The sequence below is a fragment of the Xanthomonas sp. LMG 12460 genome, from assembly GCF_009192895.1.
GTDB classification, from domain to species: Bacteria; Pseudomonadota; Gammaproteobacteria; order Xanthomonadales; family Xanthomonadaceae; genus Xanthomonas_A; species Xanthomonas_A sontii.
Genome location: NZ_NKUH01000009.1, coordinates 1 through 57,232 on the forward strand (window position 1 = coordinate 1; position 57,232 = coordinate 57,232).

The 57,232-nt window shown below is 69.0% G+C and carries 48 protein-coding genes, 1 other RNA gene and 1 pseudogene; 24 read left to right on the plus strand and 26 right to left on the minus strand.

Annotated features, from left to right (window positions below; all coding sequences use genetic code 11):
• Positions 1–246 precede the first annotated feature (246 nt).
• The 7 genes from CEK66_RS02015 (at position 247) to CEK66_RS02045 (ending at position 9,881) form a co-directional block, all read left to right on the plus strand.
• Positions 247–849, plus strand: a complete 603-nt coding sequence (locus tag CEK66_RS02015; protein WP_152235789.1) for a DUF3060 domain-containing protein — start codon at positions 247–249, stop codon at positions 847–849.
• Between the two features lie 289 nt (positions 850–1,138).
• Positions 1,139–2,380, plus strand: a complete 1,242-nt coding sequence (locus CEK66_RS02020) for a cupin domain-containing protein (protein WP_152235790.1) — start codon at positions 1,139–1,141, stop codon at positions 2,378–2,380.
• Between the two features lie 7 nt (positions 2,381–2,387).
• Entirely contained in the window at positions 2,388–3,284 is an 897-nt protein-coding gene (locus CEK66_RS02025) for a GNAT family N-acetyltransferase (RefSeq protein WP_152235791.1), read from the plus strand.
• A 185-nt stretch (positions 3,285–3,469) separates the two neighbouring features.
• A complete protein-coding gene (locus tag CEK66_RS02030) occupies positions 3,470–6,295 on the plus strand; it encodes a 2-oxoglutarate dehydrogenase E1 component (protein WP_152235792.1) in 2,826 nt (941 codons plus the stop codon).
• Positions 6,296–6,342: 47 nt separating this feature from the next.
• Positions 6,343–7,557: a dihydrolipoyllysine-residue succinyltransferase gene (gene sucB / locus CEK66_RS02035; protein WP_152235793.1), complete on the plus strand. Its 1,215-nt coding sequence runs from the start codon at positions 6,343–6,345 to the stop codon at positions 7,555–7,557.
• A gap of 149 nt (positions 7,558–7,706) precedes the next feature.
• Entirely contained in the window at positions 7,707–9,143 is a 1,437-nt protein-coding gene (gene lpdA / locus CEK66_RS02040) for a dihydrolipoyl dehydrogenase (protein WP_017915813.1), read from the plus strand.
• A gap of 144 nt (positions 9,144–9,287) precedes the next feature.
• Entirely contained in the window at positions 9,288–9,881 is a 594-nt protein-coding gene (locus CEK66_RS02045) for a TIGR00730 family Rossman fold protein (protein WP_152235794.1), read from the plus strand.
• 379 nt (positions 9,882–10,260) lie between these two features.
• Here CEK66_RS02045 and CEK66_RS02050 read toward each other — a convergent pair whose 3' ends face one another.
• A complete protein-coding gene (locus CEK66_RS02050; protein WP_152235795.1) occupies positions 10,261–13,146 on the minus strand; it encodes an EAL domain-containing protein in 2,886 nt (961 codons plus the stop codon).
• Positions 13,147–13,366: 220 nt separating this feature from the next.
• Between CEK66_RS02050 and CEK66_RS02055 the strand changes: the two genes are divergently transcribed.
• The 5 genes from CEK66_RS02055 (at position 13,367) to CEK66_RS02075 (ending at position 17,818) form a co-directional block, all read left to right on the plus strand.
• On the plus strand, positions 13,367–13,921 hold the full coding sequence (locus CEK66_RS02055; RefSeq protein WP_017915811.1) for an RNA polymerase sigma factor: 555 nt from the start codon (positions 13,367–13,369) through the stop codon (positions 13,919–13,921).
• Complete coding sequence (locus CEK66_RS02060; RefSeq protein ID WP_152235796.1) at positions 13,918–15,069, plus strand: hypothetical protein; 1,152 nt, start codon at positions 13,918–13,920, stop codon at positions 15,067–15,069. The genes CEK66_RS02055 and CEK66_RS02060 overlap by 4 nt, the downstream gene beginning before the upstream one ends.
• 61 nt (positions 15,070–15,130) lie before the next feature.
• Positions 15,131–15,724 (plus strand): YigZ family protein, encoded by a 594-nt coding sequence (locus CEK66_RS02065; RefSeq protein WP_152235797.1) that lies wholly within the window; start codon positions 15,131–15,133, stop codon positions 15,722–15,724.
• Positions 15,721–17,487 carry an ABC transporter transmembrane domain-containing protein gene (locus CEK66_RS02070; RefSeq protein WP_152235798.1) on the plus strand — a complete coding sequence of 589 codons (1,767 nt, stop codon included), beginning with the start codon at positions 15,721–15,723 and terminating at the stop codon, positions 17,485–17,487. Before CEK66_RS02065 ends, CEK66_RS02070 begins: the two co-directional genes overlap by 4 nt.
• 118 nt (positions 17,488–17,605) lie before the next feature.
• Entirely contained in the window at positions 17,606–17,818 is a 213-nt protein-coding gene (locus CEK66_RS02075) for a hypothetical protein (protein WP_010344257.1), read from the plus strand.
• A 350-nt stretch (positions 17,819–18,168) separates the two neighbouring features.
• On the opposite strand, the gene CEK66_RS02080 is transcribed toward CEK66_RS02075, so the two are convergent.
• The 6 genes from CEK66_RS02080 to hrcA all read right to left on the minus strand — a co-directional run bounded on the left by CEK66_RS02080 (position 18,169) and on the right by hrcA (position 25,743).
• Positions 18,169–19,281: a prephenate dehydrogenase gene (locus CEK66_RS02080; RefSeq protein ID WP_017908538.1), complete on the minus strand. Its 1,113-nt coding sequence runs from the start codon at positions 19,279–19,281 to the stop codon at positions 18,169–18,171.
• Positions 19,278–20,198, minus strand: coding sequence for a pyridoxal kinase (pdxY, locus tag CEK66_RS02085; protein WP_152235799.1), 921 nt, complete (start codon positions 20,196–20,198; stop codon positions 19,278–19,280). The genes CEK66_RS02080 and pdxY overlap by 4 nt, the downstream gene beginning before the upstream one ends.
• Positions 20,199–20,614: 416 nt before the next feature.
• On the minus strand, positions 20,615–21,745 hold the full coding sequence (gene dnaJ, locus CEK66_RS02090; RefSeq protein WP_017908540.1) for a molecular chaperone DnaJ: 1,131 nt from the start codon (positions 21,743–21,745) through the stop codon (positions 20,615–20,617).
• A 151-nt stretch (positions 21,746–21,896) separates the two neighbouring features.
• On the minus strand, positions 21,897–23,825 hold the full coding sequence (gene dnaK, locus CEK66_RS02095; protein WP_017917724.1) for a molecular chaperone DnaK: 1,929 nt from the start codon (positions 23,823–23,825) through the stop codon (positions 21,897–21,899).
• A 145-nt stretch (positions 23,826–23,970) separates the two neighbouring features.
• A complete protein-coding gene (gene grpE, locus CEK66_RS02100) occupies positions 23,971–24,492 on the minus strand; it encodes a nucleotide exchange factor GrpE (RefSeq protein ID WP_010344263.1) in 522 nt (173 codons plus the stop codon).
• 192 nt (positions 24,493–24,684) lie between these two features.
• The gene (hrcA, locus tag CEK66_RS02105; protein WP_017908542.1) at positions 24,685–25,743 is read right to left on the minus strand and encodes a heat-inducible transcriptional repressor HrcA; all 1,059 of its coding nucleotides are present in this window, start codon (positions 25,741–25,743) and stop codon (positions 24,685–24,687) included.
• A gap of 111 nt (positions 25,744–25,854) precedes the next feature.
• On the opposite strand from hrcA, the gene recN reads away from it, so the two are divergent.
• Positions 25,855–27,516 (plus strand): DNA repair protein RecN, encoded by a 1,662-nt coding sequence (recN, locus tag CEK66_RS02110; protein WP_152235800.1) that lies wholly within the window; start codon positions 25,855–25,857, stop codon positions 27,514–27,516.
• Between the two features lie 324 nt (positions 27,517–27,840).
• On the opposite strand, the gene fur is transcribed toward recN, so the two are convergent.
• Positions 27,841–28,263 carry a ferric iron uptake transcriptional regulator gene (gene fur, locus CEK66_RS02115; RefSeq protein WP_026143876.1) on the minus strand — a complete coding sequence of 141 codons (423 nt, stop codon included), beginning with the start codon at positions 28,261–28,263 and terminating at the stop codon, positions 27,841–27,843.
• A gap of 103 nt (positions 28,264–28,366) precedes the next feature.
• Here fur and bamE point away from each other — a divergent pair, with 103 nt between their 5' ends.
• Positions 28,367–28,765, plus strand: coding sequence for an outer membrane protein assembly factor BamE (gene bamE, locus CEK66_RS02120; RefSeq protein WP_017908545.1), 399 nt, complete (start codon positions 28,367–28,369; stop codon positions 28,763–28,765).
• Positions 28,766–28,792: 27 nt separating this feature from the next.
• Here the strand turns inward: bamE and CEK66_RS02125 are convergent, their stop codons facing one another.
• Positions 28,793–29,047: an RnfH family protein gene (locus tag CEK66_RS02125; RefSeq protein WP_152235801.1), complete on the minus strand. Its 255-nt coding sequence runs from the start codon at positions 29,045–29,047 to the stop codon at positions 28,793–28,795.
• Between the two features lie 5 nt (positions 29,048–29,052).
• Positions 29,053–29,484, minus strand: a complete 432-nt coding sequence (locus tag CEK66_RS02130; RefSeq protein ID WP_026144297.1) for a ubiquinone-binding protein — start codon at positions 29,482–29,484, stop codon at positions 29,053–29,055.
• Positions 29,485–29,542: 58 nt separating this feature from the next.
• Here CEK66_RS02130 and smpB point away from each other — a divergent pair, with 58 nt between their 5' ends.
• A complete protein-coding gene (gene smpB, locus CEK66_RS02135) occupies positions 29,543–30,046 on the plus strand; it encodes an SsrA-binding protein SmpB (protein ID WP_010344270.1) in 504 nt (167 codons plus the stop codon).
• Positions 30,047–30,630: 584 nt separating this feature from the next.
• Here the strand turns inward: smpB and CEK66_RS02140 are convergent.
• On the minus strand, positions 30,631–32,880 hold the full coding sequence (locus tag CEK66_RS02140; RefSeq protein ID WP_152235815.1) for a S8 family peptidase: 2,250 nt from the start codon (positions 32,878–32,880) through the stop codon (positions 30,631–30,633).
• A gap of 82 nt (positions 32,881–32,962) precedes the next feature.
• Here CEK66_RS02140 and CEK66_RS02145 point away from each other — a divergent pair, with 82 nt between their 5' ends.
• From CEK66_RS02145 to CEK66_RS02165, 5 genes are all read left to right on the plus strand, one after another.
• Positions 32,963–33,352 (plus strand): hypothetical protein, encoded by a 390-nt coding sequence (locus CEK66_RS02145; protein ID WP_193312536.1) that lies wholly within the window; start codon positions 32,963–32,965, stop codon positions 33,350–33,352.
• A gap of 107 nt (positions 33,353–33,459) precedes the next feature.
• Positions 33,460–33,811: a transfer-messenger RNA gene (gene ssrA, locus CEK66_RS02150) on the plus strand.
• A gap of 404 nt (positions 33,812–34,215) precedes the next feature.
• Complete coding sequence (locus CEK66_RS20300; protein WP_193312537.1) at positions 34,216–34,392, plus strand: hypothetical protein; 177 nt, start codon at positions 34,216–34,218, stop codon at positions 34,390–34,392.
• Positions 34,389–35,210: an enterotoxin A family protein gene (locus CEK66_RS02160; protein WP_193312538.1), complete on the plus strand. Its 822-nt coding sequence runs from the start codon at positions 34,389–34,391 to the stop codon at positions 35,208–35,210. The genes CEK66_RS20300 and CEK66_RS02160 overlap by 4 nt, the downstream gene beginning before the upstream one ends.
• A 234-nt stretch (positions 35,211–35,444) precedes the next feature.
• A complete protein-coding gene (locus CEK66_RS02165; protein WP_152182078.1) occupies positions 35,445–35,768 on the plus strand; it encodes a hypothetical protein in 324 nt (107 codons plus the stop codon).
• A 93-nt stretch (positions 35,769–35,861) separates the two neighbouring features.
• Here the strand turns inward: CEK66_RS02165 and CEK66_RS20515 are convergent.
• Positions 35,862–35,991 (minus strand): annotated as a pseudogene (locus tag CEK66_RS20515) (IS30 family transposase); the annotation flags it as partial.
• 424 nt (positions 35,992–36,415) lie between these two features.
• Between CEK66_RS20515 and CEK66_RS20305 the strand changes: the two are divergent.
• Positions 36,416–36,589: a hypothetical protein gene (locus CEK66_RS20305; protein ID WP_167336246.1), complete on the plus strand. Its 174-nt coding sequence runs from the start codon at positions 36,416–36,418 to the stop codon at positions 36,587–36,589.
• Positions 36,590–37,096: 507 nt separating this feature from the next.
• A complete protein-coding gene (locus CEK66_RS02175; protein WP_152235804.1) occupies positions 37,097–38,089 on the plus strand; it encodes a GGDEF domain-containing protein in 993 nt (330 codons plus the stop codon).
• 385 nt (positions 38,090–38,474) lie between these two features.
• On the opposite strand, the gene CEK66_RS02180 is transcribed toward CEK66_RS02175, so the two are convergent.
• The 6 genes from CEK66_RS02180 to CEK66_RS02205 all read right to left on the minus strand — a co-directional run bounded on the left by CEK66_RS02180 (position 38,475) and on the right by CEK66_RS02205 (position 46,202).
• A complete protein-coding gene (locus CEK66_RS02180; RefSeq protein WP_152235805.1) occupies positions 38,475–39,935 on the minus strand; it encodes an efflux transporter outer membrane subunit in 1,461 nt (486 codons plus the stop codon).
• Positions 39,929–40,663 (minus strand): SDR family oxidoreductase, encoded by a 735-nt coding sequence (locus CEK66_RS02185; protein ID WP_017909475.1) that lies wholly within the window; start codon positions 40,661–40,663, stop codon positions 39,929–39,931. The genes CEK66_RS02180 and CEK66_RS02185 overlap by 7 nt, the downstream gene beginning before the upstream one ends.
• Positions 40,664–40,694: 31 nt before the next feature.
• Positions 40,695–43,865: a multidrug efflux RND transporter permease subunit gene (locus CEK66_RS02190; protein WP_017909474.1), complete on the minus strand. Its 3,171-nt coding sequence runs from the start codon at positions 43,863–43,865 to the stop codon at positions 40,695–40,697.
• Between the two features lie 140 nt (positions 43,866–44,005).
• Positions 44,006–45,211, minus strand: coding sequence for an efflux RND transporter periplasmic adaptor subunit (locus tag CEK66_RS02195; protein WP_152235806.1), 1,206 nt, complete (start codon positions 45,209–45,211; stop codon positions 44,006–44,008).
• Positions 45,208–45,981 (minus strand): SDR family oxidoreductase, encoded by a 774-nt coding sequence (locus CEK66_RS02200; protein ID WP_193312539.1) that lies wholly within the window; start codon positions 45,979–45,981, stop codon positions 45,208–45,210. Before CEK66_RS02200 ends, CEK66_RS02195 begins: the two co-directional genes overlap by 4 nt.
• Positions 45,978–46,202, minus strand: coding sequence for a hypothetical protein (locus tag CEK66_RS02205; protein ID WP_152235807.1), 225 nt, complete (start codon positions 46,200–46,202; stop codon positions 45,978–45,980). Before CEK66_RS02205 ends, CEK66_RS02200 begins: the two co-directional genes overlap by 4 nt.
• 126 nt (positions 46,203–46,328) lie before the next feature.
• Here CEK66_RS02205 and CEK66_RS02210 point away from each other — a divergent pair, with 126 nt between their 5' ends.
• Positions 46,329–47,426, plus strand: coding sequence for a LysR family transcriptional regulator (locus CEK66_RS02210; RefSeq protein ID WP_152235808.1), 1,098 nt, complete (start codon positions 46,329–46,331; stop codon positions 47,424–47,426).
• Between the two features lie 90 nt (positions 47,427–47,516).
• Here CEK66_RS02210 and CEK66_RS02215 read toward each other — a convergent pair whose 3' ends face one another.
• The 3 genes from CEK66_RS02215 to CEK66_RS02225 all read right to left on the minus strand — a co-directional run bounded on the left by CEK66_RS02215 (position 47,517) and on the right by CEK66_RS02225 (position 51,287).
• Positions 47,517–48,224: an OmpA family protein gene (locus CEK66_RS02215; protein ID WP_198526544.1), complete on the minus strand. Its 708-nt coding sequence runs from the start codon at positions 48,222–48,224 to the stop codon at positions 47,517–47,519.
• 91 nt (positions 48,225–48,315) lie between these two features.
• Positions 48,316–49,770, minus strand: a complete 1,455-nt coding sequence (locus tag CEK66_RS02220) for a wax ester/triacylglycerol synthase family O-acyltransferase (protein WP_017909015.1) — start codon at positions 49,768–49,770, stop codon at positions 48,316–48,318.
• Positions 49,771–49,865: 95 nt separating this feature from the next.
• The gene (locus CEK66_RS02225) at positions 49,866–51,287 is read right to left on the minus strand and encodes a deoxyribodipyrimidine photo-lyase (protein WP_152235809.1); all 1,422 of its coding nucleotides are present in this window, start codon (positions 51,285–51,287) and stop codon (positions 49,866–49,868) included.
• A 497-nt stretch (positions 51,288–51,784) separates the two neighbouring features.
• Between CEK66_RS02225 and CEK66_RS02230 the strand changes: the two genes are divergently transcribed.
• The gene (locus CEK66_RS02230; RefSeq protein WP_043092206.1) at positions 51,785–52,297 is read left to right on the plus strand and encodes a hypothetical protein; all 513 of its coding nucleotides are present in this window, start codon (positions 51,785–51,787) and stop codon (positions 52,295–52,297) included.
• Between the two features lie 82 nt (positions 52,298–52,379).
• Here the strand turns inward: CEK66_RS02230 and CEK66_RS02235 are convergent, their stop codons facing one another.
• The 5 genes from CEK66_RS02235 to CEK66_RS02255 form a co-directional block, all read right to left on the minus strand.
• Positions 52,380–53,798 carry a replicative DNA helicase gene (locus CEK66_RS02235; protein ID WP_017909018.1) on the minus strand — a complete coding sequence of 473 codons (1,419 nt, stop codon included), beginning with the start codon at positions 53,796–53,798 and terminating at the stop codon, positions 52,380–52,382.
• A 263-nt stretch (positions 53,799–54,061) separates the two neighbouring features.
• The gene (locus CEK66_RS02240; RefSeq protein ID WP_017912795.1) at positions 54,062–54,616 is read right to left on the minus strand and encodes an NADPH-dependent FMN reductase; all 555 of its coding nucleotides are present in this window, start codon (positions 54,614–54,616) and stop codon (positions 54,062–54,064) included.
• A gap of 52 nt (positions 54,617–54,668) precedes the next feature.
• A complete protein-coding gene (locus CEK66_RS02245; RefSeq protein WP_152235810.1) occupies positions 54,669–55,346 on the minus strand; it encodes a glutathione S-transferase family protein in 678 nt (225 codons plus the stop codon).
• Between the two features lie 37 nt (positions 55,347–55,383).
• Positions 55,384–55,923, minus strand: coding sequence for a GNAT family N-acetyltransferase (locus CEK66_RS02250; RefSeq protein WP_152235811.1), 540 nt, complete (start codon positions 55,921–55,923; stop codon positions 55,384–55,386).
• 48 nt (positions 55,924–55,971) lie between these two features.
• Positions 55,972–57,147 carry an acyl-CoA dehydrogenase family protein gene (locus CEK66_RS02255; RefSeq protein ID WP_193312540.1) on the minus strand — a complete coding sequence of 392 codons (1,176 nt, stop codon included), beginning with the start codon at positions 57,145–57,147 and terminating at the stop codon, positions 55,972–55,974.
• Between the last annotated feature and the right edge of the window lie 85 nt (positions 57,148–57,232).

Below are 57,232 nucleotides of genomic sequence, written 5' to 3' on the forward strand. Positions count from 1 at the left end.
CTGGACGGCGCGGATGGCGCCGCTCGGGGCGTGTCACCGATTCCCGAGTATGCCGCGTTGGGTCTGGCAGGCGCGCTGCCGGCGTGGGCCGTCAGGTCAAGCCGCGCGGCGCCGGCAGCGCGCCTGCCAGGCCCAACCCGAAGGGCCACGGCGCGGCATGCTCGGGGATTGATGGCACGCCCTAGTCCCGTCCATCCTGGGTTAATCGGCAGGGGGCATGCTGGTGGCTCACAGCAGAGCCCCGCGATGAGACCCACCCCGTTGTTTGTGTTGCCGCTGCTGGTCCTGGCCGGCTGCGCGCAGGCGCCACGCCCGCCTGCCGGCGATGGCGCACACACTGCCGCCCCGCGCACCGTGGTCATGCCGGCCGCGCCGCCGATCGCGGCGGCGCCGTCGGCCGGCGACGTCGCCGATGGCGACGAGCGCGACGCCGAGGCGCCGATCCGCATGGCCGCCTCGGCCAGCGGCGACATCGATTGCGACGGTCGCGACCTGAACATCGTTGGCCGCGACGCCACCCTGGTGCTGCACGGGCACTGCGCCACCGTCAGTCTGTTCGGCCGCAACGGCAACCTGCAGATCGAGCGGGCCGACACCCTGCGCGTGCTCGGCGACAACGCCCAGATCGCGATGCGCGGCGATGCCGGGCAGGTCGCCTTGTTCGGCCGCCATGGCCGGCTGCAGATGGCGCGCATCGCGACACTGGACGTGTCCGGCGACCAGAACCAGTTGCAGGCCAGCGAGATCGACACCATCGCCCTGCAGGGCAACGGCAATGCCATCGTCCAGCGCAGCGGCACGGCACAGGTCGACGACAGCGGCCGCGACAACCGCATCCTCGTCCAGTAGCGCGAGCGGCGCTGCGCCCCCACTGCCCTGACCTACCCCGCGGCGTCGCCGTCATCGCCCAACCCGGATGCGCCTGGCGCCGCCCCTGGCCTGCGCGCACGGGGTCACCCACGTTGCGCGGTCACGACACACCGCCAGGGCCTCCGCGCGGCCGTCCATCCGCGCACAGCGGCGCACACGAAGGCCAGCGCGATGGCCCCACGCGCCAAACCGGCGGACAATGGCCGGGTCCGGCCGGCGCCGCCGCGCGCCCGCCCTTTACCTTCCGCGTCGCAAGGACCCACCGCACATGGCTGCCCGCAAGACCGCCGCTCTCGCCTTCGAACTCCACGCCCGCCCCGGGCAACCGCTGGGCATGCCCGCCGCGACCTTCCTGCGCGATTACTGGCACAAGCGCCCGCTGCTGATCCGCAACGCCTTCCCCAACTTCGTCTCGCCGATCGAGCCCGGCGACCTGGCCGGCCTGGCCTGCGAAGAGGCGGCGCTGTCGCGGCTGGTCGAGCACGATCGCGCCAACGACCGCTGGCGCGTGCGCAGCGGCCCGTTCCAGGAGCACGAGTTCCCCGGCATGCCCGACCACGACTGGACCCTGCTGGTGCAGGACGTGGACAAGTGGGACCCGGACATCCGCGCCCTGCTCGAGCAGTTCCGCTTCCTGCCGCGCTGGCGGGTGGACGACGTGATGGTCAGCTTCGCCGCGCGCGGCGGCTCGGTCGGCGCGCACGTGGACCACTACGACGTGTTCCTGCTGCAGGCCCACGGCCATCGCCGCTGGCAGATCGACGCCAGCGTCGCGCTGGGCCGCCCGGCGCCGCCGACCGACTTCCGCGACGACGTGGAGCTGAAGCTGCTGCGCCAGTTCGACCCGACCCACGACTGGGTGCTGGGGCCGGGCGACATGCTTTACCTGCCGCCGCTGGTGCCGCACCACGGCGTCGCCGAGGACGCCTGCCTGACCTTCTCGGTGGGCATGCGCGCACCGTCCTCGGCCGAGCTGATCGTCGACTATCTGGACACCCTGATCGAAGGCGCCGACGAGGCATTGCGCTACCACGACGAAGACCTGCAGGCGCCGGCCGATCCGTACGAGATCGACGCGGCGGCGATGGGCCGCGTGGTCGAGGCGCTGAACGCCCTGCGCATGAACGACCCGGACAAGCTGGGCGCCTGGTTCGGCCGCTTCATCACCACCTACCGTGCCGCCGGCGACATCCTGCCGCCGGCCGGCCTGCCGCCGGCGGAAGAGATCGCCGCCGCGCTGGAACAGGGCCTGGTCCTGCAGCGGCACCCGTGGGCGCGGCCGGCGTGGCGGCGTGCCAGCCGCGGCGCCATGCTGTTCTGCAGCGGCCAGGAGTTCGCGCTGCCGGTCAAGGACGCCAAGCGCCTGGCCGCGGCCGAACACATCGACGGCACCGACTACGCGGCGCTGTCGGCAGCCGGCAGGCAGACCCTGCTGGAGCTGATCGAAGGCGGCTTCTACCAGCCGCTGGAGGCCGAGGACGCCACCGACGAGGACGCCGACGCGGCCTGATCCGACCATGCCCGGCCCCGGTTTCCGCATCGCTGCGCTCGACCCCGTCCGCGACGGCGCCGAACTGCGCGCGCTGCGTGCCGCGGCCGGCACCGCCGTGGACCTGGCCGACGCCGCCGCCGCGCTGGACGCGCTGGGCGACCATCTGGTCGCGCGCAGCGACGACGGCCAGGCAGTGGGCGCGGCCCGGCTCGGCGCGGACCGGCGGATCGCCGCGCTGGCGGTGCTGCCGGACTGGCGCGGGCGCGGCGTCGGCGGCGCGCTGCTGCGCGGCCTGATCGAGACAGCGCAGCGCCGGCACTGGCCGCAGTTGGAACTGCAGGTGCCGGCCGCGGCACTGGCGTTCTGCGCCCGCCACGGCTTCCTGCCGCCCCCGGGCGGCGTGGCCGCCACCGCGGAGGCCGTGCCGCTGCGCCGCCGCTTCGACGGCGCCGTGGCGGTGGAGGACGCGGCGATGGCGATCGCCGCCAGCATCGCGGTACTGGCGCAGGCCCGCCGCCAGGTGCTGATCCACAGCCGCATGCTGGATCCCGGCCTGCTCGACGATGCCCGCGTGGTGGAACAGGTGCGGCGCTTCGCGGTCGCCGCGCATGCCAAGCAGGTGCGTGTTTTGCTGCACGACGCGGCCGCGCCGCAGCGCGTCGGCGCCCCCTTGCTAGCGCTGGCACAGCGCCTGCCCAGCGTATTCCAGTTCCGCGAAGTCAGCGATCCGGTGGACCGCAGCGACGCCACCGCCTACCTGGTCAACGACGGCGGCGGCTACTACTTCCGTGGACTCGGTCACCGTTACGACGGCGAGACCGACCTGCTCGGTGGTGGCCGCGCACGCCAGTTGCGCGCCACCTTCGACCGGGTCTGGGAGCGCGCCCGGCCCTGCAGCGAACTGCGCGCACTGGGCTGGTGAGGAAGCCGCGGCCGCGCCGCCGCAACTGCCACGGATGAACCGGGATCGGCCTTGACCACGCCGAATGCACACCCCGGCTGGTTCATGGGGGTATAATTTTTGCGCTTGATTACGCCCGCGCGGCCCTCGCGTCCGCCGGTTCCTGCCGCAAGCCACCCCAAACAAAGCGACCGCACCCCACCATCGTGGACAATCTACTCAAGCAGTTTGCGCAGTCATCGCAACTCGCCGGCGGCAATGCCGCCTATATCGAAGACCTGTACGAACAGTATCTGGTCTCTCCCGACAGCATCGATCCCAAGTGGAAAACCTACTTCGACGGCTTCCAGGGCCGCGATGCCGGTGACGTCCCCCACTCGGCGGTCATCGCCCACATCGCCAGCGCCGCGCGCCAGGCCGCCAACAGCGGCACCGGCCCGAGCGGCGACGAGCGCGAGCGCCATGTCGGCCGCCTGATCACCGCCTACCGTTCGCGCGGCCACCTCGGCGCGCGCCTGGATCCGCTGGGCCTGACCCCGCCGGTGAACCCGCCGGACCTGGGCCTGCCGTTCCACAGCCTGTCGGAAAGCGATCTGGGCAGCGAGTTCAGCACCGGCGGCCTCGGCGGCCAGCCGCGGATGAAACTGCGCGACCTGCTGGCGCGGCTGAAGGCGACCTACACCGGGTCGATCGGCAGCGAGTTCATGCACATCTCTGAGTTCGAACAGCGCCAGTGGATCTACCAGCGCCTGGAGAACGCGGGCGGCAACATCGCCGGCGACACCGCCAGCCGCCGCCGCACCCTGGAGCGGATCACCGCCGCCGAGGGCCTGGAGCGCTACCTGCACACCAAGTACGTCGGCCAGAAGCGCTTCTCGCTGGAAGGCGGCGACTCGCTGATCCCGATGATGGACGTGCTGGTGCAGCGCGCCGGCAGCGACACGGTCAAGGACATCGTGGTCGGCATGGCCCACCGCGGCCGCCTCAACGTGCTGGTCAACACCCTGGGCAAGAACCCGCGCAAGCTGTTCGACGAGTTCGAAGGCAAGTTCGAGCACGCCCACGACGACCGCGCCCACACCGGCGACGTGAAGTACCACATGGGCTTCTCCGCCGACGTGGCGGTGGCCGACGGCAAGTCGGTGCACCTGGCGCTGGCGTTCAACCCCTCGCACCTGGAAATCGTCGACCCGGTCGTGGTCGGCAGCGTGCGGTCGCGCCAGGAGCGCTACGGCGACGCCGCGCGCAAGTCGGTGCTGCCGGTGATCATCCACGGCGACGCCGCGTTCGCCGGCCAGGGCGTGGTCATGGAGCTGTTCCAGATGTCGCAGGCGCGCGGCTTCGCGGTCGGCGGCACCGTGCACATCGTGGTCAACAACCAGATCGGCTTCACCACCAGCGCCCGCGACGACGCCCGTTCCACGCTGTACTGCACCGACGTGGCCAAGATGATCGGCGCGCCGGTGTTCCATGTGAACGGCGACGATCCGGACGCGGTGGCGTTCGTGGCCAACCTGGCCTACGACTTCCGCCAGCAGTTCAACAAGGACGTGGTCATCGACCTGGTCTGCTACCGCCGCTGGGGCCACAACGAGGCCGACGAGCCGGCGGCCACCCAGCCGGTGATGTACCAGACCATCCGCAAGCACAAGACCACCCGCGAACTGTACGCCGCCCAGCTGGAAAGCGAAGGCGTGCTGCAGGCCGGCGAGGCGCAGGCGCTGGTCGACGGCTACCGCAACAAGCTCGACTCGGGCGAATACACCACCGAGCTGGCGACCCGCAAGCCCGACGAATTCGCCATCGACTGGTCCAAGTACCTGTCGGGCAAGCTGTCGGACAAGGTCGACACCACGGTCAAGCGCAAGACCCTGGACCAACTGGCCAAGATCATCACCACCATCCCGGGCGGCGTCGAGCTGCACCCGCGCGTGGCCAAGATCTACGAGGACCGGGTGAAGATGGCCGCCGGCGAACTGCCGGGCGACTGGGGCTTCGCCGAGAACCTGGCCTACGCCACCTTGCTGGGCGAAGGCCACAAGCTGCGCCTGGTCGGCCAGGACGCGGGCCGCGGCACGTTCTTCCACCGTCACGCGATCCTGCACGACCAGAAGACCGACAGCTACTACCTGCCGCTGCGGCAGTTGGTGGAGAACCCGGAAGACGCCACCGTGATCGACTCGCTGCTCAGCGAGGAGGCGGTGATGGGCTTCGAGTACGGCTACTCCACCACCGATCCCAACGCGCTGTGCATCTGGGAAGCGCAGTTCGGCGACTTCGCCAACGGCGCGCAGGTGGTGATCGACCAGTTCATCGCCGCCGGCGAAGCGAAGTGGGGCCGCATCTCGGGCCTGTCGCTGTTCCTGCCGCACGGCTACGAAGGCCAGGGCCCGGAGCACAGCTCCGCGCGCCTGGAGCGCTTCCTGCAGCTATGCGCGCTGGAGAACATGCTGGTCTGCGTGCCCACCACCCCGGCCCAGGCCTTCCACATGATCCGCCGGCAGATGCGCATGTCCACGCGCAAGCCGCTGGTGGTGATGACGCCCAAGTCGCTGCTGCGCCACAAGCTGGCGGTGTCGACCATGGAAGAACTGGCCGACGGCGAGTTCCAGCACCTGATCCCAGACGCCAAGGCCGACCCGAAGAAGGTCAAGCGCGTGGTCGCCTGCTCCGGCAAGGTCTACTACGACCTGCTCGAGGATCAGACCAAGCGCGGCCAGGACGACGTCGCCATCCTGCGCGTGGAACAGCTGTATCCGTTCCCGCGCGAGCTGCTGTCGGCCGAGCTGAAGCGCTACGGCAACGCCACCGACCTGGTCTGGTGCCAGGAAGAGCCGCAGAACCAGGGCGCCTGGTACCAGATCAAGCACCACCTGCAGGCCTGCCTGGCCGACGGACAGAGCCTGCACTACGCCGGCCGCGCCCGCTCGCCGTCTCCCGCCGCCGGCCATTTCGCCGAGCACGTGGAAGAGCAGCTGAAGCTGGTCGCCGATGCGCTGTTGAATCCGTTCAACGACCAAGTCGCTGAATAAACCCCCTTTCACATTTCAAAAAAGACACCACTAGGACGCCCCCTGCAATGGCCACCGAAGTCAAAGTTCCGGTACTGCCCGAATCCGTATCCGATGCCACCATCGCCAGCTGGCACAAGAAGGCCGGTGACGCGGTCAAGCGCGACGAGAACCTGGTGGACCTGGAGACCGACAAGGTCGTGCTGGAAGTGCCCTCGCCCGTCGATGGCGTGCTGAAGGAGATCAAGTTCGAGACCGGCGCCACCGTGACCAGCTCGCAGATCCTGGCGATCATCGAGGAAGGCGCGACCGCCGCTGCGGCACCGACCGAGGCCAAGGTCGCCGAGGCGCCGAAGGCCGAAGCGCCCAAGGCCGCCGCCGCGGAAGCGCCGAAGGCCGCCAAGGCCGACGCGCCGAAGGCCGCCGGTGATGTGTCCAGCCTGCCGCCGGGCGCGCGCTTCAGCGCCATCACCGAAGGCGTGGATCCGTCGCAGGTCGAAGGCACCGGCCGCCGCGGCGCGGTGACCAAGGAAGACATCCTCAACTACGCCAAGAATGGCGGCGCCGGCAAGGCCAGCGGTGCGCGTCCGGAAGAGCGCGTGCCGATGACCCGCGTGCGCAAGCGCATCGCCGAGCGCCTGATGCAGTCGAAGAACTCGACCGCGATGCTGACCACCTTCAACGAGGTCAACCTGGCCAAGGTCTCGGCGGCGCGCAAGGAACTGCAGGACGAGTTCCAGAAGGCCCACGGCATCAAGCTCGGCTTCATGAGCTTCTTCGTCAAGGCCGCGGCCAACGCGCTGCAGCGCTTCCCCCTGGTCAATGCCTCGATCGACGGCGACGACATCATCTATCACGGCTACAGCGACATCTCCATCGCCGTGTCCACCGACAAGGGCCTGGTCACGCCGGTGCTGCGCAACGTCGAGCGGCAGTCCTTCGCCGACATCGAACAGGGCATCGCCGACTACGCCAAGAAGGCGCGCGACGGCAAGCTGAGCCTGGAAGAACTGCAGGGCGGCACCTTCACCGTGACCAACGGCGGCACCTTCGGCTCGCTGCTGTCGACCCCGATCATCAACCCGCCGCAGAGCGCGATCCTGGGCATGCACGCGATCAAGGAGCGTCCGATCGCCGAGAACGGCCAGGTCGTGATCGCGCCGATGATGTACCTGGCGCTGTCCTACGATCACCGCATCATCGACGGCAAGGACTCGGTGCAGTTCCTGGTCGACATCAAGAACCAGCTGGAAAACCCGGGCCGGATGCTGTTCGGTCTGTAAGAGCCGGGAATCGGGAATGGAGAGTGGGGAATGGGACAAGCGCCCATTTCCCTGCCCTGTTCCCGCCTGGACCTGGATGGGAGGCGGCAGGCGCCTGCGCTTTTGCGATTCCCCATTCCCTATTCCCCATTCCCGTGTGAGCGAATGAAATGAGCGAACAATACGACGTCGTCGTCATCGGTGCCGGTCCCGCCGGCTATCACGCGGCCATCCGCGCCGCCCAGTTGGGCCTGAAGACCGCATGCATCGACGCGGCGCTGGGCAAGGACGGCAAGCCGGCGCTCGGCGGCACCTGCCTGCGCGTGGGCTGCATCCCGTCCAAGGCGCTGCTGGATTCCTCGCGCCAGTTCTGGAACATGGGCCACCTGTTCGGCGAGCACGGCATCAGCTTCAAGGATGCCAAGATCGACGTCGCGGCGATGGTCGGGCGCAAGGACAAGATCGTCAAGCAGTTCACCGGCGGCATCGCGATGCTGTTCAAGGCGAACAAGATCACCCCGTACTACGGCTTCGGTGAGCTTCAGCCGGGCAACGTGGTCAAGGTCAAGCAGCACGACGGCAGCGAAGTCGAGCTGAAGGGCACCAACGTGATCCTGGCCGCCGGCTCGGATTCGATCGAACTGCCGTTCGCCAAGTTCGACGGCGAGACCATCGTCGACAACGTCGGCGCGCTGGACTTCACCGAGGTGCCCAAGCGCCTGGCGGTGATCGGCGCCGGCGTGATCGGCCTGGAACTGGGCAGCGTGTGGAAGCGCCTGGGCGCCGAGGTCACCATCCTCGAAGCGCTGCCGGACTTCCTGGCCCTGGCCGATGCCGAAGTGGCCAAGACCGCCTTGAAGGAATTCAAGAAGCAGGGCCTGGACATCAAGCTCGGCGCCAAGGTCTCCAAGACCGAAGTCACCGGCAAGGGCAAGAAGCAGGAAGTGGTCGTCACCTATAGCGACAGCGAAGGCGAGAAGACCCTCAACGTGGACAAGCTGCTGGTGGCCGTCGGCCGCCGCGCCGCCACCAAGGGCCTGCTGGCCGACGGTACCGGCGTCAAGGTCAACGAGCGCGGCCAGATCGAGGTCGATGCGCACTGCCACACCGGCGTGGACGGCGTGTGGGCGATCGGCGACTGCGTGCGCGGGCCGATGCTCGCGCACAAGGGTTTCGAGGAAGGCATCGCGGTCGCCGAACTGATCGCCGGCCTGCCCGGCCACGTCAACTTCGACACCATTCCGTGGGTCATCTACACCGAGCCGGAAATCGCCTGGGTCGGCAAGACCGAGCAGCAGCTCAAGGCCGAAGGCGTGCCGTACAAGGCCGGCAGCTTCCCGTTCGCCGCGATCGGCCGTGCGGTGGCGATGGGCGAGCCCGCGGGCTTCGTCAAGGTCATCGCCCACGCCGAGACCGACCGCGTCCTGGGCATGCACCTGGTCGGCGTCGGCGTCTCCGAACTGGTCCACGAAGGCGTGCTGACCATGGAGTTCAACGGCTCGGCCGACGACCTGGCGCGCATCTGCCACGCCCACCCCACCCTGTCCGAAGCGATCCACGACGCGGCCATGGCGGTGAGCAAGCGGGCGATTCATAAGGCCAATTGAAGCCGGGAAACGGGAATGGAGAATCGGGAATGGCAAGCGCATTCCCGGCACTGCATTCCCACTGCATAACGCCGGGCCCGAGTCCGGCGTTATGCGTTTCGGCTTTTGATTTTCCCTATTCCCCATTCCCGACTCCCATTCCCGATGAAAAGCATCTGCGTCTACTGCGGCTCCAACGCCGGCAACAAGCCCGCCTATGTCGAACGTGCCACCGCGCTGGGCACACGCATCGCCGAACAGGGGCTGCGCCTGGTCTATGGCGGCGGCAATGTCGGCCTGATGGGCACCGTGGCCAATGCGGTGCTCGCCGCCGGCGGCGAGGTCACCGGCGTGATCCCCAAGCAACTGGCGGACTGGGAAGTGGCGCACCGCGGCCTCACCGAGCTGGAGATCGTCGGCTCGATGCACGAGCGCAAGTCGCGCATGTTCGACCTGTCCGATGCCTTCGTCGCTCTGCCCGGCGGCTTCGGCACCATGGAAGAAATCTTCGAGATGCTGACCTGGCGCCAGCTCGGCATCGGCAACAAGCCCTGCGCCTTCCTCGACGTGGAAGGGTTCTACGCGCCGCTGATCGGCATGATCGATCGCATGGTCGAGGAGCGCTTCCTGCACCCGGACCAGCGCGCCGACCTGTGGTACGGCAGCGACATCGACACGATGCTGGGCTGGATGCGGGACTACACGCCGGCGCAGGCTTCTAAGTGGATTGACGAGAAGCGCCGTAACGCGCTGCGCTGAGAGCATCTCTGATCGGCGGTAAGCATCTGGCGCGTGGCGACGCGTTACAGATTCCGGCGCCTCACTGCTTCCATGGCGCGGATTGATGAAAAACGACGCAACGCGCTGCGCTAGGAGCGTCTGACGGGCGGCGGGGTCAATGCGCGTGGCGACGCGCTACCGACTCCGGCGCCTCACCGCCACTGCGGCGCGGATCGACGAGAAGCGTCGAAACGCACTGCGTTGAGAGCATCCGATCGGCGGTTAGCGCCTCGCGCGTGGCGACGCGTTACAAATTCCGGCGCATCACTGCTTGCATGGCGCGGATTGATGAAAAGCGCCGCAACGCGTTGCGCTGCGACCAACGGGCGCATGGCGCCGCGCTCCGCACCCGATCGCCTCAAAGCAGCTGCGGCGCGGCGGCCGGGCGCCCGAGCAGATAGCCCTGCCCGTAGTCGCAACCCAGTTCGCGCAGGGTCGCCAGTTGCTGTTCGGTCTCGATGCCTTCGCCCACCGTTTCGATGCCCAGGGTGCTGGCCAGGGCGAGAATGCCGCGCACCAGCGCGTGGCTGCCGGTGCTGCCCTCGTCCTGCAGGCCGGCGACGAAGCTCTGGTCGATCTTCAGCACCGAGATCGGGAAGCGGTGCAGATAGGAAAGCGCCGAGAAGCCGGTACCGAAGTCGTCCAGTTGCGCCAGCACGCCGCGCTCGCGCAGCGCCTGCAGGATGGTCAGGGTGCGCGGTGCGTCGTCGAGCAGCGCCACCTCGGTGATCTCCACGCGCAGGCGACGCGGATCGGCGCCGGCGGTGTCGATCAGCCCGAACAGCCGCTCGGTGAAATCCGGCGAGCGGAAATGCCGCGGCGAAACGTTGACCGAGACGTAGCCGCCCTCGCTCTGCGCCAGGCGCCGGATCACCTGCGCGTACAGCAGCCAGTCCACCTGCTCGATCAGGCCGCTCTCCTCGCCCAGGTCGATGAACTGGCTCGGCACCAGCAGCCCGCGGCTTTCGTGGCGCCAGCGCAGCAGCGCTTCGTGGCCGATCACCTCGCCGTCGCGCAGGCGCACGATCGGCTGGTAGAACGGCTCGAAGTCGCGGTTGTTGATCGCCCGACGCAGGTCCGCCTCCAGATCGAGGCTGCGCAGCGCCGCCTCGCGCATGGCCTCGTCGAACACCACGCAGCGGTCCTGCGTCTGCGCCTTGGCCCGGTACATGGCCGCGTCGGCGTCGCGCAGCATCTCCTCGCCGTTGTGGTAGCGCGGATGCCAGGCGGCGATGCCCAGGCTGCCGGACGGGAACAATTCGCGGCCCGCCACCCACATCGGCTGGCCGAGCACGTGCAGCAGGCGCCGCGCCAGCTCGCGCGCGCCGTCCAGGCCGTGCTCGCACGGCGTCAGCACCGCGAATTCGTCGCCGCCCAGGCGCGCCACCACGTCCTGGCCGCGGATCGTGGAGACGATGCGCTTGGCGACCTGCACCAGCATCTCGTCGCCGGCGGCGTGGCCGATGCTGTCGTTGACCAGCTTGAACCGGTCCAGATCCAGGAACAGCACGGCGAAGGTCCTGCCGCCGCCGCGGGCACGGGAGATCGCCTCGCTGAGCCGGTCCAGCAGATGCGATCGGTTCGGCAATCCGGTCAGCGCATCGTGCAGCGCCTGGTGGGTCAGGCGCTGCTCGGCACGCCAGCGTTCGGCGATCTGCGCCAGCAATTGCTCGTTGACCTCGGCCAGTTCGCGGGTGCGCTCGTCCACGCGCTGCTCCAGCTCCGCGTGCGCCAGCCGCAGCCGTTCCTGCGCGCGTTGCCGCGCCAGCCCGCTGCCGACGTTGTGCGCGACGAAGGTCAGCAGGCGCTGGTCGTGCTCGGTGAACCGCACCTTGGCGATGTAGCTCTGCACCACGATCGCGCCGATCACCTCGCCTTCGTCGAACAGCGGCACGCCCAGCCAGCTGTAGGGGCGCTGGCCGTATTCCTGTACCTCGCCCTGCGCCAGCAAGGCGTCGATGTCGGGAAGTTCGAGCAGTTGCGGACGCCGCACCCGCATCACGTACTCGGTCAGTCCGCGGCCGCGGCGCCGTTGCGGCCGGTAGGGGGTGAACTCGTCCACCGAGTAGACGAACTCCAGCATCGTGTCGTCGTCGGACAGCAGCGCGATGTACAGGTTGCGCGCGTCGATCAGCCCGCCGACGATGGCGTGCACCTCGGTGTAGAACTGCTGCAGGCTCTCCGAGCGGATCGCCAGCTCGGCGATGCGGAACAGCGCCAGTTGCAGCGTCTCGGCGCGCTTGCGCTCCTGGATCTCGTCCTGCAGGTCGCGGTTGGCGCGCTGCAGTTCCTGGGTCCGCAGGTGCACCCGCCGCTCCAGTTGCACCTGCGCATGGCGCCGGTCCATCGCGGTCTGCACGTGTTGCGCCACGTAGGCCAGCAGCGCGCGGTCGGCGTCGGTGTAGCGCAGCGCGTAGTCGTAGTTCTGCACCACGATCGCGCCGCACACCCGGCCCTCGCGCAGCATCGGTACGCCCAGCCAGTCGCGGCTCTCCGGGCCGTGTTCGGCGTTGTAGCCCACCTGCAGGCGTTCGCGCACCTGCTCCGAGGGCCCACGCACCGCGCGGCCGTGGCGCAGCAGTCCCACGGTGAGGCTGTGCGGCATGTCGCGCAGGAAGTAGGTCTGCTCCGGATCGGCGACGAAGTCGTCGTGGCGGTCGGAGAAGTACAGAAAGCGCATGCTCTGCTGATCTTCGTCGTATTCGACGATGTAGCAGTTCTCCGCGTACATCAGCGATTCCAGCACCGCATGCACGCGCTGCAGCATCTGGCTCATTTCCAGATCGGCGCCGGCCAGATCGGCGATCTCGTACAGCGCCTGCTGCAGCTGCTTGGATTTCTCCAGGCCCTCGATGCGCGCGCGCGTGCGCTCGGTGTCGAGCAGGTTGAGGCCGAAGGCGACCGCGGCCTCGCACCAGGCGGCGCGGTACGCTTCGTCCAGCGGCTGTCTCACCTGCGCACCGATGACCACGCAGGCCCCCTCGGCGGTGCGATGTACGTGCAGCACCGTCGGTGTCGTCGACGGTGGCAACTCGGTGGCGGCCAGCGTCTGCGCGACCAGCGCCTGCAGCCACTCCGGCGCCTCCGCGCTGGCGCCGTGGAGGCGCCCGACCACGCCGTCGCCGCAGCCGACCACCACGGCGCTGCCGGGCGGCAGCAACCCGCACAAGGCCTGCGCCGTGCGGGCGGGCGCATGGCCGCCGGAAGCGTCTTCGCGGGCGGTGGCGGACGAATTGAACAGCATCGACAACGATTCTCCTGCAGGGCCCCCCGGAACCGCTCCACGCTCGCCCTTTCACCCCCAGCATACCCGTTGCATGCACCGATCGACGCCCGATCGACCCCGAAGTGCCGCGATACGCGTTTGTCTACCCATGTTGTCCGAATGTCCGCCATCGACGCCCTCTCCCGGGCCCCCGCCTCCCGACTATGCGGCGGACCGGCGAACGCTTAGGCTTGCCGCCGTGGACGCCCCGGTCGACGCGAGCGACGAAGCCCTGATGCTGGCCTATGCCGCCGGCGACGCGCGCGCGTTCGAGACTCTGTACCTGCGCCATCGCGGCCGCCTGTACCAATACCTGCTGCGGCAGCTGCGCGACCGGGCGCTGGCCGAAGAACTGTTCCAGGACGTGTGGCAGCGGGTGATCGCCGCACGCCTGGACTGGCAGCCGCAGGCAGCGTTCACCACCTGGCTGCTGCGCATCGCCCACAATCGGCTTGGCGACCATTGGCGCGCGGCCAAGCACCGCCCGCCGGCGCCGGCCGACGCCGACCTGCGCACCGCGCGCGTGCAGGACCCCGACACCCCGGAGCGGCAGTTGTCGGCCTTCGAACAACGGCGCCAGTTGCAACTGGCGCTGGATGCGCTTCCCGAGGAGCAACGCGACGTGCTGCTGCTGCGCCTGGAGCAGGAATTGAGCCTGGACGAGATCGGGCAGATCACCGGCGTCGGCCGCGAGACGGTCAAGTCGCGGCTGCGCTATGCGATGGACAAACTGCGCGCGAGGTTGGGCGGATGAGCGCCGACGAACCGCTGACCCCGGAAGAGCGCGCGCTCGCCGAACGCCTGCGCCTGGGCCGGCAGGCATTGCCGCCCGCAGCGCTGGATGCGGCGATCCTGGCTGCCGCGCGTGCGGCGGTCGCACCGGGGGCCGCCGAGGTCCCGGAGTATCCCAGCAGCGCCGCCGAACGGGCACGGGCGCAAGCCACCGCGGCGATGCCAGCGTCCGCACCCGCCTCCATCGCGACCGCCGACCCGGCCGGGCCAGGCCCGGCGCCCGCATCGCGTGCCGCCCCGCCGGCGTCGCGGCCACGCTGGCCGACCTGGCTCGGCCTGGCCGCCTCGCTGGTGCTGGTGGCCGGCATCGCCTGGCGCGCACGCCCGCCGGTGCCCTCGGCGCCGATGCCGTCGGCAGCGCCTGCTCCGGCAGCGCCCGCCACCGACTCCGCTTCTGCGCCAGCCGCATCGCCGGCACCGCCCTCCGCGGAGCCGGCGCCGGATGCCACCGCGCCGGCGGCCCCCAAGGCCACAGCGCCCGCCCCTGTGGCCTCGGCGCGCAGGGAAGCGGAAGCACCTGCCGCGCCGCTACCGGAGGCGCAGGCGCGCAAGCCGGTGCCCGCGAAGAGCCTGGCCCCTCCCGCTTCACCGGCGATGGTGGCGCCAGTTGCACCGCCGGCCCCGGCACCACCGCCACCGGCGATCGCAGCGGATAACAGCGAGCCGGCTGCCGCACCGGCCGCCGAACAGCAAGCCGCCCCCGCCGCCATGGCCTTGCGCGCACCGGCGCGCGCGGCAACGACGCAGGACACCTGGGCACGCAGCGCGCCCACCGACGACGCCCGCCAGGCCAAGCTGGCGGCCGCCCCGCGCGCGCAGGCGGCAGCGACCGGGTCCTCGGAGGCGCTGTCGCTGCAACCTTCGACGTCGTCTGCCGCGCCCACTGCCGCATCGGCGCAGCCACGGTCCTCCGCTGGCGTCTTGGCGGCCGCAGTGGAAGTGGCCGTGGAGGCCGACGCACAATTGCCCCCGCGGCGCTGGCTGCAACGGATCCGCGAGCGCCGCGACGGCGGCGAACTGGACGTCGCCCGCGCCAGCCTGCTGCGCTTCCAGCGCACCCACCCGCACCGCACGGTGCCTGCAGACCTGCGCCCGCTGCTGCAGGACTGAGCCGCGCGCTGCCGGCGCCTGCGCCGCAGGCCGGCAGCGCACCTCGTCTACAATGCCGCCGATGCCCGATACGCTCCCGCACCCCGTCAGCCACAGCGTGGAGATCAAGCACAGCCGCTTCATTGCCCACGCCGCGCCGATCGCCGACGCCGGCGCAGCGCTGGCGTTCGTGCAGCAGGTGATGGTGGCCGACGCCACCCACAATTGCTGGGCCTACCGCCACGGCGACGAATACCGTTCCAGCGACGACGGCGAGCCCGCCGGCACCGCCGGCCGGCCGATCCTGGCGGCGATCGACGGCCAGGGCTTCGACCGCGTGGTGGTGGTGGTCACGCGCTGGTACGGCGGCATCAAGCTCGGCGCCGGTGGCCTGGTCCGCGCCTATGGCGGCAGCGCGGCCGAATGCCTGCGCCTGGCGCCGCGGCAACCGTTGCTGGCCTTGAGCCTGCTCACCCTGCACTGCGGCTTCGACGACCTGGGCGCGGTGCATGCCGCGCTGAGCGCCTGCGCCGCGGAAAAACTCGATGAACGCTTCGACGCCGGCGGCGCCGAACTGCGCCTGCGCCTGCCCCGCGATCGCGTCGACGCCTTGAAAACCCGCCTGCGCGACGCCACTCGCAATCGGGTCCGCTGTTCGGAACCCGTCCCCGCATGAACACCCCGTCGGCCGACCAGGCCAAGTCGCTGCGCAGACTCGGCAGCCTGCGCACCCTGTGGCCGTTCGTGCGTCGCCGGCGCGGCCTGCTGATCGCCTGGCTGGTGGCGCTGGCGATCTCCTCCAGCGCCACGCTGAGCCTGCCGGTCGCGGTCCGGCAGATGATCGATCATGGCTTCGAGGACGTCGGCCTCATCAACGAGTCGTTCGCCCTGTTGTTCGCGGTCTCGGTGGTGCTGGCGGTGGCCACCGCCACGCGCTTCTACTTCGTGTCGCTGCTCGGCGAAAAGGTGGTCGCCGACCTGCGCGAACGCCTGTACACGCATCTGATCGGGCTGCATGCCGGTTTCCACGACCGCAACCGCAGCGGCGAACTGGTCTCGCGCCTGTCGGCCGACAGCGAACTGCTGCGCGGGGTCATCGGCAGCACCATGTCGGTGGCGCTGCGCAGCACGGTCACCGCGGTCGGCAGCGTGGTGATGCTGTGCGTGACCAGCCCGCATCTGGCCGCCTACACCCTGCTCGGCATCCCCGTGGCGGTGCTGCCGATCGTGCTCGGCGCGCGGCGCCTGCAGAAGATCTCGCGCGCCAGCCAGGACCGCGTCGCCGACGCCAACACCCTGGCCGCCGAGACCCTGGGCGCTGTGCGCACGGTGCAGGCGTACGCGCGCGAAGGCTACGAACGCGGCCGCTTCGGCGAGGCGCTGGCGCAGACCGTGGCGGTGGCGCGGCGCCGGGTCCGCGCGCAGGCGCTGATCACCGCCGCGGCCATCGTGTTGATCTTCGGCGCTATCGTGCTGGTGCTGTGGTTGGGCGCGCACGAGGTCGCCGCCCACGAACTCAGTGCGGGCGCGCTCGGCCAGTTTTTGCTGTACGCGATGTTCGGTGGCGGCTCGGTGGCCTCGCTGGCCGAGGTCTGGAACGACCTGCAGCGCGCGGCCGGCGGCATGGGCCGCATCGCCGAACTGTTCCAGGAACGCCCCGACATCGTCGCGCCGGCGCAGCCCCGCGCGCTGCCGCAGCCGCTGCGCGGCGAAGTGCGTTTCGACAACGTCAGCTTCCGCTACCCGCAGCGCCCCGATCACCCGGCGCTGGACGGCTTCGATCTGCACGTGCGGCCCGGCGAGAGCGTGGCCCTGGTCGGCCCCTCCGGCGCCGGCAAGAGCACGGTGCTGGCGCTGCTGATGCGCTTCCACGACCCGCAATCGGGCAGCGTGCAGGTGGACGGCCTGGACCTGCGCACGCTGGACCCATCGAAGCTGCGCGAGGCCATCGGCCTGGTGCCGCAGCACCCCACCCTGTTCGCCGCCAGCGCCGCCGACAACATCCGCTACGGCCGGCTCGAGGCCAGCGAGGCCGAGGTCGAGGCCGCCGCGCGCGCGGCCGAAGCCGACGCGTTCCTGCGGCAACTGCCGGAGGGCTATGCCAGCGAACTGGGCGAACGCGGTGCGCGCCTGTCCGGCGGCCAGCAGCAGCGCATCGCCATCGCCCGCGCCCTGCTCAAGGACGCGCCGATCCTGTTGCTGGACGAGGCCACCAGCGCCCTGGACGCGCAGAGCGAACACGCCGTGCAGCACGCGCTGGAGCGGCTGATGGCCGGACGCACCACCCTGGTGATCGCGCACCGCCTGGCCACCGTGCTGAAGGCCGACCGCATCGTGGTGATGGATCATGGCCGCATCGTCGCCCAGGGCACCCACGCCGAGCTGCTGGCGCAGGACGGGCTGTACGCCGAACTCGCTCGCCTGCAGTTCATCGACTGAGCACGCCGCGCTAACGGCGGCGGGACTACGGTCGGGCCGCGTCTGCGCTGCGGCCGCGCGCCCGCGGCCGCCGCTCCGGCGTCCCGCATTCGATGCAGCGTTCGACAGGAGGCTTCCGATGTCCTTTCGCCAATTGCCCGCCCTCGGTCCCGACGGCGAGGCCTATCTGATCACCGAGTTCCAGGACGATGCGCCGCGCCAGCAGCAGGCGCAGCACGACCCGCACGCCGACAGCGGACTGCGCTACGAACTGGCCGACGGCCGCAAGCTGATCCGCCGCGGCCAGCAGTTCGTCACCACCGGCGGCGAGTTGACCCTGACCGCGGTCTAGCGTCGTCACCACGCTGTGCCGCCATGCCCCGTCGTCGCCACTGGCGTTCGGGGTGCTGGCGGCAAGCTGGTGAATTTTTCGCCACACGGCTTGACAGGCTTGCCCCGCAAGGCGCGCCGCGGGTTATCCACATGTTTGCGCAGTGGCCATCCACATGCGCTGTGGATGAATCTGGAGGTGGGCGTCGTGCGTCCATGTGTTCTGGAGCGCAGCTGAAGCCGCGAGGAGCGAAGCGGTGCGCGTTCCGATGGCGCACCGCGTCGGGACTGAAGTCCCTCCCACAATGCCCCAGCCCACTCGCCGCAAGTTCCTGCAGGAGCGGCTTCAGCCGCGACGGCGTTCGATGCAATTCACCCCGCCAGCACCCGCCCGATCCCACTGGCATCGATCTCCGCCGCCGCGCCACGCACCGCCCCCGCATCGCTGGCCGGATCGAAGCCGAGCCGGAAATGCAATTCGCCCGCCTGCGTGCGCGAGGAATGGATCGAAGCGAGATTCACCCCATGGCGCTCGAACACGTGCAACAGCGCGCGCAGCGAGCCGGCGCGGTCTTCTGGCAAGTACACGCTGAGCGTGGCCTGCTCGGTCAGATCGGCGAGCAAGTACCCCACCCGTTCGTAGCTGTAGTTGCCCTGCGCGATCGCCGCCTCGCCCAGCGCCTGCCGGTTGGCGTCGAGAAACTCGGCACGAAACTGCGCGCGCGCCGCATCATCGCCGCGGCCGACCTGGTCGCGCAGCCGCGACAGCTGCGCGATCAGCCCGTCCAGCACATCGCCGACATGCGGATTGCCGAACTGGATGTCTTCGTAGATGGCCGGATTCAGGGCCAGGATGCGCGCGATGATCGCGGTATCCAGTTCGAACGAGGCGGAGCGGTACGGCAGCAGCGCCTGCAACGGCCCCAGCGCCGGCGCATGCTCGCGCAGCACGCCGGCCTGGGCCAGATGCGTGGCGTGGACCATCGCCTGCACCAGCGCCATCACCCGGTCGTGGTGCTCGGGCGTGGTGCGCACGCACTCGCCTTCCAGCGCCGCGTACAGCTGCTGCAGCCAGGCCTGCCACTGCGCCACCCGCGCCTCGCACACCACCAGCACGCGGCCCTTGAGCGTGGGCGACTTGGGCGGCGCGGTCATCGGATGCAGGCCGGCCACTTCCGCCTGCGAGGCCAGCATCGCCGCCACCGGCGCAGCCTTGACCGAGGTGACGTCCAGCCAGAGCTGGTCGCGCTCGCGACCGCCGGCGCGCTGCACGTACTCACCGATCAACGCCGGCGTGTGCCGGATCGGCGCGGAGAAGATCAGCACCTGCGCCTGCTGCAGCAGCGCCTCCGGCGCCAGCGACTGCGGGTCGGCCGGATCGTGGCCGATCACCTGCAACTGCATGCGCTCGCGGAAGAAGCGGCTCAGCCAGCGGCCATAGGCGCCGGCACTGCCGACGATGCCGACGACCGGGTGCAGGCTCACGCCAGGCGCTCGGCGACGAAGCGCAGCGGCGTGGCCAACGCAGCCGGCGCCGCGGCCAGCACGTCCAGTTCTTCCACGTCCGCGGCCAGGGTCGCCTCCAGCGCCGCATGCACGCCGGCGATGGCGCGGCCGATCGCCGCCTCGAAGCTGTCGCCGCGCAACAGGAACGCCACCAGCAGCGCCATCAACACATCGCCGGTGCCGGCGACATCCACCGGCAGCAATGGCGAGCACCAGCGGTAGACCGCCTCGCGGCTCACCGCCAGCGTGACCAATTGCCCGGCATCGCCGCCGACGCCATGCGCAAGCACCCATTCCGGCCCGCGCGCCAGCAACACGCGTGCCGCGGCGATCGCCTCGTCCTGCGCCAGTGCCGGCATGCCGGTCAGGCGGCCGAGTTCGAACGCATTCGGCGTCACCAGCCATGCGTGCGGCAACAGGCGCTCGGCGAAGATCGCCTCCAGGCCCGGCTCCACGTAGGGGCCGGTGTGCGTATCGCCGATCACCGGATCCAGGCAGTAGCGCAGCGTCGGGCACTGCGGCAGCGTGGCGTCGAGCCAGTCGGCGAAGGCGGCGCCATTGCCGACGCTGCCGAAGTAGCCGGACACCAGCATGCGCGCGCGTTGCGGCAGGCCGCGTTCGCTGGCGCCGAGCAGCAGATCGGCGAACCAGTCCGACGGCAGCACCTTGCCGCGCAAGGTCGCATAGAACGGCGCATTGCTCAGCAGGGTGGTCGGGATCTCGGCCACGCGCAGGCCCAGCGCACGCAACGGCGGCACCGCCGCGCTATTGCCGGCATGGCCGTAGACCAGTTGCGACTGCACGGAAATGACGTCGACCGGCACCGGCCCGTCGGGGCGCTGGCGGCGGCCATGGATGAGATGACTTGCAGCGGAGCTGTCGGCGGAAGCGTTCATCGCCGTAGTGTAGCGCCGGCGCCAGTGCGCTCGGGATGCGCGCGCACAGGCGTGTTACATGGTTTTAAGCAACAACGGCCTCAGCTGCTACGCTCCGACGAGAAAGCGTCGCGGCTGAAGCCGCTCCTGCAACGGGGGCATGGTGCGGGGAGACGCCCACGCACAGCCAGCATCGAAACTCCCAGTTCTCCGCTGCGCTCAGCGCGCGAAACATTCCAATGTGGGAGGGGCTTCAGCCCCGACGCGTTGGCGGTAAAGCGTCGGGGCTAAAGCCCCTCCCACAAACAGCATTGCGGTAGCCAGACACGCTCGGGAAATCCCGAATCCCAAATCCCGGCTTTTCAACAGCCGCAGGCTGTCATCCCGAATCCCGACTCCCCGGCTTTTCAGCAGCCGAATGGCTGATCATCCCGGCCTCACGACGTCATCCGGTCCCAGAACCCCTTCACCCCGTCGATGAAGGTCGCCGACTTGGGCGAATGCTTGCGCGCGTCCTCGCCGGTGAAGGTGGATTCGAACTGTTCCAGCAGTTTGCGCTGGTCGGCAGTGAGATTGATCGGCGTCTCCACCACCACGCGGCAGTACAGGTCGCCTTCGCTGCGGCTGCGCACCGAGCGCACGCCCTTGCCGCGCAAGCGGAACAGCTTGCCGGTCTGGGTCTCGGCCGGAATGCGGATCTCCGCCTCGCCGCCGAGGGTGGCCACGCGCACGGTGTCGCCCAGCGCCGCCTGCGAGATGCGGATCGGCACCTCGCAGTGCAGGTCGTCGCCGTCGCGCTGGAAGATCGGGTGCTCGCGCACGCGCACTTCCACGTACAGATCGCCCGGCGGAGTGCCGGCCGGACCGGCCTCGCCCTCGCCCGACAGGCGGATGCGGTCGCCGTTGTCGACGCCGGCGGGAATCTTCACCGACAGCACCTTGGTCTCTTCCACGCGCCCGGCGCCATGGCACACGCCGCACGGGTTCTGCACGATCTGGCCGCGGCCGGCGCACTGCGGGCAGGTCTGCTGCATGGCGAAGATGCCACGCTGGATGCGCACCTGACCGCGTCCGTGGCAGGTGCCGCAGGTCTCGACCTTGCCGTCCTCCGAGCCGCTGCCGTGGCAGTGCTCGCATTCGCTCAGGGTCGGAATCTCGATGCGGCGCTCGATGCCGGCCACCGCTTCTTCCAGGTCCAGCTCCAGCACGTAGCCGATGTCGGCGCCACGCCGCGGCGCACGCCCGCCACCGCCGGCGCCACCGAAGATGTTGCCGAAGATGTCGCCGAAGATATCGCCCATGTCCGGGCCGCCAGGGCCGCCGCCCATCCCGCCCATGCCGTGCTCGAACGCGGCGTGGCCATGCGCGTCGTACATGCGCCGGCGGTTGCCGTCGGACAGCACCTCATAGGCTTCCTTGCATTCCTTGAACGCGGCCTCGGCGGCTTGGTCGCCGGGATTGCGGTCCGGGTGGTACTTCATCGCGCAACGGCGATAGGCCTTCTTCAGCTCGTCGTCGCTGGCGGTGCGGGCCACACCCAGCACTTCGTAATAGTCGCGTTTGCTCATGGCTGGGAATCGGCGATGGGGAATGGAGAATGGTTCAAAACGGGCATCCTGTAGCGATCGGTCATAGCGGCGATGAAACCGGGAACCTTAAAACGGCGAAGGAGCGGAGCCTGAGCACCGCTCCTTCGAAAACCGATTCCTTAAGGCTGGATCACGCCTTCTTGTCGTCCTTGACCTCGGTGAACTCAGCGTCGACCACGTCGTCGGCGTGGGCCGAGGACGCATGCGCGCCGCCGGCGTTGCCGCCCGACTGCTGCTCGCCCGCCGCCGCGGCCGCGTACAGCGACTGACCGGCCTCTTCCAGCGCCTTGGTCTTGGCCTCGATCTGACCCTTGTCGTCGCCCTTCATCGCGGTTTCCAGGTCCGCCAGCGCCGACTCGACCTTGCCGATCACGTCGCCGCCGACCTTGCTGCCGTGCTCGGTGATCGCGCTGCGGGTGGCGTGGATCAGGCCGTCGGCCTGGTTGCGCGCCTGCACCAGCTCGTGGAACTTCTTGTCTTCCTCGCGGTTGGCTTCCGCGTCGGCGACCATCCGCTGGATCTCGTCGTCCGACAGACCGGAGCCGGCCTTGATCTCGACCTTCTGTTCCTTGTTGGTCTTCTTGTCCTTGGCCGACACGTGCAGGATGCCGTTGGCGTCGATGTCGAAGGACACCTCCACCTGCGGCAGGCCGCGCGGCGCCGGCTCGATGCCGGACAGGTCGAACTTGGCCAGCGACTTGTTGTAGCGGGCCTGCTCGCGCTCGCCCTGCAGCACGTGCACGGTCACCGCCGACTGGTTGTCCTCGGCGGTGGAGAACACCTGCGAGGCCTTGGTCGGGATGGTGGTGTTCTTCTCGATGATCTTGGTGAACACGCCGCCCAGGGTCTCGATGCCCAGGCTCAGCGGGGTCACGTCGAGCAGCAGCACGTCCTTCACGTCGCCGGCCAGCACGCCGCCCTGGATCGCGGCGCCCAGCGCCACGGCCTCGTCGGGGTTGACGTCCTTGCGCGGCTCCTTGCCGAAGAACTCGGCCACCGCCTGCTGCACCTTCGGCATGCGGGTCTGGCCACCGACCAGGATCACCTCGGTGATGTCGCTGGCGCGCAGGCCGGCGTCGTTCAGCGCGGTGCGGCACGGATCGATGGTGCGCTTGACCAGGTCCTCCACCAGCGCCTCGAGCTTGGCCCGGGTCAGCTTGATGTTGAGGTGCTTCGGGCCCGACGCGTCGGCGGTGACGTACGGCAGGTTGACTTCGGTCTGCTGCGAGGACGACAACTCGATCTTGGCGCGCTCGGCGGCGTCCTTCAGGCGCTGCAGCGCCAGCGGATCCTTGCGCAGGTCGATGCCCTGGTCCTTGTTGAACTCTTCGACGAGGTAGTCGATGACGCGCTTGTCGAAGTCTTCGCCGCCCAGGAAGGTGTCGCCGTTGGTGGCCAGCACTTCGAACTGCTTCTCGCCGTCGACGTTGGCGATCTCGATGATCGATACGTCGAAGGTGCCGCCGCCCAGGTCGTACACGGCGATCTTGCGGTCGCCGCCCTGGCCCTTGTCCAGGCCGTAGGCCAGCGCCGCAGCGGTGGGCTCGTTGATGATGCGCTTGACGTCCAGGCCGGCGATGCGGCCGGCGTCCTTGGTCGCCTGGCGCTGGCTGTCGTTGAAGTACGCCGGCACGGTGATGACCGCCTCGGTGACGGTCTCGCCCAGGAACGCCTCGGCGGTCTTCTTCATCTTCTCCAGCACCTGCGCGGAGATTTCCTGCGAGGCCAGCTTGCGCCCGTCGGCGGTGGCCACCCAGGCGTCGCCGTTGTCGTGCTGGACGATGCTGTACGGCACCAGGCCGATGTCCTTCTGCACTTCGGCGTCGGTGAACTTGCGGCCGATCAGGCGCTTGACCGCGTAGAAGGTGTTCTTGGGGTTGGTGACGGCCTGGCGCTTGGCCGAGGCGCCCACCAGCACTTCGCCGTCCTTGGTGTAGGCGACGATCGAAGGCGTGGTGCGGTCACCCTCGGAATTCTCGATGACGCGGGCCTTGCCGCCGTCCATGATCGCCACGCACGAATTGGTCGTGCCCAGGTCGATGCCGATGATCTTGCCCATTGCAATGACTCCTGAAAGGTCGTGTAGCCGGCCAGTGCCGGGATCTGGTTCGGATATAGGGATGGCTGCAGGTCATTCAAGCCATCGCCGCAAATTAGCGTTCCACCGCCGCCGCGCCGGGTTCAGGCGCGGGCGGCCGGCGCGCTCAGTCGTGCTTGGCCACCACCACCAGAGCGGGCCGCAGCAGCCGGTCGTTGAGCAGGTAGCCCTTCTGGAACACCTGGATCACATGCCCCGGGGCCACGCCCTCGGCCTCGGCCTGGCTGATCGCCTGGTGATGCTCGGGGTTGAACGGCTCGCCGGTCGGGTCGAGCAGGGTCAGGCCGTTGTCGGCGGCGACCTTGAGCAACTGCTTGTAGGTCAGCTCCAGGCCGTCGCGCAGCGGGCTGGGCTCGCTGCCGGCAGCGCTCAGCCCCGCGTCCAGACTGTCGAACACCGGCAGCAGGTCGCCGAGCAGGCGCTCGTTGGCGAACTTGCGCGCCTGCTCCACGTCGCGGGCGATGCGCTTGCGCTGGTTCTCCAGGTCGGCGCGCTCGCGCAGGGCGTCGGCCTTGACCAGGGCCAGTTCGCTGCGCAGCGTCTCGATCTCCGCCTGCAGCGGATCGGTCGAGGGCTGCTGCGCCTCGGTCAGGTGTTCGGAATCGAATTCGGGGTGCTCTTGCGTCATGTCCGGGTCCCTGGCGGGGTACGTCCCGCCTTACCGGACCACCTATGTGGGCGGTGCGGGCGGATTCAAGTGAATCCGGGATGATCAGCCATTCGGCTGCTGAAAAGCCGGGGAGTCGGGATTGGGGATTCGCGTGGCGCGGCGGGACCGCCGGCTGGCGGAGGGCGCTGCGGGCGCCCCCCTGCGCGTGGCTCAGCGGTCGCCGGGCGGGGATGGGTCCAGGCGGGCGCCGAGGACGTCGGCGGCGGTCTGGACCAGGGGGATGACCCGGTCGTAGTCCATGCGCTTGGGGCCGATCACGCCCAGCACGCCCAGCACTTGGCCGCCGGCCATGTACGGGGCGGTCACCAGCGACACGCTCTCCAGCGGCACCATGCCGGTTTCCTCGCCAATGAAGATGCGCACGCCCGGCGCGCGGATGGTGCGTTCGAGCAGTTGCAGGAGTTCGCGCTTGCTGGCGAAGACCTCGAACAACTCGCGCAGCCGCTCCAGGTCCGACAGGTCCTGCACGCCCATCAACTTGGTCTGCCCGGCCAGCACCATGTCGTCGCCGGCCGGGGCCAGCGCCTGCTCGGCCAGTTCGACGCTGTGCGCCAGCAGCTGCTCCATCTCGTCGCGCGCGTGGCGCAGGTCGCGCAGCAGGCTGGCACGGATGTCGGCCAGGGCGCGCCCGGCGAAATGCCGGTTCAGATAGTTGGCCACGCGCTCCAGTTCGGCCGGCTCGTAAGCCTTGCGCGGTTCGATGACCCGGTTCTGCACCTCGTTGTCGGCGAACACCAGGATCGCCAGCACCCGCCGCGCGTCCAGCGGCACGAAGTCGATGTGCCGGAACGCGAACTGCTCGCGCTTGGGCGCGCTGACCACGCCGACGAAGTGGGTCATCGCCGACAGCAGCTCCGAAGCGCTGCCCAGCAAGGCCTGGGTGCCGGCGGCATTGGCCATCTCCGCGCGCAGCCGTGCCACCTCGCCTTCGGCCGGCGGGCGCATCTGCACCAGGCTGTCGACGAACACCCGGTAGCCGGTGGCGGTGGGCACGCGTCCGGCCGAGGTATGCGGCGAGCTGAGCAGCCCGGCATCCTCCAGGTCGGCCAGGATGTTGCGGATCGTCGCCGGGCTCACGTCCAGCCCGGCATGCCGGGCCAGGGTCTGCGAGCCGACCGGCTCGCCGTCGCGGATATAGCGCGAGATCAGCGTGCGCAGCAGCTGCCGGGCACGCGGATCGAGGCTGGAATGGACCGGGGAAGCGCGCATGGAATCAACCCGTGAGACTGGTCCTTAGATAATGTCTGCACGCCGGCTTGGCAAGTCATTGGCCCACCTACCCGCGCATGCTAGCGTTGCGCGGCTCCGGATGCAGACCCCATGCTCAGACATCTCTCGATCAAGGATTTCGCCGTCGTACGCGGCACCGAACTGGAATTCGGCCCCGGCATGACCGTGGTGTCCGGCGAAACCGGCGCCGGCAAGTCGCTGATGGTGGACGCGCTCGGCTTCCTGTCCGGGCTGCGTGCCGACAGCGGCGTGGTCCGCCACGGCGCCGACCGCGCCGAGCTGTCGGCCGAGTTCGTCGCCCCCGCCCAGGCCCGCGCCTGGCTGCGCGAGAACGAACTCGACGACGAAGACCACTGCCAGCTGCGGCGCGTGATCCGCGCCGACGGCGGCTCGCGCGCCTGGATCAACGGGCGCCCGGTGACCCTGTCGCAACTGGCGGAGCTGGCCGGCCACCTGGTCGAGATCCACGGCCAGCACGAACACCAGGCCTTGCTCTCGCGCGGCAGCCAGCTCGGCCTGCTCGATGCCTACGCCCGCAACGAGGCCGAGCGGGTCGCGGTGCGCGCCGCCGCCGCCCGCTGGCAGGGCCTGCTCAGCGAGCGCGAGACCCTGCTGGCGCAGGGCGACGTCAGCGACCGCATCGGTTTCCTGCAGCACCAGCTGGCCGAGCTGCAGCGCGAGGACCTGGACCCGGCGGCGATCGCCGCCCTGGACGCCAACCATCGCCGCCAGGCCCACGCCGCCGCACTGATCGGTGCCTGCGAGGGCGCGGCACAGCGGCTCAACGGCGACGAGGCGCCGGCGGTGCTGGACCTGTTGCAGCAGACCCGCCACGAACTCGGCAAGGTCGGCGAGTACGACACGCGCCTGGCCGAGGTGCAGGCACTGATCGACAGCGCCGGCATCCAGCTGGAAGAAGCGCTGGCGCTGATCGACCGGGTCCGCGACGACCTGGATGCCGACCCGGCGCAGTTCGACGAGATGGAACGCAAGCTCGGCCGCCTGCACGACCTGGCGCGCAAGCACCGGATCGGCGTGGACGCGCTGGCCGACCACCGCGACGCCCTGCTCGCCGAAGTGGAGAGCCTGCGCGGCGCCGGCGAGCGGCTGGACGTGCTCGACGCCGAGATCGCCCAGGCCACCCAGGCCTGGCGCGACGCCGCGGCCGCCCTGACCGCCACCCGCGACCGTGGCGCGCAAGCGCTGTCGCGCGACACCACCGCCCTGATCGGCGAACTGGGCATGGGCGGCGGGCGCTTCCTGATCCAGCTCGAGCCGCACGACACCGAACGGCCGGACCCGGCCGGCGCCGAGCGGGTCGAGTTCCTGGTCGCCGCCAACGCCGGGCAGCCGCCGCGCGCCCTGCGCAAGGTCGCCTCCGGCGGCGAACTGTCGCGCATCTCGCTGGCGATCGAGGTCGCCGCGCTGGGCCTGGACGCGGTCCCGACCATGGTCTTCGACGAAGTGGACTCGGGCATCGGCGGCGCCGTCGCCGACATCGTCGGCAAGAAGCTGCGCGCGCTCGGCGAGCAGCGCCAGGTGCTGTGCGTGACCCACCTGCCGCAGGTCGCCGCCCAGGGCCACGCCCACTACCGGGTCAGCAAGGCGCCGGTCGAAGGCATGACCCAGAGCTCGGTGGAACTGCTGGCCCCGCGCCAGCGCGAGGAAGAACTGGCACGGATGCTGGGCGGGGTCGAGGTCAGCAAGGAAGCCCGCGCCGCGGCCAAGCGGCTGCTGCTCAGCGCGGGCTGAGTGGCTGGCGATCGGGCAGCGCCTGGCAGTGCAGCCCTGCCCAGGCGCCACAGGTCACAGAAAGTATCAAAAGCCCCTCTCCCACCGGGAGAGGGGTTGGGGTGAGGGTTCGGCGCAGAGCGACCCGCTGACGTGATCCACGCGGCGACACCCGTACCCTCATCCGCCCCTGCGGGGCACCTTCTCCAGGCAGGAGAAGGGAGACGCCTTAGCCCCTCTCCCACCGGGAGAGGGGTTGGGGTGAGGGTACGTGGCGAAGCCCCAGCGCATCTGGCGCACAGGAAGGGGCGACACGCTGACCGGATTCACCCGGCAGCGGAAAACTCAGCCCTTCTTGCCGCTGGGCCGCTTGCTGCGCACGTACAGCACCAGGGAATGCTCTTCCAGCTCGTAGCCGTGATCGGCGGCGATCTTGCGCTGCAATTCTTCGATCTCCGCGCTTTCGAACTCGATGATCTTGCCGGTATCCACGTCCACCATGTGGTCGTGGTGGCCGCCGCGGTCCAGTTCATACACCGCCTGGCCGCCCTCGAAGTTGTGCTTGAGCACCAGCCCGGCCGCCTCGAACTGAGTCAGCACCCGGTACACGGTGGCCAGGCCGATCTCGTCGCCGTGGTCCAGCAACTGCCGGTAGATCTCCTCGGCGGTCATGTGGTGCCGCGCCGACTTCTGCTCCAGCAGCTCGAGGATGCGCATCCGGGGGTGCGTGACCTTCAGGCCGACTTTGCGCAGATCGTGGGATTCCATGGCGTCTCCGTTCATAGCTGGTTTATCGCCAGCTGCCTGGGAATGGGTCGCGGCGGTCGCCGGGAGTGTATCATCGACGTGATTTCATTCAGCCCTGTCCCCGATGCGCAATCTCCTGCTGGTCGCCGCTGTTGCCCTGTCCACCGCTGGCTGCGGCATCATTTACAAGCAGCCCATCTACCAGGGCAATCTGATCAAGCCGTCGGCCGTCGAACAGCTGAAGGTCGGACAGAGCAAGCAGCAGGTCAGCGCGCTGCTGGGCAGCCCCTCGATCCCGGATCCGTTCCATGCGCAGCGCTGGGACTACACCTCCACCGAGCGTGTCGATCGCGTGGGCCGTACCGAGATCAAGAACTTCGTCGTGTTCTTCGACAACGACATGGTCACCCGCTGGGAAGGCGACTACTTCCCGGACCAGGACGAAGAGCTGGCCAAGAACAGCGTGCGCCAGTTCGGCCGCAACCTGGCCAAGGACAAGAAGAAGCAGCGCCGCGGCGAATGAGCCGGCGGCCGCGTCGCGCCCCGCCGCTCAGCGCGGCTTGGCGCGGCGTCGCCTGGCGTCCTTCGGGTCGATCAGCAACGGCCTGAGCAGTTCCACCCGGTCGCCGTCCTGCAACAGCCGCGTCGGCGCGGCGACTTCGCCGTAGACCGCGCATGGCATGCCGGGCGTCGCTTCGGGCAACGCGGCGGCGGCCAGCGCATCGGCGACAGTCGCGCCTTCCGGCAGATCCAGCCGCTGCGACACGAAGCGCTCCGGCCAGGCCAGCACCACCTCGATCTGCATGGCGGCTAGGCCTGTTCCCGGTCGGCCACGCGCACGAAGTCGTTGACCATGCGGTCGGCCAGGCTCTGGAAGCCCAGCGCCAGCGCCGGCCCCAGCAGGCGCGAGGCGGGTTCGAAGTCGAGCATCAGGCTGACCTTGCTGGCGTGCTCGTTGAAGCCCTGGAAGGTCCACTGCCCCTGCAGGCGCTTGAACGGACCGTCGCGCAGCTGCATATCGATGCGATCCGGGCGCTGCAGGCTGTTCTCGGTGGTGAACCAGGTGCGGAACGAACCCAGACCCAGGTCCAGCCGCGCGACCAGGACGCGGTCGTTCTGCTCGAGGATATGCGCCGCATCGCACCAGGCGAACCGGCGCGGATAGGCGGCGACGTCGTTGACCAGATCGAACATGCGCGTTGCGGCGTGTTCGACCAGAGCGCTGCGGCGGATGATAGGCATTCGGGACGGAAGTGGGACCAAGACGTTCGGGAGGCCCCGAATCGGAGACAATAGCAAGATGAGCAAGAAACCCGCCAAGGATAAAGCAAACGGCGCGACGGCCAACAAGACCATCGCCCTGAACAAGCGCGCGCGCCACGAATACCACCTGGAGGACCGCTACGAGGCCGGCCTGGCCCTGCAGGGCTGGGAGGTGAAGTCGATCCGCGCCGGCCGCGCCAACATCGGCGAGAGCTACGCCTTCGTGCGCCAGGGCGAGCTGTTCCTGTTCGGCGCGCAGATCACCCCGTTGATCCAGGCCTCCACCCACGTGGTGGCCGACGACCGCCGCACGCGCAAGCTGCTGCTGCACCGGAACGAGATCGACAAGCTGATCGGCCGCGTCGAACGCGACGGCTACACCCTCGTACCCACCGCGATGTACTGGAGCAAGAACAAGATCAAGCTCGAGATCGCGCTGGCCAAGGGCAAGCAGGACCACGACAAGCGCAACGCGGCCAAGGACCGCGACTGGGCCCGCGACAAGCAGCGCATCATGCGCCGGCACAACAAGAATGCCTGAGGAGCTGGGATTTGGGATTCGGGATTGGGGATTCGCAACAGCGGATCTCCTGCCCTCCCCAGCTGCCCTGCACGCCTCGCCTTTCCCGCAGGAGCGGCTTCAGCCGCGACGCGGTGGAGCCGGGATTGGGGATTGGGGATTGGGGAGTCGCAACCGCAGCTCCCATTCCCACAAGCTCAGCCGCAAGTGCGACGCCACAACGCCGTGGCACGACAGCCGCAAGAGCGCACCGCGGTGCATGGATGCCCTTGTGGGAGCGGCTTCAGCCGCGACGCGATGAAGTCGGAACGCGACGTGATTCGGTCGCACCGGCCGCAGAAGACGCGCAGCCCGTTTCATGCCCTCATCTGGAAACATCGGCAGTCACCCGTTGCGGCGAAAGCAGATTCCGACATGAAAGGCGATGCGGCCTCCGAGCCTGTTTCGCCCCTCGATCCCCGCCTCCAATCCCGGCCTCACCGCGTCGCGGCTGAAGCCGCTCCCACACGGGAGACCGCGCTGCCCCAGGGAACCGCCGTTTGCGAATCCCAAATCCCGAATCCCCGGCTTTTCAGCAGCCGAATGGCTGATCATCCCCGCCCCACTCACGTCCCCCCAAGCATCCGCATCAGGCTCGGCAGCCCACTGCCCTGCATGTAGCGATCGCGCTGCAGGTCCAGGCACTGCGCCAGCAGCAGTTGCTTGACCCGATCCGGGGCACCGATGAACTCGCGGCGCACCGACAGGAACGCGGCGATCAACCCCGACACATGCGCCGCGGCCATGCTGGTGCCGCTCATCTCCACCATCCAGGTGCCGGGATCCTCGAGCGCATAGCCGTGGTGCGCCGACAGGATCTTTTCGCCCGGCGCGACCAGATCCGGCTTGTAGCGGCCATCGGCGGTCGGGCCACGCGAAGAGAAGTACGAAATGCCGTAGCTGTGCGGGCTGCTCTTGTGCACCGAACCCACCGCCAGCGATTCCTCCAGGTTGGCCGGGTCGCCGATGCTCAGGTCCAGGTTCAGCGGGTAGGCCTCACCGTCGCCCTGCATCAGCCAGGCCAGGCCGTCGTTGCCGGCCGCGATCACCACCACCACGCCCTGCCGCCACAGCCGGCGCAACTCGTTGCATAGCGGGGTGAAGCCGCAGCCATAGCTCTCGGCGTCGAAGTAGCCACCCAGGCTCAGGTTGACCCCGTGCACCACCAGTTCGCCGGCGCGCTCATTGAATTCGGCGACCTGCTGCACGCCCTTGATGATCCACGAGTCGCGGCCGTTGCCGTCGTCGTCCAGCACCTTCAGCCCGTACAGCCGCGCCAGCGGCGCCATGCCGGCGAACTGCAGTGGCGCAGTGGCCGGCAAACCGGGCAGCGGCGCTTCGCACTGCCCGGCGATGATGCCGGCCACGTGGGTACCGTGACCATTGCCGTCGAGCGTGTCGAAGCCGGCCTCGCCCGGGCGCAACGCGCGCGGGCGTCCGCGCTGGGTGCAGTCCCATTGGGCAAGCACGGTCGCCGGTTGCCCGGCGGTATGGAAGTGCGGATGCGCCGCGGCGATGCCGCTGTCCAGCACCGCCCAGCCGATGCCGCTGCCGAGCGCGCGATAGGCCACCTGTGCCGCGTCCACCTGGATCGTGCTGCGCGACTGGTAGATCAGCGCGCGCTTGCCCGCATCGCGCCACAAACGCTTGAGGTTGAGGTCGCGATAGCGCTCGCGCAGGCTTTCGATCTCGAACCGGGTCAACCGCGCCGACACGTAGCGCTGCAGCGTGTCCTCCAGTTCGATCTGCGCATCCAGCGCCTCGCCGTGCAGGCCGGTGGAGGCCTCGGTGAGCGCACGCAACGCGGCGATCAACTCATGCTTGCGTTGCGCCGGATCGCCGGCGTCGGACAACCGCTCCAGTTCGATCAGCACCTCATGCCGGTAATCCGGCGCGCGCGCCTCCAACTGGTCGGACAGGTCCTTGATCAGCACCGGATGCGCGATCGGCTGGTCGAAGCCTACCCCCACCGCGCGCCGCACCTCGGCGCGCACGTCGGGGATGGACAGGTAGCCGGCGGCCGAATGCGGGTTGTGCTGCCAATCGGGGTTGATCTTCGACCCGGCGATGTTGTGGAAGCGCCCGCCGGCATCGGCGATGTCGTCGCTGAGATCGTCGTCCAGCGCCACCGGGTCGCGCCGCTCGGCGACGTTGACCCAGCGCGCCACGCAGGGTGGGAACGGCAGCTTCGGCGTGCCGGTCCACTCCTTGAACATGCTGCGCACCACCGGCAGCCCCAGCGGCGAGCCGAGCGTGAGCAGCAGCGACACCTCGCAGTCCTGCGGCTGCAGCTCGCGCAGCACGTCGTAGGCGATCAGCGAGCCCTGGCTGTGCGCGATGACCACGAACGGGCCGCCACCGGCGCGGATGCGCTGCAGCAGGCTCTCGCGCATCTGCGTACGCCGCGCCGGCACGAAGAAGAAGTCGTGCACGTCCTGCAGCAGCGCCGCGGAGATCAGCTTCAGCAGTGCGCGGTTGAGCACGTCGACCACGCCCTGCGCGTGCACGTCGGCGGCTGCAGCCGCCGGTGCCGGCGCCGCCGCCTCCACCTCGTCCAGCACTTGGTGCAGCCGTGCGCGCTCGGCCTCGCTGGCGGCCAGCGTGTCGGCAAGCTGGCGCAGATCGGCCAGTTGCGGGGCCACGCCGAGTGCGCTGAGCACGCGCTGCTCGGCCTGGTTCAACACCGGGCCGCGGTCCTGATCCTGGCAATCGCCGGGCTCCGGCGACGGATAGCGTTCGCGGTTGACCCAGTAGGCCATGCGCGTGCGCTCGCCCATCGCGCGACCGAACAGCGCGCGATCCCATTGGCAGCGCAACACCTCGGCCGGCGGCTTGTTGCCGATGCCATGGATGTAGACGACCGTGCGTGCCCGCCCCTGCGCCAGCGAACCTTCGCCGGTGGCCTTGGGCCGCAGCGCGTTGCCCGCCGGTAGAGCGGCGGCGGGCGTCGCCGAGGCAGGTCTGCTGGCGCCGGGAGCCGCGGCGTCGGATCTGGACGGTGCTGCCAGCCTTGCCGATGCAGGTCCCTTCGTGGATGGAGCTGCCGATGCCGGCGCCGTCTTCTTCGCCGCCTTGGCAGCCCGCGTACCAACCGCTGGCGTCTTGCGCGCTGTTGCTGTCGGCTTGGCGGCAGATCTCGCCGGCGCCTTGGCCGGCGCCTTGCCGGGGGTGGACGTCGAGGACGTGACGGGTGCCTTGGGCGTACGCCCGCTGCTGCGGCCACGCGGCTGTCTGCTTGCCATTGCGCTGCTCCATGCCTGGGGGAATGCCTGGGGGACGGCGGCGTGACAGAGCCGGCGTCGCAGTGAAGCCAGCTTAAGCGCGGCCTGTCTCAAGACTTGTGACTGCCCTCCCCGATCCCTACACTGTGCAGGTCAGCGTTTGACGTTGTCCCCGGGGGTGCACTGGTTTCGACGGGGGTTGCAAAATCGCTTGGCGCATGCCGAGGGGGCAGCTTTCCTCGTAAATCCAGCCGCAAACTTATAGTTGCCAACGACGACAACTACGCACTGGCCGCTTAAGGCCTAGCCCCGAAATCGCTTGTGTCCGTGCTCGCGACGTAGGGTCATTATCACGGAATCGCCGGTGGTGGCTGCCTGTCAGCCATTGGCTAAATCAAGCAGGCTGGTCCCGGGATGCGCTTCGCACATCGTGCTGTTCCGGGGCGAGATCCAACGATGAGCTAAGCATGTAGTGCCGGGGATGGAGTGCCTTCGGACGGCGGTTCGATTCCGCCCACCTCCACCATCTGATCGCGGAAAAGAGCAGTAAACGCTTGATTCTGCGAAGGTTTGGCCCGGGGTTTGATGATCGATTTGAGCCTGGTCCAGGTATCAAACGAGGGATCAAACCCCGTGCCGAAGCCTTATTTTCTGCGCCGCCCGGCTGTGCCATAGGCGCGCATCTTCGCTCCCACCGATCTTCGGACCCTCGCTGGCCCGAGCCACTTGGTGCACCCCGTTTTCTACCGATGGGCGATGTCGCCCGTCTGGCTGCCTCGCGTGTGGCTGCCTCGCGTGCCGCTGCAGCACTCTCGGGGGCATTCGATCGGATGCGACAGGACGCGAGCATGAACGACGATTTCCCGAGCCAAGCGCTGTCCGCGTTGCGAGGGAAGCAGGCGCGCCCCCTACACCATCAAGGCCGGGGGCATGGAACTGCCTGCCCATGGGGCTGAATATGAAAACCCAATCGCAAATGCCAATGAGTTTTCGCCCATTTTCATTGGCGAGTTTAATAATTGTACATATTCAGTAAATACAATCATTTCCATATTCATCGCCTATGGAGCCATCGCCTTGAGAAATCTGCTGGAGTTCTGGAATTGAAAAATCTGCTCTGTCTATTCTGTCTCATCATCTGTCCTTCACTGGCCTGGGCAAACGACCCACCAGATTTTCTTTTCAGATGCGATACGCGGTCACCCGATGAAATTCAACAAGCCGGCGGGTTCTATCCGCACAACAACGGCAGAATCCGCGACTACGACCTCGCCCATCACTTCACCGGAGAAAGTGTCGAGCATTATACCTCCGCCTTCGTGTCGACGAGCTCGGATTTGAAAGCAGTCGTCAACCATTGCCTGAGCATGGTCGGCAGCGATCAGAGCGCATGGATCTACATGATCATGCCGGGCAGCAATTTCTATAGTGTTTCGTCCTCCCTGCAAAGAGTCCGCGACAGCCATGTGGCGGGCTCCCCGGAATGGCAAAGAATCAATCAACTCATCATCGACTATGACGGCATGTCCGAATATGTGGCGGTCGATGGGTTTCCTTTCGGCAGAGTCATCAGTCACGCCGAGCTCAACCAAGAGATGGTCGACGACTATTACGATGACGAAGACTCGGTGCTGTACTCGAACGACTTCTGGGAGGATCGATGGAATCTTTCGGACGCTTTCAACGCTGATTTCGATGGAGAACAGCCCAGCGACTCACCATACCTGGTGGTAGACGAGCCAGCGAGCCAGGTGGTACTGGCGCTAAATGAGCATGCGATGGAACTACCGCTGCGCTTCGTCTGCAACGCGGCGAACGGCTTCCCGGCATCGAGCAGATCGAGAGCATCCTCGCATTCATGCCCCAGGTACGAAATCATCAAAAGGCTCTATGACAAACAAATAATATCCAGCATTATACTTTGACCATCGACATACCGACGTCCGTCTCCAGCACAGTATTTCCCTGAAAAATCGAACCACCGTTTACCCAGCGGGCATTGCGCTTGCCGGGAGAGTGGGTGGTGCACGTTCCATCTGATGCCCCCCCAAAAATACTGTAGACGGCCACAAACCAAACAGATGTCCACACCCCACACGAGTCTGCGCATTGCAGTCGTTCGTTTTAGTGGACCCACACGAAAAAACAGGAGCACGACAATGAAAATCAAGCCCCCAGCCTTTGCAATCGCAATCTGCCTTTCGTCATTGAGCCTGAATGCAATGGCAGGCGAATATACCGAAACCGGATACCTGAGAAATGTCAAGGCGAACAATACCGGGAGCACCTGTTTCTTTCAGATCGCGGGGTCACCCACAGGACATAACTTCCAGGGCGGAGAGTGGTATTGCGGAGATATTGCAGGCCAGAACATTCTGAAACTGGCGCAAACCGCACAAATCCTCCAGATGAAGGTCAAAGTCATCCTGGAAGGAGACGGAGCCGCGTACAAGCCGGTAAAGGCCGTTGAATTAGCCAATTAGAACGACTGGATGCCAGGCGGGTGTGGACGACGCGCAGGAGCCGGAGCATACGTGGGGGACCCGAGGATTCCGAGGCCGGCCGTGCCCCCTGCTCTCGCACAGCACCGCCAGCCGGGCCTTGCGCTCCACCAGCCTGCCCACGCACGAACGGTTGAACGCGCCCTTGATCAGGTCGCCCTTCCCAATGCCTCGGCACTAGGCGTTGCTCCACCTGCTCCGGACGATGCACGATGCACGGCTGTTCGGCACCCAGGAGCGCCTGAGGCGACCATGCGCGGCAGGCCGCGCATGGCCTTGCGCAGCGCCAGCTGACATGCCAACGCACCAGCAGGCGATCTACCTGCCGGTGCGCGAAGAAAGTGGTCCAGCCGCGGATGCCTGCATCCTTGAAGCAGCCCCAGGCATCGCCCCGGCCGCACAGCTGGTAGGCACATCATGCGTGGGTGCCCGTTACGCCGGCGTCCTTGAGGCGTTGCGAAATGATGTCGGCGGCGTCGAGGGCGTGCGACGAGAACCCCTTACCCATCCAGCGAGCGCCACGATCGCGTTACGGCGATGAGGGCGATTGCGCATTGCGGTAACGAACAGACATGCCCGTCACCACCAGCCTGTACGGTGATGAGCCCTCCACGCTTCGGACATCCGCCATGCCATTGACCCAGGAACAACTGCGCATCCTGCAGGACATCCATGCCACCACCCCGGTCAGCGAAGCCGAGGCGACTTGGGCGGTGCGCGAGGACTACGCGGCGCAGGGCGAGGACGGCGATCTCGCGCTCAGCCAGAAGGGGCTGAAGGCCATCGACGGCAGCGAAGCGTAACTCGCCTCCTGGCCGGCACGTCTTGCGGATCCCATCATGCCGGTGACGGTCGCGCTGCAGAGATAGCCCGTCAGGTCGGCGCTGCGTCCATCTGCACACAGCGCCACCCCCACGCGACCACAGTACGGTTCGCCGACTAGCACCCTCGCGTCGCCCGTCCCCTCATCTGGCGCTGCGCGCCACCACCTCTCGCAGGGAGAGGATCAGGTGCGAGCGGCCTTGCATCAGCGCCGCCCTACATGCCGCCAGACAACGTCTGCCGCGTGGCGCAGGTTGATCGGCGCGACGCCGATCCCTCCGCCAATGCGACGTCGTCGTGATGCCATACGTGTCGGCAATCCCGCTGCGCCGCGGTCAGCTTCGGGATATTCACCACAAAAGAACCTCAGGCATGGAACTTGCCTCTGCCACCGCAACACCTCTTCGCCATCCTGACGTCGCCATGTTCGTTGCCCGCCCTCGCCAGCCCGCCTGCAATGAACTTGCGCCGCTCCGGAGTCCAGCCCCGTGAGCGCCGGATTGACCCTGCGTCGGCACTTCCGGCTCGGCATCATCAAGACACTCGGTCCGTCCACGGCCGGGGTGCTGCTGCTGTTCGCCGTCTATCAGATGGCGATCGGCGCGCCGTTGACTGCACTGGCCGGCGCCGCGCTGGCCGGCCTGGCCGCGCTGGCGACCTGGCTGGCGCTGCACCGTGGCGACGGCCACATGGATCCGCTGCTGTCGCTGAGCTGGTTGCTGGGGAGCGCCCTGGCCTGCCATGCACTGCGCCACGCCGCGGTGCCGTGGCTGTACCTGGTGATGATGAGCAATTTCTTCGTGGTGACGCGCCATGTCGCGCTGGCCTGCAATGCCACGCTGATCGCGGTGCTGCTGGTGGTGACCCCGAGCACCCTGGGTGCCGAGCACTTCTTTTCGATGATCTCGGTGTCGTTGCTGATCACCGGGCTGGGCTACATGCTCGCGTTGCGGGTGGAAGGCGATCGCGTGCAGCTGGAACAACTGGCGTCGCACGATTCGCTGACCGGGCTGCCGAACCGCCGCATGCTCGAGCGCAGCCTGTCGCAACGGGTGGCCGATCCGCGTCGTGCGACTCGCCGGCATGGGCTGATCGTGCTCGACATCGATCACTTCAAGGAGGTCAACGACCTCTACGGCCATGCCGAGGGCGACCGGGTGCTGGCCGAGCTGGCCGCGCTGCTGCGCGCGCAGGTACGTGCGCCGGACGAGGTGTTCCGGTTCGGCGGCGAGGAGTTCGTGGTGGTGGCACGGCTGCAGTCCGCGACCGAACTGTCCGCCTTCGCCAGGCGCCTGCACGATGCCACCCGCTCTGCGCTACGCGGCCCCAACGGCACCATCGCCGTGTCGCTGGGTGCGGCGATGCTGTGCGACGAGGTGCAGTGGCACGACTGGTTCTCGCGCGCAGACACCGCGCTGTACCAGGCCAAGAACAACGGCCGCGACCGTTATGTGATCGCCGAGGACGTGGCGCAGGACTGAGCGACCAGCACCAGCAGCGATCTGCCGCATGCCCGGCTGGTCTTCGGTCCGGTCGCCATCACCAAGGGCCGCTCTGATGGCGGGAAGCATCCTGTGGGCATCGACTGTGATGCGGGGCGAAGTGGCGTGCGTTCCTATGGCGCAATGCGTCTGGACTGAAATCCCTCCCACAATGCACCCGCAGGGCTCGCCGCAAGCCATTGCGGGAGTCGCCTGCCATGCAGCCGCGCCGGGCTTCAGCGGGAACGCCCGGCGCGGCTGACGCCGCTCCTGCAGACAAACCTGGGACGCGGCCGGATGGCGGCGAGAGCACATGACGAGCGGTGCCGACCAAGCGCCGCGGTGCGAACGGTCGGCCCGCACCGCGGCAGCTGCAGCGCCCTGCTCAGGGCGCCTGCACCGCGGACGCCGCCACCGCGGTGGTCGCGACGTCCCTACTGCCGGCCTCCGTGCCCGCGTCCTGCCCCCAACCACCAAGCGCCTTGTACACCCGCACCACGCCGATGTTCACCGCCGCTTCGGCGTCGGCCAGGGCGGCCTCGGCGGTCAGTTGCGTGCGCTGCGCATCGAGCAGGGTCAGGAAATCCTCCGAGCCTTCGCGGTAGCGGATCTGCGCCAACGCCTCGGCACGCTGCGCCGCCTGCGTCTGTTCGGCCACGATCGCCAGCCGCGCCTGTTCGTGGGCATAGGCGGTCAAGGCGTTCTCGGTGTCCTCCAGTGCGCCGAGCACGGCTTTCTCGTAGTCGGCCGCGGCGCCGTCGGCCTGCGCTTCGCTCGCGCGCAGGCGTGCCCGCACACTGCCCAGGTCGAACGCCGCCCACTGGATCGACGGGGTCAGCGACCAGGCCTTGCTGCGGCCGTGCAGCAAGGCGCCGGCGTCGCCGGACAGGAAGCCGACGAAGCCGGACAGGCTGATCCGCGGGAACAGGTCGGCGGTGGCCACGCCGACCCGCGCGGTCGCCGCCGCCAGACGGCGTTCGGCGATGCGCACGTCCGGACGCCGGCGCAGCAACTGCGTGGTATCGCCCAGCGGCAAGGCCCGCGCATAGGCCGGGGTCGGCTGCGGCGCCAGCAGTGCGTCGAGCGCGCCCGGCGGCTTGCCCAGCAGCACCGCCAGCCGGTGCCGCGCCTGTGCGGCATCGACTTCCAGCAGCGGGATGTCGGCCTCGATCGCCTTCAGCCGCGCGCGGCTGCTCTGCACATCCAGTTCGCTGCCGGCGCCCAGTCGCCAACGGGTCTCGGTCAGCCGCTGGGTGTCGCGCAGGTTGTCCAGCGTGGTCCGCGCCAGCGCGATGCGCTTCTGCGTGCCGCGCAGGGCGAAGTAGTTGCGCGCGACCTCCGCGGCCACGGTGACCTGGGCGTCGGCCAGGCCGGCCTGTTCGGCTTCCAGGTTCGCACGCGCCGCTTCGCTGGCGCGGCGCTGGCGCCCGAACAGGTCCAGCTCCCAGGCGGCATCGAAGCCCAGCCGGTAGCTTTCGGTGAGCACGCGCGCGCCGCCGGCGTCCGCGTCCGGGGCCTTGCCGCGGGTGTAGTCGCCGCCGGCGGTGACATGCGGCGCCTGGTCCAGACGCTGCTCGGCGAAGACCGCGCGCGCCTCGTGCACGCGTGCCAGGGCGAGGCGCAGGTCCAGGTTGGCGACCAGGCCGTCGTGCACCAGCTGTTCCAGCACCGGGTCGTCGAACTGCGCCCACCAGGACGCGACCGGCGAGTCGGTCGCGAACACCGGCGACGCGGCGCCTTGCAGGGTCACCGGCGGCTGCGCCGGTGCGCGGTAGTCGGGACCGACGCTGGCGCAGGCGCTGAGCAGCGCCAGCGTCAGTGCGCCGAAGACGGGACGGATCACCATGGCAGCACCTGTCCGACATGGGTGTAGCTGCCGGTCGGACCGTCGGCGTCGAGCAGCGCCATCATCACGCTGCTGCGCGCGCCGTCGGCTACTTCCAGCTCGCCCTCACCCGCGTTCATGTCGGTCTTCACGTAGCCGGGGTGGATGGTGTTGACCTTGATCGGGGTCTCGCGCAGTTCGTAGGCCAGCTGGATGGTCCAGGCATTCACCGCGCTCTTGGACACGTTGTAGGCCGGCACCTTGAAGTCGTAGATCGGCGACCCGGGCTGGCTATGCAGGGCGAGCGAACCGAGCACGCTGGAAACGTTGACGATGCGCGCGGCCGGCGCCTCGCGCAGCAGCGGCAGGAACCCCTGGGTGACCGCGATCAGGCCGAACAGGTTGGTGTCGAAGGTCTCGCGCCAGGTCTCCAGGCTCTGCTGCGACACGCTCAGGCGCGGGTCGTCGCGCAGGATGCCGGCGTTGTTGACCAGGATGTCCAGCCGCCCATGGCGTGCGCGCACCGTCTCCACTGCGGCGGCGATGCTGGCGGCGTCGGTGACGTCCAGGGTCAACGGCTCCACCGGCAGGCCCTCGCCCTGCAGTTCCAGGGCCGCGGCGCTGGCGCGGGTGGCGTCGCGCCCGGCCAGCAGGGTGTGCACGCCGGCTTCGGCCAGCTGCCGCACGGTGTGCAGGCCGATGCCGCGGGTGGCGCCGGTGACCAGGGCGATCTTGTGTGCTGCGTTCATTGCGAAACTCCTGAGAAGGATGGGAAAAGGATCAGCCGTGCGCCGGCGCGTCGGCGTGGGCCGGCGCATGCGAGACCAGCGGCCGCCCGGCCAGCTTGCGCAGGGCGACATAGAACACGGGGGTGAGGAACAGACCGAACAGGGTCACGCCCAGCATGCCGGCGAACACGGTGATGCCGGTGGCAGAGCGCACTTCCGCGCCCGCGCCATGCGAGAACACCAGCGGCACCGTGCCGGCGATGAAGGCGATGGAGGTCATCACGATCGGGCGCAGGCGCAGGCGGCAGGCCTGCAGCGCCGATTCGACGATGCCCTTGCCCTGCAGTTCCAGTTCGCGGGCGAACTCGACGATCAGGATCGCGTTCTTGCACGCCAGGCCCATCAGCACCACCAGACCCACCTGCACGAACACGTTGTTGTCGCCGCCGCTCAGCCACACCCCGAACAGCGCCGACAGCAGGGTCATCGGCACGATCAGGATCACCGCCAGCGGCAGCGTCCAGCTCTCGTACAGCGCGGCCAGCACCAGGAACGCCAGCAGCACCGCCAGCGGGAACACCACCAGCGCCGCATTGCCCTGGGTGGCCTGCTGGTAGCTCAGGTCGGTCCACTCGATCTCCATGCCGTTGGGCAGCACCTGCTTGGCGATCTGGGTGATCTTGGCCATCGCCTCGGCCGAGGACAGCGAGCGCGCATCCGCTTCGCCGGCCAGGTCGGCGGCCGGATAGCCGTTGTAGCGCAGCACCGGGTCCGGGCCGTAGGTCTGCTTGATCGTCACCATCGAGCCGATCGGCACCATTTCGCCGTTGGCGTTGCGGGTGCGCAGCCGGGCGATGTCCTCCACGCTCTCGCGGAACGGCGCATCGGCCTGGGCGATCACCTGCCAGGTGCGGCCGAACTGGTTGAAGTCGTTGACGTAGGTCGAGCCCAGGTAGGTCTGCAAGGTGTCGAACAGATCGGTCAGGGCCACGCCCTGGGCCTTGGCCTTGACCCGGTCGACCTCGGCGTCGAGCTGCGGCACGTTGGCCTGATACGTGCCGATCGGGAAGCTCATGCCCGGAGTCTGCGCCACCGCGCCCTGCATGGTGCTGACCGCGTTCTGCAGCGCGCCGTAGCCGAGGTTGGCGCGGTCCTCGATGAACAGCTGGTAGCCGTTGCCATTGCCCAGGCCGAGGATCGGCGGCGGCATGAAGGCGAACGACATGCCCTCGCCCAACTGCGAGATGCGCTGGTTGATCTCGGCATTGATCTCCAGCGCGCTGCGGTGGCGCTCGGCGAACGGCTTCAGCGGCAGGAACACCACGCCGGTGTTGGGCGTGTTGGTGAACTGCAGCGCGTTGAGGCCCGGGAACGAGATCGCATGCGCCACGCCATCGGTCTGCATGGCGATGGTGGCGACCTTGCGCAGCATCGCGTCGGTGCGCTCGATCGAGGCGCCTTCCGGCAGCTTGACGCCGGCGATCAGGTACATCTTGTCCTGGGTCGGGATGAAGCCGCCCGGCACCGCCTTGAACATCAGCCCGGTGACCAGCAGCAGCGCCACGTACACCGCGAACACCGCGCCGCGGCGGCCGAGGATGCGCGACACCGCACCCTGGTAGCGGTCGGAACTGCGGTGGAAGAAGCGGTTGAACGGACGGAACAGCCAGCCGCCGAACAGCCGCTCCATGCCGCGCGACAGGCGGTCCTTGGGCGCGTCGTGGCCTTGCAGCAGGCGCGCGGCCAGCGCCGGCGACAGGGTCAGCGAGTTGATCGCCGAGATCACCGTGGAGATGGCGATGGTCACCGCGAACTGCTTGTAGAACTGCCCGGTGACCCCGGACAGGAACGCCATCGGCACGAACACCGCGCACAGCACCAGCGCGATCGCGATGATCGGGCCGGACACCTCGCGCATCGCCTGGTGGGCGGCCGCCAGTGGGGTCAGCCCCTCCTCGATGTTGCGCTCCACGTTCTCCACCACCACGATCGCATCGTCGACCACGATGCCGATCGCCAGCACCAGCCCGAACAGGGTCAGCGTGTTGATCGAGAAGCCCAGCAGGTACAGCGCGGCGAAGGTGCCGACCACCGACACCGGCACCGCGATCAGCGGAATGATCGAGGCGCGCCAGGTCTGCAGGAACAGGATCACCACCAGCACCACCAGCAGCACCGCCTCCAGCAGGGTGTGGACCACCGCGCTGATCGAGTCGCGCACGAAGATGGTGGTGTCGTACACCGCTTCGTACTTCACGTCGTCCGGGAACTGCTTGGTCAGTTCGTCCATCTTGGCGATGACCTGGTCGCGGATCTGCAGCGCATTGGCGCCCGGCGCCTGGAAGATGCCGATGCCGACCGCGTTCTTGCCGTCCAGCTGCGCGCGCAGGGTGTAGTCGCCGGCGCCCAGCTGCAGGCGGGCGACGTCGGACAGGCGCACGGTCTGGCCGTCGGCGCCGACCTTGAGCACGATGTCGCCGAACTCCTGTTCCGTACGCAGGCGGCCCTGCGCGTTGATCAGGGTCAGGAACTTGCTCTCCGGCATCGGCTCGGCGCCGAGCTGGCCGGCGGAGACCTGCACGTTCTGCTCGCGCATGGCCGCGACCACATCGCTGGCGGTGAGCCCGCGCGCGGCCACCCGCTCCGGATCCAGCCACGCGCGCATCGCGTAGTCGCCGCCGCCGAACACCTGCGCATCGCCCACGCCCTGGATCCGCGCCAGTGCGTCCTTGACGTGCAGGCGCGCGTAGTTGCGCAGATACAGGGTGTCGTACTTGCCCTTGGGCGAGGTCAGGTGCACCACCATCAGGAAGGTCGGCGACTGCTTCTGCGTGGTCACGCCCTGCCGGCGCACGTCCTCGGGCAGGCGCGCCTGCGCCTGCGCCACGCGGTTCTGCACCTTGACCGCGGCATCGTCCGGATCGGTGCCCGGGCGGAAGGTCACGGTCATCTGCAGCACGCCGTCGGAGCCGGCGACCGACTTGATGTACATCATGTTCTCCACGCCGTTGATCGCTTCCTCCAGCGGCGTGGCGACGGTCTCGGCGATGACCTTGGGATTGGCGCCCGGATACACCGTGCGCACCACCACCGAAGGCGGCACCACGTCCGGGTATTCGCCGATGGGCAGCAGCGGGATGGCGATCAGGCCCGCGGCGAAGATGACGATCGACAGCACGGCGGCGAAGATCGGCCGGTCGATGAAGAATCTGGAAAAGTCCATGGGTGGTGGTCCTGGAAACGGATGAAACGGGGGGCCGGGCGCGGACGCAGGCATGCCGGTGGCGACGCCGGGCCATCGCGGGCCCGGCGGGCGCGGCCGGCAGGTCATGACCCGGCCGGTGCTGCGTCGGCGCCCGCGACTCAGTCGAGAGCGACGGCCTGACGCGGTGCGGCAGGAGACGCGATCTGCGCGATCGGCTTGGCCTGCACCGGCATGCCGGGCATGAACACCTTCTGCACGCCGTCGACGATGACCTTGTCGCCGGCGGACAGGCCGCTGCGCACGATGCGCAGGCCGTCGGCGCTGCGGCCGAGCTGCACGTCGCGCCGCTGCGCCTTGCCGTCCTTGTCGACCACGTAGACGTACTTGCGGTCCTGGTCGGTGAGCACCGCGCGGTCGTCGATCAGCACCGCGTCCAAGCGGCCGCTGCCGAGCAGCCGCACCCGCGCGAACAGGCCGGGGGTGAAGCGGCGATCGGCGTTGTCCAGCAACGCGCGCACGTGGATGGTGCCGGTGCTGCGCACCAACTGGTTGTCGAGGAAGTCGACCTTGCCGGCATGCGGATAGCCGTCCTCGCCGACCAGGCCGACCTGCACCGGCAGGCTGCCGTCGCGCTCGCTCGGGCGCTGGCCGTCGCGCGCCATCTGCGCATAGCGCAGGAAGGTGCCTTCGTCGGCATCGAAGTACACGTGCACCTTGTCCAGCGACACCAGCGTGGTCAGCACGCTGGCGCTGTCGCCGGCGCTGACCAGGTTGCCGGCGGTGACCATCGCGCGGCCGGCGCGGCCGGCGATCGGCGCGCGCACCTGGGTCCATTCCAGGTTCAGGCGTGCGCTGTCCACCGCCGCCTGCGCGGCCAGCACGTCGGCCTGTGCCTGCTCGGCCGCGGCGCGCCGCTGTTCCCAGCTCTCGGTGGAGATGGCCTGCTGTTCGGACAGGGTCTTGGCGCGCGCGGCCTCGCTGGCGCTGAGCTTGGCCTGGGTGCGTGCGCGCGCCAGATCGGCCTCGGCGCGGGCCAGGTCGGCGCGGTAGCTGCGCGCGTCGATGGTGAACAGCACATCGCCCTTCTTCACCTCCTGCCCTTCGACGTAGTTGACCTTGTCGATGTAGCCGGACACGCGCGGGCGCAGGTCGACGTGCTCGACCGCCTCGACGCGGCCGCTGAACTCGTCCCACTGACTGATCTGCTTCTGCAGCGCGGGCGCCACGCCAACGCTCGGCGGCGGCGGCGCGCCCTGTTCGTTGGCCTTGCCGCCGCAGGCGGCGAGCGTGGCGACCAGCAGCGCCACCGCCAGCGGGCGCAGGGCGCCCGGCAGCAGGCGCGACGGCATCGGAATCGGATTCATGGAGAGACCTCGTGGGTGGAGAAGGAAAACGGCAAGGGGGTGAGCAAGGCGCTGCGCGGCTGGGCGAAGTGGCGGCGGTCGATCTCGACCAGCGCACGGTCCGGCCGCTGCGGTTCGGCCAGCAGGTGGACCACGGCGCGGCCGACGCCGAGGGTGGTGAACCACTCCGGGCAGTCGCCGATGGCGTCGTCGCTGCGGCACACCGGCGCGGACAGCGACAGCAGATGCACGTGCACGCCCAGCGGCTTGGCTTCCTCGTGCAGCACCTGGGCGAGCATGCGGATCGCCGCCGCCGCCACCGAACTGTCGCCATGCCCGGACCAGGCGCGCAGCGCGCAGGGACTGCCCAACAGCACGTAGCGGGCGCCGCGCTCGTGCTGCGCCAGCAGCGGCAGCAGATGCCGGGCGGCAGCCAGGTGCGGCAGCAGATCCGCATCCAGGCGCCGGCGCAGCGCCCCCAGCGGTCGCTCCAGCAGGCGCCCGGGGCGCAGCGGGCTGCCCAGGGCGGCGACCACCGCGGCCAGCGGCCGCGGCCGCTGCGCGATCTCGGCGACCAGGGCCGCGGCGGCCGCGTCGGTGCCGACCGAGCCGCACAGCACGTCCAGCGCGGGTTCGTCGCGGTGGCGATCGCGCAGCGCGGCCAGGCGGGCGCGATCGCGCGCCACTGCCAGCACCGGGCTGCCCGCCTCCAGCAACGCCTGGACCACGCCCTGCCCGAGCGTGCCGCTGCCCCCGAGGACCAGGACTTCGGGGGCCAACATCCCGCTCACGGGACTTTTCCTCCCGTGGACGGGACAATCGCGATTCGCCCCAGCCGGTCGGTGCCGGACGCGCCCAGGCGCAGGCTGCTGCCGCCCTGCCGCCGCGGCGGCGGCGTGAACTCGCGAAACGCTTTCGGGTAAAGGGATTGCGCCGTCGCCACCGGCGCGGGACGGCGCCGCAGCTGGCGATCGGGGCAGGCGAAAAACTGGAACAGCGTGCGCATCGACATGGGTAAAGCTCGTCGGTGATGGCGAATGCGGACAAATTAGGCGCCAAAGCCGCACTTGATTAGTCCGAATTAAGGGGAATAATCGTCCCGCTATCGGTCCAATCGCCTCCACCTCAAGGAACCGCCATGAGCCACGATCTCAACGACACCCTGATCTTCGTCAAGGTGGTCGAGCAAGGCAGCTTCATCGCCGCGGCCAACGCCCTCGGCCTGCCCAAGACCACCGTCAGCCGCAAGGTGCAGGACCTGGAAGCGCGGCTGGGCGCGCGCCTGCTGCACCGGACCACGCGCCGGCTCGGGCTGACCGAGGCCGGCGCGGTCTACCACGAGCATTGCCAGCGCATCGCCCGCGAACTGGAGGAAGCCGAGAGCGCGGTGGGCCAGCTGCAGGCCGGCCCGCGCGGCTGGCTGCGCTTCAGCGTGCCCTATTCGGCCGGCATCTCGTGGGTGGCGCCGATCCTGGGCGAATTCCACCGCCAGCACCCGGAAGTGCGCCTGGAGATGATCATGACCAGCGACAAGGTCGACCCGATCGCCGAAGGCGTGGACGTGGCCCTGCACATGGGCACGCTGCCGGATTCGACCATGGTCGCGCGCAAGCTCGCCACCTTCCGCACCCAGGTCTTCGCCAGCCCGTATTACATCGAGCGCCATGGCGAACCGCTGCATCCGGACGATCTGCAGCACCACCGCACGCTGGCGCTGAGCAACGGCCGCGGCGGCGGCAACCGGCTGTGCTGGCCGCTGCGCAACGGCAAGCAGAGCGGCGAATTCCTGGTCCAGCCGATCCTGCTGGCCAACGATTCGGCGGCGCTGATCGGCGGCCTGGTCTGCGGCGAAGGCCTGGTGCTGGCCAGCGACGCGACGATCAAGCCGCTGATCGAGGCCGGCAAGGCGCGGCGCGTGCTCGGCGGCTGGGTCGGGCCGGACCTGGACTTCAACGCGGTGTTCCCGGGCGGGCGCATGCTCTCGCCGAAGGTGCGCGCCTTCGTCGACTTCCTGGTCGACAAGCTCAACTTCGACGTCAGCTACATGATGGCGCAGTGCCCGGCCAAGCTGGCCACACAGCAGGCCGAGGACGGCGCGGAGTTCACCCTCTGCAGCGGTGTGGCGATGAACACGCAGTCTCTGGCCAGCCTGCCGCGCGTGGCCGCCGCACCGGTGCCAGCCGACGCGGCGCTGGAGACGGAAGCCGAGGACGAAGAGGACGCGGCACTGGTCTGAGCCGCGCCGCGCACAACGCGTCGCAGCAGCAGCGCAGAAACGCGAACGGGCCGCAGTGCGGCCCGTTCGTCGTTGCGATCGGCGGATCGGTCAGCCGGCCGAGGCGCGCAGCGGCACCACGCGGATCTCCACGCGGCGGTTCTGCGCGCGACCGGCCTCGGTGCTGTTGTCGGCGATCGGGTACTTCTTGCCCGCGCCCAGGGTCTGGATGCGCTCGGGCTGCACGCCCTGCGCGGTCAGGTAGGCGGCCACCGAGGACGCGCGCTGTTCGGACAGACGCTGGTTGACCGCATCGCTGCCGATGCTGTCGGTGTGGCCGACGACCTCGATCATGGTCTGGTTGTATTCGCCCAGGGTCTGGGCCACGCCGTTGAGCGCCGAATAGAACTGCGGCTTGAGCGTGGACTGGTTGAAGTCGAAGGTGATGCCGTCGGGCAGGTTGAGGGTGATGTTGTCGCCGTCGCGGCGCACGTCGATACCGGTGTTGGCGGTGCGCTCGCGCAGCGCGCGTTCCTGCCGATCCTGGTAGTTGCCGATCGCCGCGCCGCTGAGCGCGCCGATGCCGGCGCCGATCATTGCGTGCTGGCGGCGCTCGGTGGCGCTGCTGCCGCTGAGCAGGCCGGCGGCGACGCCGACCGCGGTGCCGATCAGCGCGCCGCGGCCGGTGCGGTTCTGCTGCTCGGTGGGATTGCCGTACTGGTCGCGCTGCACGTAGGAGCCGCCGGTGGCGCAGGCGGACAGCACCAGCGCACTGGCCAGGGCCACGGACACGCCGCGAAGGGTGGTCGTTTTCATCATGTTCTCTCCGAACCTGGTTTGACGTGGCCGCAGCATAAACAGGGCCACGCGAGGCGCGGATGAACGCAGCCCGGCGCGCGATGCGCCCGGTTCAGGAAGACGGCAGCAGGTCTTCGGCGTCGGCCGCGCGCAGCGGCTGCTCCCAATCGCCCATCAGCGCCAGGTACAGCAGCTTTTCGAATTCGGCGCCGACCCGGCGCATCACCGCGTCCGGGTCGGGAATCAGCCGCGCATCGCCGATCAGGCCGAAGTGCACGCGGTGGTTGTAGCTCATGATCGACACGCCGACGCCGATCGAGCCGGTCTGCGGCACCCAGAACATCATCTCGCGCACGCGGCTGCCGGCCAGGTACAGCGGCTGCTGCGGCCCCGGCACGTTGGTCGCCACGGTGGTGGCCTTGCGGCTGAACAGGTCCAGCGCCGCCGACTGCAGCGCCGCCGGCGCCATGCCCACCGCCGCCAGCAGGCCGAACACCACCATCGCCTGGCGCGACTGCTTGAGCTGCTGCATCGACTCGGCCACGCACTGCAGGCGCCGCACCGGATTGGCCTCGCCCACCGGCAGGTCCAGGAACACCAGGCCGAAGTGGTTGCCGAGCTTGCGCGCGTGCTCCAGCGGGCGCAGGTTGACCGGCACGGTGGCGCGCAGGGTCACCCCGTCCAGGCGTTCGCCGCGTTCGAGCATGTAGTCGCGCAGGGCGCCGGCCATGGTCGCCATCAGCACGTCGTTGACCGTGCAGTCGCAGGCGCGGCCCACCGCCTTGACCTCGTCCAGGTCCAGCGGCTCGGCCCAGGCCACGCGCTTGCTGACGCCGAGGCGGCCGCGCAGCAGCGTCGGCGGATCGTCGGCCAGCAGCAGCGCATTGACCAGTTCGCGGCCGATCAGCCCGCCTTCGCGCGCCAGCATCTGCGGCAGGTTCGGGTCCTGCGCCATCGCCCGGCCCTTGTCGAGCATGCGCCCGCCGAGCTTGAGGTAGCGGTCCACCGCGCCGACCCGGCGCACCACCTCCTTGCCGTCGTCCTTGAGCCAGGCGCGCCCGAGCTGCGCCGACGGCTCCGGGGTGCGCTGGGTATCGGTCAGCGACAGCAGCACCTGCACCAGCGCGATGCCGTCGGCATAGCTGTGGTGGATGCGCGCCACCAGCGCCGAGCCGCCTTCGTAGCGCTCGATCAGGTGGAACTGCCACAGCGGCTTGGTCTTGTCCAAGGGCGTGGAGGCCATCTGCCCGGCGAAGCGCTCCAGCGCCTTCTTCTGCCCGCGCCCGGGCAAGGCCGAAAGACGCACGTGCCAGTCCAGATCGAAATCGTCGTCGCGCTGCCAGTAGGCGCCGGTGGCGGTCTCCACCGGCTTCTGCAGGAACCGCGGGAAGGCCAGGAAGCGCTTGCGCACCAGTTGCTTGAGCGCAGGCAGGGTCAGCGGCTCGTCGAACATCAGCACGCCGGTGATCATCATCGGATTGGTCGGCCGGTCCATCCGCAACCAGGCGGTGTCCACGCGCGACATCGGTTCGCGCTGCGGCTTGCGGCGAGCTGAGCTGGTGGCCATGCGGGCTCCTGTCCGAGCCCGGAGTGAATCATGGCCCCGCGAAGGGCGTCAATCGCGCCTGCGGCCGTGCTGCGCCACGCAACACCGCGCAGTGCTCAGCCGGCGGCGGTCTCGCGATAGGCGGCCAGCGCCGCATCGCGGCCGGCGGCCAGGTCCACGATCGGCTGCCGCGGATACTGCGGGGCGGCGTGCGCCAGTCGCTGCGGTGCCTGCCAGGGCGCGAAGCGGTCGGCCACCGGCAGCGCCGCCAGTTCCGGCACCCAACGCGCGATGTACTCGCCCTTCGGATCGAACTTTTGCGCCTGGGTCACCGGATTGAACACGCGGAAATACGGTGCGGCGTCGGCGCCGGTGCCGGCCACCCACTGCCAGCCCAGGGTGTTGTTGGCCAGGTCGGCATCGACCAGGGTGTCCCAGAACCAGCGCGCGCCTTCGGACCAATGCACGCGCAGGTGCTTGCACAGGTAGCTGGCGACGATCATGCGCACGCGGTTGTGCATCCAGCCGGTGTGCCACAGCTCGCGCAGGCCGGCATCGACGATCGGCACGCCGGTGCGGCCGCGCTGCCAGGCGTGCAATGTCGCCGCATCGGGCTTGGCCCAGCGAAAGCGCTCGAAGCGCGGGTTGAGGTTGCGCTCGGGCGTGTCCGGGAAATGGTGCAGCAGGTGGTGGGCGAAATCGCGCCAGCCCAGTTGGCGGATGTAGCCGTCGATCGCCGCGGCGGTGGCGGCGCGGCGCTGCCGTTCCAGCGTCGCGACGATGCGCCATGGCGCGATCTCGCCGAAATGCAGGTGCGGCGACAGCCGCGAGGTGCCGACCTGGTCGGGGCGGTCGCGGCCATCGAGATAGTCGCGCAGCGCGCCATCGACGAACACGTCCAGCGCCTCGTGTGCGCCCGCCTCGCCCGGCTGCCAGACCTCCCAGAAGCCGCGATCCCAGTCCAGCGCCGGCGCCAGGCCGAGTCGTTCCAGCGGCAGGCTGTCCAGATCCTTGGGCGGCGCTGGCAGCGTCTTCGGCGCGGCCTGCAACGCGGGCACCTGCCAATGGCTCAAGGCGCTGCGCCAGAACGGGGTGAACACCTTGTACGGGCCGCCCTGCTGCGTCGCCAGTTGCCAGGGTTCGAACAGCAGCGCGCTGTTGTAGCTGTGCACCTCCAGGCCCTGCTCGCGCAGTTCGCGCTTGAGCCGCACATCGCGCGGCTGCGTGGCCGGCTCGTAGCGGCGGTTCCAGTACACCGCCACTGCGCCGCAGTCGGCGATCACCTGGCGCAAGGCGGTCTCGGCCGGGCCCTGGCGCAGGATCAGGCGCGAACCGCGCGCGCGCAGTTGCGCGTCCAATGCCGCCAGCGAGCGCTGCAGCCAGCTGCGCGAAGCCGCGCCGGCGGCCCATGGGCCCTCGTCTTCCGGGCTGTGCAGGTACACCGGCACCGGCGTATGCCTGGCATCCAGAGCGGCCTGCAAGGCAGGTTGATCGTGCAGGCGCAGGTCGCGCCGGAACCAGACGATGGCGTAGCTCATGCGAGGGGACGCAGCGAAGGACGCGCCATGATACGGATCGGGTGCAGCGGCCAGGTGAGCATGCGGCGCGAGTCGCACATGCTTCGACACCACCGATCCTGGCGCAGCAAGTGTCGCGCTGGCCGGATTTCGTAGACATCGCCGCGCGCCGCGCACGCGCGCCTCGTCCGCCCTGCTATAACGCCGTGGCGGGCGCCGTCATGTCGAAACGGCGCCGCGACCGCTGCTGATGGATGACGTTCCGGGGAAGGACGTCATCCGTGCTTTCGCTGCACCGCGCACGACATGGCCACGGCCGTCTCGCGCGCACGGGGGACATCCGCCATCGCCTCTGCGATCTCACGGTCATCACGGCCGGCGAGCGCGGTTGCGTGCGCCCCGAACCGCCCGCGCCCGGACCTGCATCGACAGGGCCGCGACGCGCTGCGGGCAGCCAACGGCGCAGCACGGCCACGCCCATCGCCGACATCCGCAATGATTTCAGGAGAGCAAGACCCATGGACAAGCGCATCGCAAAAGCCGCCCTCACCCTCGCACTGAGTCTCGCCGCGCCGCTGGCGATGGCCTGCACCGCCGAACCCATCCAGCTACAGAACGAGGTCAGCCTCGACAACGGTATCGAGTGCGGCGGCGGCGGTGGTGGCGGCGGCAGCACGCCGGTCTACACGCTGCAGGGGGTGATCCAGAACCAGGGCTACGAGTCCGACGGACGTCCGGCCGGCGGCAAGCGCCTGAAGATCCGCGCGTACTCGCGCTTCGCCAACGCCAACAACGACCGCGTCGATGCCAACTACATCAACGTGCGCTGCAACGCCTACGACCAGATCGGCAACGGCTACACCACCGACTACGACGAGGAAGGCAACGGCGCGCTGGTCGACGTGCACTTCAAGTCGAACTTCGTCTACGGCATCTATCGCAAGATCACCGTGGTCTGCACCCACCACGCCGAGTACGGCGCCAATACCTACGACGCCACCAGCAACGCCGAGATCGAGATTCCCTACTGATCGCTGCGTCGCGCCCTCACGCCGGCGCCCGGAACGTACCGGGCGCCGCACTCGCAAGATGATGTGCGCGTAGCGCGCAGGCTTACTCGAACGCGCCCACCGAGTCGTGGGCGAGATTGTCGAAGCGGGTGTATTCGCCGAAGAACTTGAGCTTGCACGACCCGGTCGGGCCGCCGCGGTGCTTGCCGATGATGATTTCGGCCAGGCCCTTGTCCGGCGAATTTTCCTTGTTGTAGTAGTCGTCGCGGTAGATGAACACGATCATGTCCGCGTCCTGCTCGATCGCGCCGGATTCGCGCAGGTCGGCCATCACCGGGCGCTTGTCGGTCCGCGTTTCCAGCGAGCGGTTGAGCTGCGACAGCGCGATCACCGGCACCCCCAGCTCCTTGGCCAGGCCCTTGAGCGAGCGCGAGATCTCCGAGATCTCGGTGGCGCGGTTCTCGCTGTTGCCGGGCACCGACATCAGCTGCAGGTAGTCGATCACGATCAGGCCCAGGTCGTGCTCGCGCTTGAGCCGGCGCGCCTTGGAGCGCAGCACTTCCGGCGACACGCCCGGCGTGTCGTCGATGAAGATCTTGGTCTCCTTGAGCATCTTGATCGCGCCGGTGACCCGCGCCCAGTCCTCGTCCTCGAGCTGGCCGGTGCGCAGGCGCTGCGCGTTGATGCGGCCGTTGGAGGAGATCAGGCGCATCGCCAGCTGCGAGGCGGACATTTCCATCGAGAACACCGCCACCGCCTTCTTCGACTTGATCGCCGCGTATTCGGCGATGTTCAGCGCGAAGGTGGTCTTGCCCATCGCCGGACGCGCGGCGAGGATGATCAGGTCGGTCGGCTGCAGGCCGGCGGTCATCGCGTCGAAGTCGTTGTAGCCGGTCGGCAGGCCGGTGATGTTGCCGCCGTTCTCGAAGCGGTTGCGCAGTTCCTCGAACGCGTCCTTCAACGCGCCGGGCATCGCCACGAAGTCGCTGCGCCCGCGCGCACCGGCCTCGGCGATCTGGAACACCGCCTTTTCCGCCGACGCCAGCAGTTCCGAACTCTCGCGCCCTTCCGGCTGGAAGCCGTCGTTGACGATGGTGGTACCGACCTCGATCAACTGCCGCAGCACCGCCTTGTCGCGGACGATCTCGGCGTAGGCGACGATGTTGGCGGCCGAGGGCGTGGTGCTGGCCAGTTCGATCAGGTAGGCGCCGTCGCCGACCATCTCCAGCTTGCCTTGCGATTCGAACCACTCGCCCAGGGTCACCGCGTCGAACGGGCGCCCCTTTTCGGCCAGCTCGCGGATCGCGCGGTAGATCAACTGGTGATCGCGCCGGTAGAAGTCGTTCTCGGTGAGCTGGTCGTTGACCCGGTCGTAGGCGTCCGGTGCCAGCATCAGGCCGCCGAGCACGGCCTGTTCGGCCTCGATCGAGTGCGGCGGCACGCGCAACTGGTCGAGACGCGGCTCGCTGCGTTCGCTGCGCTCGCTTTTGCGATCGCCGCGGTAGCCGGGACGGGCGGACATAGGCTGGGTCTTCTCTGTGGGGCGCGGGCGCCGGGCGCGGCCTCACCGCGGCCCGGGCGCCGATTTTAGTCGCCGCGCGCGGCCGGGGCTAGGGCGACGCTCAACACAGGGCGCCTGCCTGAGCGGGGGCACCTGCGTCGCCACGCCTCGCCAGAGGCTGGGGACAAGTCTGGGGACAAGCGGTTGAGAACCTCACCGAGACCGCGTCGCACAAGGCCCGCCCTGCCCCATCCGCGCACCACGGCACGCGCCGCGGTGGCGCTTCAGGCCTGCAGTTCGTCGATCCAGGCGATGAACTTGTCGACGAAGCCGGCGAGGAACTTGCGCGTGCGCTCGTCGTCGATCGCGCCGTCCTCGGCGATCAGGCCCTCCTTGAACTGCAGAAAGATCTCCGGCTGCCCCAACACCGGCATGTCCAGGTAGGCCAGCACGTTGCGCAGGTGCTGCTGCGCCATGGCGGTGCCGATCGCCCCCGGCGAGGTCCCGCACACCGCCGCCGGCTTGCCGGCGAAGGCGCTCTCGCCGTACGGCCGCGAGCCCAGGTCGATGGCGTTCTTGAGCACGCCGGGAATGGAACGGTTGTATTCGGGGGTGACGAACAGCACCGCGTCGGCGCCGCTGACCTGCGTCTTCAGGCGCCGGCCCTGCGCCGGATAGTCGTGGTCGTGATCCTGGTTGTACAGCGGCAGGTCGCCGATCTCGACGTACTCGAAACGGGCGCGGTCGCCCGCAAGTCGCTCCAGCGCGTGCGCCAGGCGCCGGTTGAACGATTCCTTGCGCAGGCTGCCGACGAACACGGCGATGCGGTACTGGCTCATGGCGTTACTCCTGACCGAATGGACCTGCAGGCTAGCCGCCGGCGCGCGGCAGTCAGGTGAACGCCGTTGACGTCCCGGTCTGCGCCAGGCGTGCCTGCACGTCCTCCGGCAACGGCGGCAGCGCCACGAAACCCGGCGTCGCGCGCACCCGCTGCAGCCAGTCGCACAGTGCCGGATACTGGGTCAGCGCGATGCCGGCATCTCCGGCGCAATGCGTATAGGCGAACAACGCGATATCGGCGATGCCGTAGGCCGGCCCGGTGAACCAGGCCTGCGCCTGCATATGCTGCTCCATCACCGCCAGCGCCCGCAGCGCGCCCTCGCGCAGGCGTGGGAGTTCGGCGCGCCGCGGCGAGTCGGGCGGCGTCCAGCCGCAGACGAAGCGCGCCACCGCCACATAGGGTTCGTGGCTGTACTGCTCGAAGAACAGCCAGCTCAGCGCCTGCGCGCGCTGCCAGGGATCGGCGGGCAGATACCCGGTGCCCTCGGCCAGCCAGCACAGGATGGCGTTGGATTCGGCCAGCACGCGCCCGTCCTCGCGTTCCAGCAGCGGCACCTTGCCGTTGGGATTCTTGGCCAGGAACGCCGGGGTGCGGGTCTGGCCGTTGGCGCTGTCGACCTCGACCCAGCGGTAGCCGCAGCCAAGCTGGTCCAGCAACAGCCGCACCTTGTAGCAGTTGCCGGACAGCGCCATGCCGTACACGGTCAGGGGAAAACGTTCGGATGCCATGCGCTGCTCCTGTGTCGAATGCTGCCGTCGTCGTGGCTCAGCCCCGCGCCTGCCACTGCGCGCGCGACTGCCCCCACACTTCCACCTCGAATGCCTGCAGCGGCTCGGGCAGGCGATCCTGGCGCTGGTAGCGCGACCCGAGCTTGGCCGCCACCGCCTTGGAGTTGGCGTTGTCGGGCACGATGGTGTGGATCACCTCGGCCCAGCCCAATTGCGCGAACGCCCAATCGATCGACGCCGTGGCCGCCTCCGGCGCATAGCCCTGGCCCCAGAACGCGCGGGCGATGCCCCAGCCGACCTCCGGACCCGGCCAGCCGTGCGGCTGCCAGGGACCGACCCGGCCGATCCACTGCCCGCTGCGCTTCTCGATCACCGAGAACATCGCAAAGCCCTGCAGCTGCCAGCTGCCGACCAGCGAGGTCAGGCTGCGCCAGACCACCGATGGCGCCTGCACGCCGCCAAGGTGATGCATGGTCTCGGCGTCGGCGGAAAAGGCGCAGAACGCCGCGAAATCCTCTGCAGTGGGCGGGCGCAGCACCAGGCGCTCGGTTTCCACGCGCACATCGAAGACGCTCATCGTCGGTTCTCCTGTGAACAGGCACGCAGCCGGCCGCGGGCCTTGGATTCAAAACGCATTGATGCCGGTCAGTTCGCGGCCGACCACCAGTTGGTGCACGGTCTCGGTGCCCTCGTAGGTGATCACCGATTCCAGGTTCAGCGCATGCCGGATCGCACCGTAGTCGGTGGTGATGCCGGCGCCGCCGAGCAGGTCGCGGCATTCGCGGGCGATGTCCAGGGCCATGCGCACGTTGTTCCACTTGGCCAGCGACACCTGCGCCGGCTGCAGCGTGCCGGCGTCCTTGAGCCGGCCCAGTTGCAGCGCCAGCAACTGCGCGCTGGCGATGCGCCGTGCCATGTCGGCCAGCTTGATCTGCGCGCTCTGCGTCGCCGCCAGCGGCCGCCCGAACAGCATGCGCTCGCCGGCATAGGCCAGCGCCTCGCGCAGGCAGGCGATGGCCGCGCCGATCGCGCCCCAGCTGATGCCGTAGCGGGCCTGGGTCAGGCAGCCCAGCGGCCCCTTCAGACCGCGCACGCCGGGCAGGCGCTGGCTGTCGGGCAGGCGCACGTCGTCGAAGAACAGCGCCGAGGTCACCGAGGCGCGCAGGCTCATCTTGTGCGCGATGTCCTGGGTGCCGAAGCCCGGGGTGCCGGCCTCGACCAGGAAACCCTGGATGCCGTCGTCGGTCTGCGCCCACACGATCGCCACGTCGGCGATGCTGCCGTTGGTGATCCACATCTTGCTGCCGCTCAGGCGCCAACCGTCGCCGTCGCGCACCGCATGGGTCTGCATCGCCGCCGGGTCGGAGCCGCCCTGGGACTCGGTCAGGCCGAAGCAGCCGATCGCCGTGCCGGCGGCCATCGCCGGCAGCCAGCGCTGGCGTTGCGCGTCGCTGCCATAGGCATGGATCGGGTACATGCACAGCGAGGACTGCACACTGACAAAACTGCGCAGGCCGCTGTCGCCGCGCTCCAGTTCCTGACAGATCAGGCCGTAGCAGACCGCGTTGAGGCCGCCACCGCCCTGCCCGGCCGGCAGGCTGGCGCCGAGCAGCCCCAGTTGCGCAAGTTCCGGCACCAGTTCGCGCGGGAACCGCGCCTGGTCGAAGGCGTCGCCGATCACCGGCAACACCTTGGCATCGACGAAGCGCGCCACCGCCTGCTGGATCGCGCGCTCCTCCTCGCTGAGCAGCGCGGCTACGTTGAACAGGTCGTCGCAAGGCAGGGGCATGGCGGCATCCACGGCGAAAACCGCATTGTATCGGTCCCGCCCGCGCCGCCGCCCGCAGATAGACGAAGGCCGGCGCACGCGCCGGCCTTCGGAGGTG

What these genes read in the sequence shown, in the direction of transcription:
- CEK66_RS02020 (WP_152235790.1), top strand. Translation starts at nt 1,139, where the DNA reads ATGGCTGCCCGCAAGACCGCCGCTCTCGCCTTCGAACTCCACGCCCGC.
- CEK66_RS02250 (WP_152235811.1), bottom strand. Translation starts at nt 55,923, where the DNA reads ATGAGCGTCTTCGATGTGCGCGTGGAAACCGAGCGCCTGGTGCTGCGC.
- CEK66_RS02185 (WP_017909475.1), bottom strand. Translation starts at nt 40,663, where the DNA reads ATGAACGCAGCACACAAGATCGCCCTGGTCACCGGCGCCACCCGCGGC.
- CEK66_RS02015 (WP_152235789.1), top strand. Translation starts at nt 247, where the DNA reads ATGAGACCCACCCCGTTGTTTGTGTTGCCGCTGCTGGTCCTGGCCGGC.
- recN (WP_152235800.1), top strand. Translation starts at nt 25,855, where the DNA reads ATGCTCAGACATCTCTCGATCAAGGATTTCGCCGTCGTACGCGGCACC.
- CEK66_RS02235 (WP_017909018.1), bottom strand. Translation starts at nt 53,798, where the DNA reads ATGTCCGCCCGTCCCGGCTACCGCGGCGATCGCAAAAGCGAGCGCAGC.
- dnaJ (WP_017908540.1), bottom strand. Translation starts at nt 21,745, where the DNA reads ATGAGCAAACGCGACTATTACGAAGTGCTGGGTGTGGCCCGCACCGCC.
- CEK66_RS02125 (WP_152235801.1), bottom strand. Translation starts at nt 29,047, where the DNA reads ATGCAGATCGAGGTGGTGCTGGCCTGGCCGGAGCGCTTCGTGTCGCAG.
- CEK66_RS02210 (WP_152235808.1), top strand. Translation starts at nt 46,329, where the DNA reads ATGAGCCACGATCTCAACGACACCCTGATCTTCGTCAAGGTGGTCGAG.
- pdxY (WP_152235799.1), bottom strand. Translation starts at nt 20,198, where the DNA reads ATGAACGCTTCCGCCGACAGCTCCGCTGCAAGTCATCTCATCCATGGC.
- hrcA (WP_017908542.1), bottom strand. Translation starts at nt 25,743, where the DNA reads ATGCGCGCTTCCCCGGTCCATTCCAGCCTCGATCCGCGTGCCCGGCAG.
- CEK66_RS02240 (WP_017912795.1), bottom strand. Translation starts at nt 54,616, where the DNA reads ATGAGCCAGTACCGCATCGCCGTGTTCGTCGGCAGCCTGCGCAAGGAA.
- CEK66_RS02205 (WP_152235807.1), bottom strand. Translation starts at nt 46,202, where the DNA reads ATGTCGATGCGCACGCTGTTCCAGTTTTTCGCCTGCCCCGATCGCCAG.
- CEK66_RS02225 (WP_152235809.1), bottom strand. Translation starts at nt 51,287, where the DNA reads ATGAGCTACGCCATCGTCTGGTTCCGGCGCGACCTGCGCCTGCACGAT.
- CEK66_RS02065 (WP_152235797.1), top strand. Translation starts at nt 15,131, where the DNA reads ATGCCCGATACGCTCCCGCACCCCGTCAGCCACAGCGTGGAGATCAAG.
- CEK66_RS02045 (WP_152235794.1), top strand. Translation starts at nt 9,288, where the DNA reads ATGAAAAGCATCTGCGTCTACTGCGGCTCCAACGCCGGCAACAAGCCC.
- CEK66_RS20300 (WP_193312537.1), top strand. Translation starts at nt 34,216, where the DNA reads ATGGAACTGCCTGCCCATGGGGCTGAATATGAAAACCCAATCGCAAAT.
- sucB (WP_152235793.1), top strand. Translation starts at nt 6,343, where the DNA reads ATGGCCACCGAAGTCAAAGTTCCGGTACTGCCCGAATCCGTATCCGAT.
- CEK66_RS02220 (WP_017909015.1), bottom strand. Translation starts at nt 49,770, where the DNA reads ATGGCCACCAGCTCAGCTCGCCGCAAGCCGCAGCGCGAACCGATGTCG.
- dnaK (WP_017917724.1), bottom strand. Translation starts at nt 23,825, where the DNA reads ATGGGCAAGATCATCGGCATCGACCTGGGCACGACCAATTCGTGCGTG.
- bamE (WP_017908545.1), top strand. Translation starts at nt 28,367, where the DNA reads ATGCGCAATCTCCTGCTGGTCGCCGCTGTTGCCCTGTCCACCGCTGGC.
- CEK66_RS02180 (WP_152235805.1), bottom strand. Translation starts at nt 39,935, where the DNA reads ATGGTGATCCGTCCCGTCTTCGGCGCACTGACGCTGGCGCTGCTCAGC.
- CEK66_RS02190 (WP_017909474.1), bottom strand. Translation starts at nt 43,865, where the DNA reads ATGGACTTTTCCAGATTCTTCATCGACCGGCCGATCTTCGCCGCCGTG.
- CEK66_RS02245 (WP_152235810.1), bottom strand. Translation starts at nt 55,346, where the DNA reads ATGGCATCCGAACGTTTTCCCCTGACCGTGTACGGCATGGCGCTGTCC.
- CEK66_RS02060 (WP_152235796.1), top strand. Translation starts at nt 13,918, where the DNA reads ATGAGCGCCGACGAACCGCTGACCCCGGAAGAGCGCGCGCTCGCCGAA.
- CEK66_RS02165 (WP_152182078.1), top strand. Translation starts at nt 35,445, where the DNA reads ATGAAAATCAAGCCCCCAGCCTTTGCAATCGCAATCTGCCTTTCGTCA.
- CEK66_RS02215 (WP_198526544.1), bottom strand. Translation starts at nt 48,224, where the DNA reads ATGATGAAAACGACCACCCTTCGCGGCGTGTCCGTGGCCCTGGCCAGT.
- CEK66_RS02025 (WP_152235791.1), top strand. Translation starts at nt 2,388, where the DNA reads ATGCCCGGCCCCGGTTTCCGCATCGCTGCGCTCGACCCCGTCCGCGAC.
- lpdA (WP_017915813.1), top strand. Translation starts at nt 7,707, where the DNA reads ATGAGCGAACAATACGACGTCGTCGTCATCGGTGCCGGTCCCGCCGGC.
- CEK66_RS02195 (WP_152235806.1), bottom strand. Translation starts at nt 45,211, where the DNA reads ATGAATCCGATTCCGATGCCGTCGCGCCTGCTGCCGGGCGCCCTGCGC.
- CEK66_RS02230 (WP_043092206.1), top strand. Translation starts at nt 51,785, where the DNA reads ATGGACAAGCGCATCGCAAAAGCCGCCCTCACCCTCGCACTGAGTCTC.
- CEK66_RS02070 (WP_152235798.1), top strand. Translation starts at nt 15,721, where the DNA reads ATGAACACCCCGTCGGCCGACCAGGCCAAGTCGCTGCGCAGACTCGGC.
- CEK66_RS02130 (WP_026144297.1), bottom strand. Translation starts at nt 29,484, where the DNA reads ATGCCTATCATCCGCCGCAGCGCTCTGGTCGAACACGCCGCAACGCGC.
- CEK66_RS20305 (WP_167336246.1), top strand. Translation starts at nt 36,416, where the DNA reads ATGCCATTGACCCAGGAACAACTGCGCATCCTGCAGGACATCCATGCC.
- CEK66_RS02050 (WP_152235795.1), bottom strand. Translation starts at nt 13,146, where the DNA reads ATGCTGTTCAATTCGTCCGCCACCGCCCGCGAAGACGCTTCCGGCGGC.
- smpB (WP_010344270.1), top strand. Translation starts at nt 29,543, where the DNA reads ATGAGCAAGAAACCCGCCAAGGATAAAGCAAACGGCGCGACGGCCAAC.
- CEK66_RS02075 (WP_010344257.1), top strand. Translation starts at nt 17,606, where the DNA reads ATGTCCTTTCGCCAATTGCCCGCCCTCGGTCCCGACGGCGAGGCCTAT.
- fur (WP_026143876.1), bottom strand. Translation starts at nt 28,263, where the DNA reads ATGGAATCCCACGATCTGCGCAAAGTCGGCCTGAAGGTCACGCACCCC.
- grpE (WP_010344263.1), bottom strand. Translation starts at nt 24,492, where the DNA reads ATGACGCAAGAGCACCCCGAATTCGATTCCGAACACCTGACCGAGGCG.